Below are 49,036 nucleotides of genomic sequence, written 5' to 3'. Positions count from 1 at the left end.
CGGCTCGGGATCTCCCGCGAGGAGCACGAGCGCTACTTCGCCGGGCTGCTCGGCGACGTCACCGAGACCACCGCGCCGTACGGGCTGCTGGACGTGTACGGCGACGGCGCCGGGACGGTCCGGGAGTCGGTGTGGCTGACGGACGAGCTGTCCGCGCGGGTGCGCGAGGTGTCCCGGGCGGTCGGCGTGAGCCCGGCGACGGTGCTGCACCTGGCCTGGGCGCGCGTTCTGGCGTCGCTCTCCGGGCGGGACGACGTGGTCTTCGGCACGGTGCTGTTCGGGCGGATGAACGCCGGCGCCGGTGCGGACCGGGTGGCGGGGCTGTTCATCAACACCCTGCCGGTCCGGGTCCGGGTCGACGGCACCGGGGCGCTGGAGACGCTCGGCGGGGTGCGCCGTCAGCTGGCCGAGCTGCTCGTCCACGAGCACGCGCCGCTGGCGGTGGCCCAGCAGGCCAGTGGCCTGTCCGGGACGGCGCCGCTCTTCACCTCGATCTTCAACTACCGGCACAGCGGCGAGGGCGGTGCCCCCGCCGGCGCCGCCGCCGGCCGGACCGCTGCGGACGTCCCGTCCGAGCGGCCCGCCGGCGAGATCCGGACGGTCTTCACCCGGGAGCGGACCAACTACCCGCTGTCGGTGTCGATCGAGGATGTCGGCGACGGCTTCGGGCTGACGGTGGACGCCGTTGCCCCGGTCGACGCCCGGGCGGTGGGCCTGCTGCTGCACACGGCGGTCGAGAACCTGGTGCCCTCGCTGGAGACGGCGCTGGCCGGCGGTCCGGACCTGCCGCTGAACGCGGTGGACGTCCTCGACGCCGCCGCGTCCCGGAAGGTCCTCACCGAGTGGAACGACACGGCGGCGACCGTCCCGAACCTGACCATGCCGGAGCTGTTCGCCGCGCACGTCGCCCGGGCCCCCGAGGCGCCGGCGATCCTGACGGACTCGGGCGACCTCTCCTACGCCGAGCTGGACGCCCGGGCCAACCGGCTCGCCCGGCTGCTGGTGGGCCGCGGGGTGGGCCCGGAGTCGCTGGTCGCGGTCTGCATGGAGCGCGGCGCCGAGCTGATGGTCGCGCTGCTCGCCGTCCTGAAGGCAGGCGGGGCCTATCTGCCGCTCGACCCGGAGTACCCGGTGGAGCGGGTCGCCTACATGCTGGCCGACTCCGGCGCGGTGACGGTGCTGGCGTCCGCGGACTGCGTGCCCAGGCTGCCGGAGCAGCCCGGTGCGCCCGTCCTGGTGGTCGATGAGCCGGCGACGGTGGCCGAGCTGGCGGCCCTGTCGCCGGCCGGCCTGGTCGACGCGGACCGGCTGGCGCCGCTGGCGCTCGCCCACCCGGCGTACGTGATCTACACCTCCGGATCGACCGGGCGGCCGAAGGGCGTCGCCGTCTCGCACGTCGGCGTCTCCAGCATGATCGAGGGCCACGCCCGCTGGCTGGGCGTGGGGCCGGGGGACCGGGTCGCTCAGTTCGCCTCGGCGAGCTTCGACACCTTCGGCTGGGAGTGGTGCATGTCCCTGCTGCTGGGGGCGGCGATGGTGGTGGTGGAGGCCGGGCGGAGGTTCGGCGAGGACCTCACCGGCCTTCTCGCCGAGCGGGAGGTCACCCATGCGACCCTGCCGCCCGCCGTTCTGGCGACCCTGCCCGAGGGGTCGATCGCTCCGGAGACGGTGCTGATCGTGGCGGGCGAGGCGTGCCCGTCCGAGCTGATGGCGCGCTGGGCGCAGGACCGTCCGATGTTCAACTCCTACGGGCCGACCGAGACCACCGTCGATGCGACGCTCTGGCGCTGGCGCCCCGGCGCCGGCGAGGTGGCGATCGGCGCGCCGGTGGTCAACACCCGGGTGTTCGTGCTGGACGCCAGGCTGCGCCCGGTGCCGGCCGGGGTGGTCGGCGAGCTCTACGTGGCCGGGGCGGGTCTGGCCCGCGGCTATGTCGGCCGGGCCGCCCTGACGGCCGAGCGGTTCGTGGCCTGCCCGTTCGGCGCGCCGGGGACACGGATGTACCGGACGGGTGACCGGGCCCGCTGGAACGCGGACGGCCAGCTGGAGTTCCTGGGCCGGGCCGACGACCAGGTGAAGATCCGCGGCTTCCGGATCGAGCCGGGCGAGATCCAGACGGTGCTGAACGCCCACCCGGCGCTCCGGCAGGCGGCGGTGGTGGTGCGTGAGGACGTGCCGGGTGACAAGCGCCTGATCGCCTACGTCGTCGCGGACCGGCCGGGTACCGACGCCGACGCCCTCGCGGACGACGTGCGCCGGTTCGCTGAGGAGCGGCTGCCCCGCTACATGCTGCCGTCGGCGGTGGTGGTGCTCGCGGACGGCCTGCCGATCACCGTCAACGGCAAGCTCGACCGGCAGGCCCTGCCGGCGCCCGGCTACGTCACAGGAACGGCCGAGAGCGTCGAGGGCGAGTCCGCGAGCGCGCTGCAGAGCCTGATGTGCGAGGCGTTCGCCGAGGTCCTCGGCGTGGCCGGGGTGGGCGTGGACGACGACTTCTTCCGGCTCGGCGGGCACTCGCTGCTGGCCCTGTCGTTGGTCGAACGGCTGCGCGCCCAGGGCGTGTCGGTCACGGTCCGGACCCTGCTGGCGGCGCCGACGGTGCGAGGGCTGATGGAGCGGATGAGCCTGTCCTCCGTCGACGACGCGCTCGGCGTCCTGCTGCCGATCCGGACCGGGGGCGACCGCCCGCCGTTCTTCTGCGTGCATCCCGGCGGCGGCCTGAGCTGGCCCTACATGCCGCTGGCCCGACACGTGCCGAAGGACGTCCCGCTCTACGGGCTGCAGGCCCGCGGTATCGACGGGACGGGTGAACTCGCTGGGTCCGTCCCGGAGATGGCGGCGGACTACGTGGAGCAGATCCGTGCCGTCCAGCCGTCCGGCCCGTACCACCTACTCGGGTGGTCGTTCGGCGGTGTCGTGGTACAGGAGATCGCCGTGCGGCTGGAGGAGGCCGGCGAGAAGGTCGGTGCCCTGGTCATCCTGGACGCCTACCCGGCGGCCCACGACGCCGAGCCGAACGCGGACGGTGCAGTTCCGTCCGAGGAAGCGGCCGGTGCCAACCGGGACGCGGGCCTCAGCCGCCTGATGGACCGCCTCCGCCGCGAGTCCGGTCGCGTCCTCGGCGCGATCTCGGACGAGGAGCTCGAACTCCTAGCCCGTGTGTTCCGGAATAACGCCACCCTCCAGGACGAGCACCAGCCCCGGCAGTACGACGGCGACGCCCTGCTGGTGGTGGCCGCCGAGGGCCGCCCGCTGGACACGCCGACCGTCCAGCGCTGGAAGCCGTACGTTTCCGGCGAGATCACCGAGACCCGCCTCACATGCGGGCACCTGGAGATGCTCCACACCGAGAACCTGAGCCAGGTGTGGGCTTCGGTGGAGGCGTGGCTGGATCGCGCGATGTGATTCCCAGCCACAGAACGACGGTCGTCGGGCCAGGGAAGGGCTCCCTGGCCCGACGACCGCACGTGCGGTCATTCAAGTTTACTCTCCGGGTTGGGAGTTGCCTGACGATGTGTATCGCGATCGACATGGCGGTGGTCGCTACCGACGTACCGCTGCCGAACAGGTCTCCCGGCCTCGCCGAGGGCGCGGCCCTCGTGGTGTTCGGCTTCCTCGCCATGGGGCTCGGCATACTGTGGGCTACCGACTTCCGAGCCATGGTGACCCACCGTCACTCGCGCCAGGAAGCGGACAGAGCGCAGCTGCCGTCGCTGCTTCGCCGGATATCGCCGCCACCGGTGCGGCCTGCCATTCAGCGCCTGACGGGAGTGCTCCTCGCTGTCACCGGATGCGTCTTCATCCTCAGTGGCGCCTACACGTTCGTGTCGTAGGTTCGGCGGATCCGAGCAAGAAGGTCGTCACCACCGTCCAAGACGAGGACAGGCACGTCGAGCGGGCCGGCCGTCTGGTCTGGGCCGCACCGGGCCGGGACAAGGAGACGCTGCGGGGCGTCTTCGACCTCCTTCCACATCGTGCAGTGGGCCACCGACGCGCTCGACAGCGTACGCCGCGAAGTACGGAACGCCCGAGCGCGGCGGCAAGGGCCGCGCCACCCCGGCCGCGATCGTTTCGCTGCTCGTGGGGATCGGGCAGACTCCCGCGAACGCCTCGTCGAGCGCGATCAGGCGCGGGGCGTGCGGATGGCCGGAGGAGTAGTGCGAGGAGGCGGCCGCGAACAGCGGGACGGAGGCGGCGAGCACCCGTTCACCGCCGGACGCGGGACCGGTGGCGGGCTTCCACTGGCCGTCCTGGCGGCGCTGGATGGTGAAGGAGTGCCAGCCGCGGTAGTCCAGGGCGCGGGTGAGCTGGTCGGCCCAGGAGTCGGCGGGGTGGTCCTCGCGGTCCTGGGCGATCCGGGCCTGGAGGAACTCGCCGACCTGCGCGCGGTCGGCCGGTGTCCAGGCGTCCGAGGACTGGCGCAGCAGGCGGGTGCGGACGGCTTCGAGGCCGGCCGGCGCGTCCTCGGCGGGCTGCCACTGCAGGCGCAGGGACATGCCGGTCGAGGTGGGGCGGGCCGCCAGGTCCTCGTTCATCGCTGCGACCTGCTCCTCGGCGCCGGTGATCAGCTCTTGGAGCGCTCCGGCCACCTCGCCCACCAGGTGGTTCTCCAGCAGTTCGCGTTCCTTGGCGGAGAGCAGCAGGCCGCGCTGCTCGACCTCCTCGCGCAGCGAGTCGGCGAGGGCGGGCACGTCGTGGGTGCGGCCTTGGAACACCACGTCGACGATCATGATGCCGTCGTGCAGGGTCATGCCCACCGAGTGGCCGTGGCGGCCGAGGGCGTCGGTGAGCACCTTGTGCTCGGCGGAGATCCGCTGCTGGATCAGCTCCCAGCGGCGGTCGGAGTCGTCCGTGCCGTCGAGTTCCTGGTTGATGGTGCGGGCCAGTGCCACGGCCGGGGTCGGCGCCCAGGGCTCGTCGGGTGCCGGGACGGCGATCCCGGGCAGTGCGGCGGCGAGCAGGCCGGTGGCGAGCAGGCCGGTGGCGGCGAAGGAACGCAGGGCGGCCACGGCCCGGTCGCGTTCGGCGGCAGCCTCCTCGATCCGGGCGCAGGTAGTGACATGGCGGTCGTGCAGGCCGGTCAGGGGGAGTGCGCCGAAGGCCGGTATGAGGTCGTGGTGGACGTGGTGGTGGTAGCCGGCGTAGGTGGGGGCCTTGAGGATCTCGCGCATGGAGAGCGGCCACTCCCTCAGGTAGTCGGCGACGGTCAGGGTCTCGTCCGCCGTGATGTCGATGCGCTCGGCCGTCAGGTAGCTCCGTAGTGCGGTGAGGGCTGTGTGCTGGTCCGGGAAGCCGCTGCGGCGGAGGGTTCCACGCTTGCCGGAGAGCGAGGACCTGTCCACCGCGTAGGCCCAACTGCCGTGGTCAGAAGATGCGTTCATGCTGCCACCGGTCGCGGAAGGATTCGGTGGCCGGGAGGTCGGGTTCCAGACCGCCACGCTCGGGCGGTCGGTCACTGCTGAGCGCCTGACAAGCGTTCCGGAGAGCCGGCACGCGGTCGCCGCCGGAGTGCGCGGAGCCTCGTCCGCCCCACCATCGGTGAAGCCCGGCGTGTGCCCCGGCCCGCTCGGGCGTCACGCGGTGGTGTCGAGCTTCACCGTGGGGCTGACCCGCCAGTCCGGGACGCCTTCGTCCGTCGCGGACGCGGGGTAGCCGGCCGAGCGCAGCCGTCGTGCGGCCCCGCGAGCGAACGCTCCGGCCCGGAGCCGAAGGCGAGGCCGCCGACCGTCCCGGCCCAGTGCGGCGGCCTCGGGGTTTCACACGGCAGGTGACTGCTTTCACTGAATGACTTTTTGGGATTCCGTTATGAGATTCCCCTTCACGCAGTGCCATTGCACGGGCCAGGCTTCGGTCTGACTCGCCGAGGGGTGCGACCGCACGCGCGGGGCCGGGGAGGAGGGGCGCGTCTCCTCGCCCCGGCCGCCCCGGCCCACGGCGACCGCGACATCGGCGACCGGCAGCCGTCACGCGCACGTGGCGAGCAGTCACCCTCCCTCCGCGGCGCCCACCAGGACGTGACCGGCCCGGCGGGCGCTTCGAGCTGCGCGCCGTGCAACCCATAAGGAGAGCCAGTGAGTTCAGGCAAGCGGCGGGTAACCCGCCTTGCCGTCAGCGCCGTCGTTCCGGCGCTGCTCCTGATCAATGCCATACCCGGCAACGCGGCACCGACGGACGGCACTTCCGTCGTCACCGACGGCTCGGCCCTTCCGCCGTTCGGCCCCGAGATGTTCGGAGACGAAAACGAAGCCGGTGGCGAGAGCGCCGACATCCTCGGGGCGAGCGCCGAGTACAACGCCGTCCGCACCGCCCCCGGCACGACCGTCAGCTCCGAGGCGTTCGCCGTCGGCCGCCAGAGCGCCAACGGCCTCCCCGGCACGGGCGGCCGCTGGAGCGAGCTGTCCAGCACGCCGTACGACACCGCGGACCACTCGTACGACCTCGGCCCGCACATGGCGGGCCACGGAGTCGTCTCCGGCCGGATCACCTCGCTGGCCGTCGACGGCGGGTACGTGTACGCGGGCGCCGCGGGCGGCGGCGTCTGGCGCTCCACCGACAAGGGCGCGCACTGGACCCCGGTCTTCGACCAGCAGGACACCCTGGCCGTCGGCGCGGTGGCGGTCAACCCGGCCGACCACTCGCTGTGGGTCGGCACCGGCGAGGCCAACAGCAACGCGGACGGCATCGCGGGCGGCGGCATCTACCGCTCCACCGACCACGGCCAGACCTTCCAGCCGGTCGGCAGCCGGATCCCCAACAGCATGGTGTTCCGGATCTCCTTCGCCGAGAACAACCAGGTCTACGTCGCCACCAACCAGGGCCTGCTCAAGCACCCGTCCAAGCAGATCCGCAGCCCCTGGCAGACCGTACTCAAGCCGGACGCCAACCCGGCGAACTCGCCGTACCGGACGTCCTTCATCACCGACGTCCAGGTCAAGCCGGGCAGCCACGGCCAGACGGTGGCGGCGGTGCTCGGCTGGCGTGGCGGCACCACGCCGGAGGACCTGCAGTCCAACGGCCTGTACCTGTCCGGCGACGCCGGCACCACCTGGACCAGGGTCGCGGCCTCCGGTGACCTCCAGGACGGCCACATCGGCCGCACCTCCTTCGGCTGGACCCCGGACGGCGGCAAGCTCTACGCGGTCGTCGAGGACCCGACCACGGTCGGCCTGGCCGGCGTCTTCTCCCAGGCCTCCGGCGATCCCGCCGGCCCGTGGACGAGGCTCGCCGACGCGCCCAGGCTCAAGGCCGCCGGTGGCCGCGCCGGCACCCCCGGCTCGCAGGCCTGGTACGACCAGCACATCACCATCGACCCGAAGGACCCGCAGCACGTCTACGTCGGCCTGGAGGACATCTACGAGACCTCCGACGGCGGCGCGAGCTGGGACACCATCGGGCCGTACTGGAACTTCGACCTGCCCTGCTACGACGACGACCCGGCCAAGAACACCTGCCCGGACACCACCCACCCCGACCAGCACGCCGCCGTGGTGGCCCCGGACGGCACCGCGTACTTCGGCAACGACGGCGGTGTCTGGTCCCGTCCGGCGAGCCTGCGCAAGGTCGTCCAGTGGACCGACCTGAACGCCACCCTGCGCACCCTGCAGTACTTCTACGGCGGCCTCGGCGCCTCGCCGGACGGCAAGGGCGACGTCGCCTGGGGCGGCCTGCAGGACAACGGCTACTCGGTGCTCACCCCGGGCTCCGGCCACATGGCCGAGCCCAAGGGCGGCGACGGCTTCGACGTCGTCGTGGACCCGAAGAACGGCAACCGGGTCGTCGGCGAGTACACCAACCTGGCGATGGCCAAGTCCGATGACGGCGGCCACAGCTGGTACTACGTGACGCCGAACTGCAAGCAGAACAAGACCAGCCCGTGCGAGACCGACGGCCGCTTCAACGCGCCGTTCTCCGCCGACCCCGCCGACGCGAACCACTGGGTCGCCGGCGGCCGCTACGTCTGGGACAACCAGGGCAAGGGCTGGGACACCACCTGCTGGCAGCAGGTCTGCGACTGGAAGGCCGTCCGCGACCTCGGCGCGGGCAACGCCTCCACCGCCGTCGCCGTCTCCGGGCGGACCACGTACGTCGGCTGGTGCGGCACCGGCAACGGCTGCAACCCCGGCGCCGCCACGCCGTTCACCTCGGGCATCGACACCGACTTCGGCGGCAGCTGGCACCGGATCAGCGCTCCCGAACTGCCGAACCGCTTCGTCACCGGCCTCACCGTCGACCCGGCGGACGCGGGCCACGTCTACGCGGTCTACGGCTCGTACAGCCGGCACTGGATCGACGGCGCGGGCGTGGGGCACGTCTTCGAGTCCCGCGACGGCGGGGCCCACTGGACGGACCTCAGCGGCAACCTGCCGGACGCGCCGTTCAGCGTGGTGAAGATCTGGAAGGGCCAGGTGGTCGTCGGCGGTGACGTCGGCGTGTTCTCCTCCACCGGGTCCGGCTCGTGGACCCGGCTGGGCAGCGGACTGCCGAACACCCCGGTGTCCGACCTGACCGTCTCGCCGGACGGCAGCTACCTCATGGCCGCGACCCACGGCCGCGGCCTGTGGCGGATCAACGGCTGACGCCACCGCCGCGCACGGCCCCGCCACCACCTCCCGGCGGCGGGGCCGTCGTCCTGCGCACGACGCGGAACCGGCCGAAGCGGGTCACCGTCCAACGTTTCCAGACCTGGCCCGAGTTCGGAGAACCGACGCATGAACCGACGCATGAACCGACGCGTGACCCGCCGCGTGAACCGATGCATGAACAGCCGCATCGCCACCATCGCCACCGGAGCGGCGATCCTCGTGGTCACCGGCACGCTCTCGGCCTGCGGGCCGGCCGACACCCCCGGACCGGCCGCCGCCACGCCGTCCGCGACCGCCACCGGCGCCCCATCGGCGGCGGACTCCGCGAGCCCGCGGCCTTCGACGACCGCCACCCGGCAGGTCGACGGCCCGGCCCCCGACCCGAGCCGCACCACACGGACCCCGCCCGTCCCGACGGCGCCCGCGACCCCGCCGCACCCGGCATCTCCCACCCCCACCCCCACCCCCACCCCTTCAGCGCCGGGCGACGTGGAGAACCCGACCGACCCCGAGCACGGCATGATCGCCCCACCCACCCGAACGTCCCGCTGACGACACGACGTGCGCGCGGTCGATGGGGTTACGAGCGCTGGGTGAACGCGGTGGCGTGGTCGGCGGCCCACTGGCGGAACGTTCGCGGTGCCGTTCCCAGAATGTCGGCCACCGCGGTGGTGACGTACGCGGGCTGTCCGACCGCCGAGCGCCACGCGGCGAGCAGCATGTCGACGACCGGGCCGGCGGCCGTGCCCGCCGAGAGGCCGCGGAACTCCTCCGGCGTCATCTCCTCGAAGTCGATCCGGCGCCCGAGGGCGTCACCGATGACGCCCACCTGCGCGGCCTGGGTCAGCGATTCGGGGCCCGTGAGGACGTAGTCGCCTCCGACGTGTCCGTCCTGATGGAGGGTCCGCGCCGCGACGGCTGCGATGTCGCGGTCGTCGACCGGTGCCGTCTCGGCAGCGCCGTAGGGCCACCGGACGACCTCGTCGGCCTGGATCGCGGGCGCCCACCAGGCCAGCGAGTTCGATGCGAGCATTCCCGGCCGGATGATCGTCGATTCGAGTCCGGTGGCCGCGATGAGCCGCTCGATGTCGGCGTGCATCGCCGCCATGGGATTGGGCTGCTGGAAGAAGGGGTGCGGTGTCCGGTGCGGGGAGGAGAGGAAGACGATCCGCCGCACGTGGGCCGCCAGCCGCTCGACGACTGCCGCGGTGGTCCGAGGCGGGGCGGTCCAGACGAGGAAGACCGCCCCGGCGCCCTTCAATGCCGGGGCGAGCGACTCGGGCACGGTGAGGTCGCCGGTGAAGACCTCGACGTTCGCCGGTAGCGTCGCCGCCGCCTCCAAGCGATGGGTGAGGGCGCGGACCGGCACGCCCGCGTCGAGGAGCTGGTCGATGACGATGCGGCCGATCCGGCCGGTCGCCCCGGTGACGAGCACGGGGGGAGTGTCTGTCCGATTCATGCCCCCATGAAAACCTTACTTGGTTAAAAAAGCAACTGGGTCATGAACGTTGGGGCGGTCGGATGAACGAGCCGATGGGATGGGACTGCGGGCCCGCAACACCCCACCCGGCGATCTGGGTCAGGCAGAGTGCGGGCAACGCGGCGCGGGGCCGCGACCGGCGGTCCAGCGCTTCACGGCCCGCCGCGCCGGTGCGGGATCTTCCCGAAGCTCGGGCTTCGGCCGCGTCGCAGGTTCAGCAGAGCAGGGCCGCGTTGGGTAGTTGTGCCCAGTGGTCATGTCCGGGAGCCAGCCGCATCAAGGTGAGGGCCTTGACCGGGAGCGGGTCCTCCACGAGGGCTCGGAGGTCGGGGGTGGCGGGGAGGTCTCGGGTGGCGGCGGCGAGGACCGCGCCGAGGGACGGTGCGCTTCCGGCCAGTGGGCCCAGTGCGCCCGTGAGCAGGCAGCTGAAGACCTTGCGGCGCAGGCTGGTGGGGTCGTCCTCCAGGAGCCGACCGGTCACCGGCGGCCGGAGTCCGTGGCGGGCCAGGCGGGTGGGGCTGATCCGGATGTCGGCGAGGTCGCGGTAGACCAGTCGCCGGGTTCGGCCCTGCTGGTCGAGGACGGCGAGGAGGTTCTGTCCGTGTGCTTCCAGGGCCACGCCGAAATCGAGCAGGTCGAGGCAGACTCCGACGGCAAGGCGCGCGAATTCGGCGATCCGGTCCCGCCGTTGCTCGGGCGGGAGGGGTGCGAAGCAGGCGGGTAGCTGTGCCACCGGCACGACGTGCTCTCCCGGCCCGGCGTACGAGTACGGGGACTGCCGCAGCATCGCGGCCAGATCCGGTGTGCCGTTTCCTGCCGCCGCCAGGGTCCGCGCGATGTGCAGTCGGCCGCCGAGGTGTTCCGCGGCCCGTTCGACGATCGCGGAGGTGGCCAGTGCGTGTTCCACCGAGTAGGCGGAGATGTCGCGTACCGCGGAGGTGAGTTGGGTGCTCAGCGCGGTCTTGACGTGTGTGTTCCCGCCCAGGTCGAGCGTTCGCAGGGACAGCAGCGGATGGGCCTGCGGGCCGGGCCGCAGGGGCTGTCCGGCCAGGGTGTGCTCCGCCTGCCAGGGGTGCACCGGGATCAGGACGCGTCGGCCGGCGCGCAGTTCCTCCGGCCATGCGCCGCGCACCATGGCGTCGGCGACGGGCGCGAGCCGCAGACTCACCACCGGCCGGTGCTCGGGTGCGTACGCCAGCTGCTCGGCGGCCGAGAAGCCCGGGCGGGACCGGCAGGCGGGGTGGTAGGGGTGCCCGTCCAGTGATCGCTGCTCCCACTCCCACGGCGTCGTGGGCGGCCCGACGGGTTGGGGGGCCGTGCGGGAGAGCGCCATCGAGGCGATGCTGTGGTCGAGTTCGCCGGTGAAACGCTCGCCGCCGGGTAGGGCCAGGGCCGTCAGCAGCCGGGCCGGATGGTCGAAGGGGCGGCCGTCCAGTTCGACGTGGGCGACTGCCGTCCCCGTGGCCCACGGGTCCGACGGTGGGCCGTGCAGCAGCCGCCCGTCCGCGAGCCGCAGGCTGGTACCGTCCCGGCTGGAGACGCGTCGCACGATCGAGGGCAGCGGCTCATGGACGAGCCCCCGCCACAGCCGTGCCAGCACCGCGGCCCGGGCTGCGGGCAGAGCGGCGAGGTAGGCGTCGACCAGCTCCGGACGGATGCCGCCCAGTTGCTCTGCCAGCTGCCGCTCGGCGGCGCTACCCGGCATGTGACCTCCCGTCGGGGATCCTCGCTACGGACATCATGATGGCTGGTGGATGGTATTGGTGGCTGATGGATGACTTCGCCCGGTCAGCTGACGCGCTGTCCGTTACGCCTCTGCTCAACTGCCTCCTGCGCGAAGCCGTCGAGCCGGTGGCGAGCGCCTCCACCGACCACGCCGTCCACCGCCTGAGCGCCACCGGCCGGCTGCTGCGCGTGCGCACCGGCCATCGGCCCTCCTCGCCCGAACTGTGGACGGGTGAGGCCTGGCGCCTCCTGCACCACGCCGACCTCGTCGAGGTCACCGCCCAGGAGATGCGTGCCACCACCGGGCGTGCCAACCCCGCGCTGGTCGCCGAGGTGACGGCCAGCCGCACGGCCCTGGAGGCGATCCTCGAAGCCCGGGCGCACGCCACCCCACCCGATGACCTGTGGCTGCGCTCCGAGCAGGCACTCGTCACGGGCCACCCCTGCCACCCGGCTCCCAAGGCCCGGACCGGCGGCGGCCCGCCCGCCGACTGGCTGCGCTACGCCCCGGAGGCGTACGCGCGGTTCCCGCTCCTCCTGCTCGGCGTGCGCGCGGACGCGGTGGTCGACGAAGGCGACACCCGCGCCCTCGACCGGCTGGGCCAGGCGCCGCCCGGCTACCGCCTGCTGCCCGCCCACCCTTGGCAGTTCGCCCTCACCGAGCACCTGCCGGCCGTGCGCACCGCCTTCGCCGAGGGACGGATCGTCCGGCTCGGCACCACCCCCTGGCGGGCCCGGGCCACGTCCTCGGTGCGTACGGTCCACGTGCCCGGGAGCCCCGAGCGCCCCGGATCGGCCGACCTGTTCCTGAAGTTCAGCCTGGAGGTGCAGATCACCAACGACGTCCGGCGGATGCGGCGGCACGAACTGCGCCAGGGGCGCCGTACGGATCCGCTGGTCGCGGCCGCCTTCGCGGCCATGGGCGGCCCGGCGGCCTGGTTGAGCGAGCCCGGGTACCGCACGGTCCGAGGACTTGAGGAGACCCTTCCGGTCCTGGTCCGCGACGGGTTGGAGGAGCACCTGGCGCCGGGTGCCACCGCGGTATTGGCCGCCGCGCTCGCGGAGGGCTTCGGCGGCAGTCCCCTGGACGGCCTGGCCGATCCGCTGCGCTGGTGGGAGGCCTACCTGGGCCGGCTCGTGCCGCCGGTGCTGGAGGCGTACGCGCGCCACGGTGTGGCGGTCGAGTGCCATCTGCAGAACACCCTGGTCGCTGTGGACGCGGCCGGCGATCCCGTCCAGGTCGTCTTCCGTGACGCGGAGGGGGCGAAGGTCGTCCCTGAGACGTCTCGCGAGGCGGCCTGGCGGCGCCTGGTGTACTGCCTCGTGGTCAACAACCTCAGCGAGATCGCCAACGCCCTTGCACACCGCTGTCCTTGGGTGGCGGGGACGCTGTGGCCGGTCGCCCGGCAGGAGTTCGAGCGGTGCGGCAAGGAGCTCGGCCTTCCGGAGGTCGCGGTGCTCCTGGCCGCGGCCACGGTGCCGGGCAAGGCCAACCTGCTGTCCCGCTGGATCGACGCGGACGGCACCGAACCGCGTTTCGTGCCCGTCCCCAATCCACTGGCCGCCACCCGGGGTCTGCCGTAGTGGACCGTCCGCGCCGCGCCCGGCCCGCGCGGCGGAGGTTCCAAAGGCTCCGGGGTTGGGCACCTTGCCTGCGGGAGGCGGCGCGGGAGGCCTCCGGGGCAACCACCTGAGGACAGTGGGGCTGTGGTGGCAGGAGAAGCTGTTCGTGCTCACGGTGTCGAGGTGCACCCGGTCGCGGGGCACATCGGAGCGGAGATCACCGGCGTCGATCTGACGGATGACGTCGCGGACGCCGTGGTCGACGTGATCAGAGCGGCACTGCTGCGATGGAAGGTCGTCTTCTTCCGGGACCAGCGACTCGACCATGCCGGGCAGGTGGCACTCGCCCGACGGTTCGGCAGGCCGGTCGTCTGGCCCCGGCGCGGCAGCGCGTCCCCGCCGGAGGTGCCCGAGATCGAGACCACAGCCGACCGACTGGAACTCTCCGGTCGGTACGGCATGGAGCGGGCGGAGTGGCTCCACCGGCGCAACGACACCCTGCTCCACCCCTGGCACTCCGACTGGAGCAACCACATCGACCCGCCGGCCGCAACGATCCTGCGGGCCGACACCGTGCCTCCGTACGGTGGTGACACCACCTGGGCCAACCTGGCAGCGGCCTACGCCGGGCTGTCGGCACCCGTACGCGACTTCGTGGACGGGCTCCGGGCCGAACACCGCCTCGGCGTCGGCTACCAGCCGCGGCCCGGCCACGACGCGTACGTCGAACACCTGCTCAGCCATCAGACGGCCACAGCCCACCCACTGGTCCGTGTCATCCCGGAAACCGGCGAACGCGTGCTCTTCGTCAACGGTTTCTACGTCGAACAGATCATCGGCCTCTCCCGCGCGGAGAGCCGAGCCGTCCTGGAGATGCTGCTGGAACAGGCGGTCCGCCCCGAGTACACGGTCCGATTCCGCTGGGAGCCGGGCAGTGTCGCCTTCTGGGACAACCGGGCCACCATCCACATGGCCCCTCGCGATGCCGCGCACCTCGACTTCCCGCGGATCATGCACCGGGTGCTGATCGCTGGAGAAGTACCGGTCGGCGTGGACGGCGAACCATCGGCACCCCTCACCGAAGGTGATGGGGGACTTCGGTGAGGCGTCGGCCGGGCGGGGCAGGCGAGCGGAGCAGGCGGACAGAGCCCGGCGCCCGCGGGGACGACCGGGATCACCGGGACGACCGGGATGTCAGCGTCCGGCTTCGGCGGTGAACGGTCGTAGCCGGTGGGCGTCGTCGAAAATGGCGCGCTCGGCCAGCCGGGCGGCGGTGAGGGCGGCCAGGGCGGCCGCCGAGAGCATCATGTACATCACGACGATCTGGTAGTGGATCGCGGTGAGCGGGTCCACGCCGGCCAGGATCAGGCCGGTCATCGCGCCGGGCAGGCTGATCAGCCCGACGGTCCTGGTGGAGTCGACGGTGGGCATGAGCGCGGTGCGCAGGGTCGAGCGGAGATGGGGCGCGAAGGCGTCGGCGGCGGGAAGGCCGAGGCCCAGGCGAGCCTCGATGGCGGGCCGCGCGGTGCGGGCCTCGTCGCGCAGGCGGACCAGGACCAGGGTGGTGGCCTGTATGGCTCCGGAGACCACCATGCCACCGACGGGAATCACCACCCGGGCCTCGGGGGCGATGACCCCGAAGGCGAGCAGCACACCGAGGGTCGCGGTGGTGCCGACAGCGGCCGCGGTGGTGGCGATCGGCAGCGCGCGGGGCATCCCGGCGGAGCGGCCCGCGGAGACGCGCCCGGCGATGATCACCATGAGCGCGAGCCAGCCGGCGGCTCCGGCCACGCCGGCGTGCCGGAAGACGAAGATCAGGATCGCGCCGACGACGGCGAGTTGGACGCCGGCCCGGACGGCGGCAACGGCGATGTCCCGGGCCAGGTGAAGCCGCTGCCGCCACGCCACCGCGAGCGCCACCAGCACGAGGGCGACGGAGGCGGCGACCCCGGCCAAGGTCGGTACGGCTGTGTTCATGTCTCCTTCTGGAGGTAGTCGACGCTGTCCGCGGGCCCGGAGGCGACCAGACGTCCGCCGCGCAGGACCAGGACGTGGTCGGCGACCCGGCGCGCCTGCGGGATGTTGTGGCTGACCAGTACCACCGCGAGCCCGTCCGCGACCAGGTCCTTGATGGTGCGCTCCACCGCCTGCGCGCTCACCGCGTCCAGGGCCGAGGTCGGCTCGTCGAGCAGCAGCACCTGCGGGCCGACGGCCAGTGCCCGCGCCAGGCACACCCGCTGGGCCTCGCCGCCGGACAGCCCGACGGTAGCCCGCCGCAGCATCCCGGCCGACAGGCCGACCCGCTCCAACAGCACGGCCGCCCGGTCCTCCTCGAGGCTCGGGCAGCCCACCCGCAGGTCGTCGACGACGCGATCGGTGAGCAGCACCGGCTGCTGGCCGACCAGCCCGACCCGGCGGCGCAACTCCGGCACGTCCAGCCGCACCAGCGGGCTGCCCTGGAACCGGACGACACCCGAGGTCGGCTCCGCCAACCGGTTCAGCAGGCGCAGCAGCGTGGACTTCCCCGCTCCCGAGGGGCCGACCAGCGCCGTGCACGTCGCGACCGGGATCTCGGCGGAGACCTCCTCCAGCAACGGCCGTCCGCCACGGCGCACGGTCACGCGGTCCAGGGCGAAGGCCTTGCCGGGCGCATCCACCCTCGGCCTCCCCTTGACGCGGTCCGGAAACGGGCGAAGCCAACAGTACATTTCGCCGAACGCCTGGCTTCGCGTCGACAGCACGAGGGTGGTCGCCGTGGCGCGGCGCCGGCACGTCGAGTCCACCGCACCGGGCATCTCCGACCCGGGATTGGCTGTCCGGGCAGACTCCGTCAAGATGTGCGTCATGACCGATTCAGGGGGACTGGTGGCCGGCACCGCTACGACAGGCATGCTCATCAACGGCCGCTACCGGCTGCACGAACGCCTGGGCCAGGGCGGTATGGGCACCGTGTGGCGGGCCACCGACGAGCGGATGCGCCGTCAGGTGGCGCTCAAGGAGCCGGTGCTGCCGGAAGGCATCGACGACCGGGAGCGCGAGGAGCGCTTCCGGCGGATGGAGCGCGAGGCGCAGGCCGCCGCCGGGCTCCGGCACCCGAACATCGTCCGGGTGCACGACATCGAGACCGTCGACGGCCGCCCCTGGCTGGTGATGGAGCTGATCGAGGGGGAGAGCCTCGACGCGATCCTGGCCACCGGCACGCTCAGCGTCTCCGAGGCCGCGGCGATCGGCGGCCAGATCGCCGCCGCGCTGAGCGAGGTGCACGCCGCCGGGGTGGTGCACCGGGACATCAAGCCGGCCAACGTCATGCGGACCCGGACGGGCGAGGTGGTCCTCACCGACTTCGGGATCGCGCAGATCGACGGCGGCTCCGACCTGACGCAGACGGGTGTCGTGGTCGGCTCCATCCCGTACCTGTCGCCCGAGCGCGCCGCCGGCCAGCGCCCCGGCCCGGCCGCCGACCTGTGGGCGCTCGGCGTGCTGCTGTACGAGGCGGTGGAGGGCGTCCACCCGTACCGCCGGCAGCACTCCCAGGGCACCGTCGCGGCGATCCTCACCGACCCGGTGCCCGAACCACGGCGTACGGGCGCGCTGACCGTCCCGATCATGTCGCTGCTGGAGCGTGACCCCTCCCGGCGGCCGAACGCCGCCCAGGCCCAGCTGCTGCTCGCCGGGGCCGCGGCGACCGTACAGCCCACCCCGACGGTGCTCGACACGGCGGCTCCGACGGCCGCGGCCCCGGCCGCGCTGACCGTACGGCTGCGCGCGGTCGGCACCGCCGTCACCGGCACGAAGCGGCGGAAGGCGGCCGCCGCCGTGCTGGCCCTCGCCGTCATCGCCGGTGCCACGGCCTGGGCCCTGTGGCCCACCGCCACCCCGAGCGCGGCGAACACGCCCGCCGGGTACAAGGCGCAGCAGGTGGCGTCGCTGGGCTTCGGCATCGCGGTGCCGCAGGACTACTCCGCCTCCGTCGGCAGCGACGACGCCGCCTGGGCGAGCCCTGACGGGCGCATCCAGATCGACGTGCGCGACGAGGGCAAGAGCACCCAGGACGCCCGGGCGTACGCGCAGAAGCAGCTCGACACCATGAAGGCCGACCACAGCAAGCCGCCGAGCTCGAGCTGCGTTGACAGCAGCCTGCCGGACCCGTTCTTCACCACGCCGGTCCACGGCCCGCAGTCGATGCTGCACGGCGGCGGGGTGAACGCCTCGGTCATCGAGTACGACTACTCGACCAAGGCGGAGGAGCAGTTCCCCTGCATCGCCTCGAACCCGGACGACAAGGCGATCGAGCAGTACATGCTCCACGACGGCCATGTCCTCCACCTCGCCGTCAACATCCGGGGCTACTACAAGGGGCAGTCGGACGGTCGGAAGGCGGACTACGCGGTCTACGAGCACGTCAGCAACTCGCTGAACTTCGGCTGACGCGTGCGCCACGGAGGCCCCGCCGGTCCTGCGGACCGGCGGGAGGGTCATTTGCCGGACAGCCGCCAGCCGCGGAGGCGGCCGATGCTGACGCGTTGTCCGCGGGCCGCGCGGTCCCGGGCCTGTACCACCAGCAGGGCGACGGCCAGCCAGCCGAGGCCGACGAGGGCTTCGAGCGCCAGCTGTGACAGCCACGGCGAGCCGGCGGCGGCGGCGCGGATCGCCTGGAGGCCGTGGCTGAGGGGCAGGACTTCGCCGAGCACGGCCAGCCAGTGCAGCTTCGGGGCGAGTGGGGCGACGACCGCCGAGGCGGCCAGCACGAAGTAGGACCCGAGGTTGCCGTAGAGGACGTCCCGGTTGCCGCCGACCGCGAGGGCGGCCAGGGCCAGGCCGAACATGGTGGAGGTCGCCGCGGTGAGCAGGTAGAGCGGAAGCGCCGCGGTGAGGGAGCCGAGGCTGCCCGCGAATCCGAGGATGGGACCGTCCACCAGCAGCACCAGCAGCGAGTAGAGGAATCCGGACGTCAGGTACGGCAGCGACCGGCAGAGGTAGACGGCTCCGGGTGACAGCGCGGCGGTCTGCAGCCGGTAGTAGGTGCCGGACCACTGATCGGTCATCGGTACGTCGCAGACGCCGATCACGGTGTCCGTGCAGGCGGCGAAGGCGATCGCGCCGACGAACGCGAAGTGCGCGCCGTCCTGGCCGCCGACCAGGCGTCCGAGCATGGTGTAGAAGATCCCCTGCAGCAGCAGCCGGGGCAGGGTGGTGGTCAGCTGGACCTTGAGCGGGTTGTCGGCGAGGTAGATCAGGTAGCCGGTCCTGACCGCCTCGATGCGGCGCCGGGCGTGCTCAGCCAAGGTCGATCGTCCCCTTTCGGCGTGCCCGGTCCACGACGCGACGGAAGAGGACGTGGCCGGTCACGTGGTACAGCGCGGTGAGCAGGACGACCATGGACAGGGCCGTGAGCGGGACGGCGCCGCCGTCGGCGACGCTGCCGAGGAACCGGTCGGCCCAGTAGAGGCTGATCAGCCGGGACAGCCAGGAGAGCGGTTCGGGGATGAGCGAGGTCGGGATCAGCAGCCCCCCGAGGATGAACACCGGGTAGGTCAGCGCGGCGGTGACGTGCACGGCGTGCCGGGTCAGCACGAAGAGGCCGCAGAGCGCGAACCCCAGGGCCGTTCCCGAGAGGGCGACCAGTACCGCGCCCAGCAGCAGCCAGGGCACGGCTCCGAGCGGCACCGAGGCTCCGGCGACCAGCGCCAGCACCAGGCTGGTGCCGGCCAGCGTGGTCAGCACCAGCAGTGAGCTGCCGAGGCACTTGCCGACCACGACCAGGCGCGGGTCGGTCAGGCTGGTGAGGTTCCTGGCCAGGGTGCCCTCGGCGATCTCCCGGCGCAGGATTCCGCCGACGGCCCACAGGGTCGCGCCCCACAGCGAGGTGAGCAGGATCGCGATCAGCCGCGATGTCCGTTGGGCCGGCGAGTCGGCGCCGTGCTGGGTGGCCGTCACCACGTAGAAGACCACCGGCTGGACCACCGCCGTGATCGGCACGGCCGGGTGGCTGCGGATGACCAGGATCTGCATCCGCGCGGAGGCGGCCAGGATCCGCGTCCAGCGGGCCACCGCCCGCGCCGCGGCGGTGGCGGAGCCGGTCCGGGCAGCGCCGCTCAGCGCACCGCTACTCATCGGACCGTCTCGGCCTGGAGCTGGATGAAGGCGTCCTCCAGACGCGCGGGCAGCACCTCCATGCCCTCGATCCGCGCCTGCCCGAGCGCCTCCCCGAGGCCTATCAGGACCTCGGGGCTCCAGTGCGGGAGCCGCAGGGTCACCTGCCAGCCCCCGGCGTCGGTTTCGATCCGGACGCCGACCGCGCCCGTCGGACGGAACCGCTCCTCGGCCGGCGCGGTGCCGGAGCCCCGCACCACGACGGTGGCGGCGTAGCCCAGGCTGGCCGAGAAGTCGGCAACCGACATCTCGTGGGTGACCCGGCCCTTGTCCAGCATCACCACGCGGTCCGCGAGTTCCTCGATGTCGAGCAGGTAGTGGCTGGTCAGCAGGACCGACACGCCACTGCTGCGCAGCGAGGCGACCGAGGCCCGCAGCCGAGCCGCCTCGACCGGGTCGAGACCGACCGTGGGCTCGTCGAGCAGCAGGACCTGCGGGTCGGAGATCAGGCCGATGGCGATGTGCAGCCGCTGGCGCATTCCCTTGGAGAACGACTCGACCCGGCGGTCGGCGGCCTGGCCGAGCCCGACCTCCTCCAGGGCCGAATCCAGCCGCGCCATCAGACGGCGGTGCGCGATGCCGTCCAGCATGCCGAAGAAGCGGAGGTTCTCGCGGGCCGTCAACTGCCCGTACAGTCCGCGGTCGCCGCCGAGGACCACCGACTGGTGGGCGCGGACCGCGGTCGGGTTCCGCAGCACGTCCGCCCCCAGCACCCGGGCGGTGCCCGTGGTGGGCAGCAGGAGGGTCGAGAGGATCTTGGTCAGGGTGGTCTTGCCGGCGCCGTTGCCGCCGAGCAGGCCGACGATCTCTCCTCGGCCGACGTTGAAGGACACCCCGTCCAGGGCAACCAGGTTCTTCCCGGACTCGGTGAACACACGTCCCACGTCCAGGATCTCGATCGCCGGATGATCCACGGCGCCAACCCTCCTCACGATCCGCGGCGTCGGCCGCGCCACACGGATGAGCGGGGGGCGGCTCGAAAGCCGCCCCCCGCCAGACAAACGATTAGCCGAGGGCCTCGGCCGCGTACTCGTTGTCCTCGATGATGTCCATCTCGTTGTTCTCCATGTCCAACCTCCTTATTGACTATCGGGTGTTGCAACGCCGTCGCCCGGTGCGACGACGTTCCGCTCGATCAACTGCGCAGTGGCAGTGTCGAGAAGTTCTCGGGGTGTCCCGGCAAGGTCGGGGCGGGTCTCGAAGCCGCGGTGCACGTCATCGAGGGGGCGGCCGTCCAGCTCACGCCAGAGGCGGATGGTGCCCTGCTTGACCCGGTAGCCGGCATCCGGTCCGGCCATGCCCCAGGAGTCGGAGAGGCGGACGGGCACCACCCAGGGGCTCCTGGTCGGGCCGCCGTCCTGCCAGTGCGCGGGGCAGGCGGCGATGCGCGGGGCCGGCGCGTCCCAGCCGTCGAGCAGCGCGTTGACCACCAGGTGGCCGGCCACGCGCATGCGCTCGGTGACGATGCCGGTGGTCTCCTCGATGCCGCCGGGGGACTGCGGCAACCGCAGGCCGTCCCAGATCTGCGGGAGCACCGCGCGCAGCGCCTCGTTGCGGGCCGCGCGCCGCAGCAGGAACTTGCGGCCCAGGTAGACGTCGCCGACGGCGGCGAGTGCGCATTCCACCGCGCACTCGACGGCGATCGAGGAGGACTGCAGCGCGGTGAGTTCGTCGCCGACCTGCAGCGCCCCCAGCGCGTCCTCACCGAAGCCCGACACATCGTAGGCCCAGCGCGTCATCAGGATCTTACGCACAGTCAGCTTCGCCTGGCCAGTGGGCGGAAGGCCACTGTCCTTGTCGATCAGCACCGAGCCGATCGCGTAGCGGATCGACGGCTGCAGCTCGACATCGCCCACCAGGACCTGCCAGCGGTCCTCACGGCCGGCCGTGAACTCGGTGCAGATCGCGGCGATCCGTTCGAGCTGCCCGGTCGACAGGGGGTTGATCTGGACGACGTACCCGCCTTCGCGGTAGGCCCGCTTCGGCAGTTCGGTGCCCGGCTGGGCGGCGACGTACAGGTCGACGTCCGACATCCCGTGGCCCAGGCCCGCGGCCAACGAGCCACCGATGAAGGCCAGTCGCACCTTCTCGGAGTCGACGACCCGCTCCAGGACGGCCCGGGCGGCCGCCAGATGCGTCTCGTCGACGAACTTGTCGGCCACCGCAGTCAGGGCCGGCATCGACAGCTCCTCATCAATCACCGTAGACCACCGAACCGTTGAGTAGACACCAGGAGCCTCCGTGCAGACCTTGGATGCGAAAGAACTCGGTACCGGAGTACACCTCGTCGAAGGCGCCGAGGAACTCGCCCGGTGCGGCCGACAGCGCGATCCGCCCCGTTCCGACCGGCTTTCCGTCGCGTATAACCGATCCGGTCAGCTCGCACTCGATGCGTCCGGTCGTGAAGTCCAGACCGCCGCGGAAGCCGCGCAGGTCCTCGGCGACGAACCCGTCTCCCGGCAGGCTCTCCGGTGTCGCGACCGCCTGTTCCGAGGTCGGCTCGACGTAGCAGGCGGCAGTGGCCGGCACGATCTCGCTGTCCCAACCACCCCACTGAGCGCTTCCGGTGGAGGGGCCGGCGCTGGTGCAGCCGAGCAGTCCGGCGATCCGTCCCCGGTCCAGCAGGACCGTGCGGCGACGCGCCACTCCCTCGTCATCCACCGGAATGACCCCCGGTCCGCGCCGGGCCGCGCCGTCGTCCACCAGCACCAGCCGCTGCCGGCCCGTGCCGATGACATCGCCCACCTGCCGGGTGTGGACCCGGTTGGCGTTGCGCAGGAAGGCGCGGCTGATCCGGCCGACGACGCGGGCGACGAGCAGCGGCGACAGCAGGACCCACCGGGGCCGGCCGGCCGGGGCCGGCGGTCCGGTCAGGGCGCCGAGGCTTCGGGTGTACTCCGCCAGTGCGCCGTCGATCGGAAGCTCGGTGAGGCTCCGGCGGATCCGGGCTCCCTGGGCGGCGTCCAGACCGCGGGTGGCCGAGCGGATGTGCAGCTGCGCCTCGGTCTGCTCGTGCAGTTCGCTGCGGCCGGTGGAGTCGTGGAGCACCACGACACGCCGGGTGCTGCCGACCGTGACCACCGCCGGACCGCCGGCCGAGGCGTCCGAGTGGACGGCCGCGGCGACGGCCCGCAGCCGCGCCGGTGTGCTGGAGTCGTGGGCCGGCTCCGGTGCCGGACTCGCCGTCGGCCGCCCGTGGGCGTCCTCCGGCGCGACCGGACGGCGCGGCATCTCGGCCCGGGCCCGTCGGGCGTCGGCCAGGATCGCGGCCAGTCCTCGCTCGTCGAGCACGTTGCCGGTGGCCAGGCCGAGCCGATCGTCCACGGACGAGCGGACGCCGATCATCCAGCCGTCGGAGATCTGGTCATGTGCCTGGCCCGACGGGCCGAGCCGGGTCATCGCGGTGCGGACGCGGCGGGCGAAGACCTCGATCCGCTCGTCGTTCCGCGCCTGCGCCACGACAGCGGCGCACAGGGCGGCAGGGTCTGCGGTGGTCATGCGGGCACCCCCTTGCCGCGGATGCCCAGCTGACCGAGCCTCAGGGTGGGAGCCCGGTGCGAGACCGGGAGCCAGCGACCCTGGCGGCCGCACATCGACACGCTTCCGGCCGCGTCGTTGCCGACCGCGTCCAGGGTGGCGAGTTCCGCCAGTCCGCCGTGGATGGTGAATCCGGTGAGCGGCCGGCCGATCTCGCCGTTGACGATCTCCCGTGCCTCGGTCACCCGGATCAGGAAGCGTCCCTCGTTGGGAACGGCGTCCGAGGAGCCGACCTCCAGGACGAGGATCCCGTCAGCCGTGTCGCGGACGATGTCCTGCGGAGAATCCGGTCCGCGCTCCACCGTCAGGTGTCGCATCCGCGGTACCGGCGGGTTGGTGTAGGCACCCCGGCGGGCGTGGCCACTGGCTCGAACGCCCAGGCGTGCCGCGTGGGTGCGGTCCGTCAGGACTCCTTCGACGGCGCCGCCCACGATGAGATCGGCCGCCGCGGTGCAGGGCGTGCCTTCCTCGTCGCTCGTCACCCGCTCCCAGGCCCACGGGTCGGAGGCATCGTCGCGAACCGTCAGGTCGGGATGGGAGACCGACTGGCCGCGCTGACGCCACAGACTCGAGGAGACGGCGGTGTCGGCTTCCAGGGCATGCCCGACGACCTCGTGTGCGAAGACGCCCGCGGCCTCCGGGGCCAGGACGACCACCGCTCGGGCGCGGCTCGGCGCCGTGGCGACGGCGAGACTGGCGGCTCGTTCCGCCGCCCTCCGACCGGCCTCGGCTGCCCGTTCGACGGTCAGCGGCAGCTGCGCCAGCTCGGCGACGGTCACCGTTCCACGCTGCGCACCGATTCCCGCACTCACGGTGAGCCGACGCATTCCGACGGTCTGCCGGAGCGTGGGGCCGGCCGCCCCGGATATGCCCGGGCCGGATACGTAGCAGCGTTCCTGGTGCCACAGTCGGGCCTCGGCGGTCCGGGCGCCGCACGAAAGTGCCGCCTCCCTCGCCGCCGCCAGGAGTTCACCGGCCGCGTACTGTTCGGTGGCGATGGCCGGGGCCGGCCCTTCGACCAGCGCGGAAGCGGATTTGAGCGCGTCTTCGAGATTACCGATCGGTAGCTTTGTGGCCACCTCCGCGACATCCGAAAGCAATGCCCGGACGTGCTCCGTCCCGACGCCGGAGCGCTGGACGAAGAAGCTTTCCGCCGCGCCCGTCGACCGGACCGCCATGCCGTCGACGCGGCGGGTGGAGAGCAGCTGCCGGCCGGCCGAGTCCACCGCCGTGACCTGCTCAAACCCTCGCTCCACGTAGACGTCGGCAGCACTGCCTGTCACCTGCGCCCCGGAGGAGGAAGCTTCCGGACGATCCATTTCCCACCCTCTCCTTCGTCGCGGGCAGCCGACACCGGCGCCACTTCGTCAATACCTGGAATGCCGTGCTGGAAAATCTGGGAGGACAGCGCCGCCGCCGCTCCGCTCGACTGTGGGAGCGCAGCCGGGCCGGCCGTCCATATCAGGGGAGGAATACCGGACCTGCCAGTGCAGGGATATCCCGGAGAATCAGAGCCGGGACTCGAAGGACAACAGTCCCGATTTCCGGACGGAGTCGGTTCTGCTTTCGTTTCCGTCAACCGCTCTGCATTCGAAGCTAGAGACTGGGAGCCGGTGGCGTCAAGCCCGGATTTGCTGGTTGTTCGAAATTCTTCGGTGCGACCGCCGAACTCCCGCGCCCGGTATCGGACGCGCCGCAGCACGAATGGTCGTAGGGATCCGAAAGAAATGCGCAACCCCGCGGTGGGCCGGTCGCACACATGCCCAGGCCGGGGAGACCGGCCGGACAAGGCCTAGGAGTGCGACTGCGCCGCGCAGCCCCGCCGGTACGACCGACGGTGTGCGGGATCGGCGGAACCTGATCATCATGCGGGAGGCCGGGCGCCGTGTCCAGGGCCTGCGGCGCACCGGGCCGCGCGCCCCGGACGAGCGGCCCGCCTAGCTGCCTTCGTGCTCCGGCTGGGCGTGCAGCAGGCCCGACCGGGCCAGCAGCACTCCCAGATGGCAGCGGCTCTGGGCCCCCAACTGCTCGTAGAGCTTGGCGACATGGGCCCGGCAGGTGCGCACGCTCAGCCCCACCCGCCGGGCCACGACCTCGTCCGTCGCACCGTCGGCGAGCAGCCGGGCGATCGTCAGGCGCACCCCGCAGAGCGCCTCGGAGACCGTGCTGGCGGGCAGTTCCGTCGCGAAGGGGACGGCGGCCAGCCAGGTCCGCTCGAAGACGTCCGCGAGGAACCGGACGATCGCGGGCTGGCTGATCATCACGGCCGAGCTGCGCTGGCTGTTGCCCGGGATGAAGGCGATCTTCCGATCGAAGATCATCATCCGCTCGGAGAACTCGGCCATCGTGCGCACCTCCGAGCCGTAACGGCCGGCCCGCAGCACATACTCCCTGGTCGGGCCGGAGAAGACGGCCGAGCTCTGGTAGATGGTCCGCACCCGGACGCCCCGCTCGAGCAGCTCCTGCATGTCGCGCCAGGCGGCCTCCACGGCCGCGGCGGACCGCCCGCCGCCGGGCTGCGCGGTGCAGATCTCCTCGGTGCAGGTCGCCGCGACCCGGACGATCTCCCGGTTGATCGCGTCCGGGCCCTCGATCACCTCGATGCCCGCGGAGACCCCCTCCAGCTGCGCGTAGACCGGGGCGAACTCGGCCAAACCCCTGCGGATGCGCTCGCTCTGCCGCTGGCAGCGCTCGATCTCGGCGAGCAGCGGATCCACCAGGTGGCTCTCGGCCCGGGCCGGCGAGGCCGGCACGTAGCCGCCCGGCAACTGCGGCTCCGACTGCAGCAGGGCCAGCTCCAGCAGCCGCTCCGCGACCGCCTCCACCCGCTCCCGGGACCAGCTGAGCGTGGCAGCGGCCTCGTCCACATCCAGGCGGTGGGCATTCAGTGCGTAGCGATAAAGCTCGCTCGCGTCCTGCTGGTCGACCGAAACCGTCATGTGTAACTCCCCGCCCCCGGGGCCGCGATGGTGATGCGGCCTCCTCATGCTGTTGTGCAGCTTGCTGCCCCCCTCAAGTTATAGATCAGGTCGATTGCGCGAGTAAAGATCTCCCAGGAAGTGCTTGCAGCTCGCCGACGTGGGGAGTCCTGTCCCGAGCCGTCGCCTAGGGCGGTTCGGCGCGGTTCTCCCAGGTCGATAAGCAGCTGCGGCGTCAAGCCCCCGCACCGTCTCGGAATCAATCCGGGCAGAGCCAGAGAAAATCGGGTTTTCCATGAACCTTTTGTTTGTCACCGCACGTACAGCTCTGCTGGCTGTGGCAGTCCTGCTGGCCGTGGGCGTCACCTCTGGCGCGTTCGCGGGTCACGACGGCCGCACGTCCACGCCCAGCGCCGCGGGCTCGGACATCCACTGGGACCGGACCACCCTGCCCGCGGGCGGCACTCGGTGACGGCCGTGGCCGCCCCTGGCTCGACCGGGGCAACGGCCTTCGCCGCCCTGCCGGTCGAGGTGCACTGCCACGGCTTCGGCGACGTCGACTTCTCCGACTTCGGCTCGCTGGACCTGCTCCGACTGGACGAGGCCTGCGCCCGGGAGGGCGTGCTCAGCCTGCCGACGCTCTACCTGCACCGCGACCGGCTCGCCGAGTTCGAGGCCTTCGTCCACCGCTACGAGGCCCTGCGCGGTGACGGACTGCTGCCGCACATCGCCGGGATCGCGCTCGAAGGGCCGCTGCTGGCCAGCCACGGCGGCACACCGGCCGCCACCGTCTGGGCGCCGACCCGGCACGAGTGGGAACGGCTGACCAGCCTGGGCGAGCACGGACTGGTGTACTCCGTGCTCTCCCCGGACATCTTCTCGCCGGCCTCCGAACTGGGCGACGCGCTGCGTGCGGAGCAGATCGACTTCCCGTGGCTGATCGAGACCATGCTCGGCCACGGCGTGCGCCCCGCCCTCGGGCACTTCACCCGGGCGGACCCGAACGGCAGCGCCGAGCAGGTCACCGAGCTCGTCGAACTCGCCTGGCAGGCCGAGTGGAACGGCACCGGCACCAGGGTGGTGACCGACCACCTGTTCAACGACATGCCGCTGAACATCCGCCACGCCTTCCGCACCACGGCCGCCCGGCGCGACCGCGAGGCCACCATCGCCTCGTACGACCTGCCCTCGTGGACGCTGGAGAACGCGGCCCGGACGGTGGGCCCGGTGCCGGCCGCCATCATGCGGGAGGCGGCCGCCGGGCGGATCGCCGCCTGCATCAACTTCGACGGCGAGCACGTCGACCTCGCCATCGCCGCTCGCGCCGTCGAGCTGATGGGCGCGCAGAACACCATGCTGATGACCGACCGCTGCGACTCGGCCCGGCTCGGCGGCCAGGAGCTGCACCAGACCGGCGAGAGCGGGCTCTGGTACCAGGCCGGCGGGATCGTCGCCGCCGGTTCGCAGCCGCTGGCCCGGCAGATCGCCAACGCCCGGTCGCAGCAGCTCGACGACGCGGACATCTGGCAGCTGGTGGCCGGCACGGCCCACCGCACCTTCGGCCTGGAGGTCGCCGACGGGGGCGGGCTGCACGCCACGGTGGCCGGCGGCCGACCCCAGTCCGGCCGGGCCTGACGCCGCGCCACCCCAGCACGCTGCGGCGATCCGCACCCACGGCGCAGTCGTGCGCCCAACCAACGGAGACCACCATGCTGGAAGCACTCGACCGCCTGGTCGTGGACTGGTCCGACCTGCCCAGGGCCAGGGCGCAGACCAACGAGATCCTCACCGAACTGGCCGCCGACAAGCAGACGCTGACGCTGCTGCTCGAGCGCGCCCGCGAGGAGGAGGACCTCTTCGACAAGTGCGAGCACCACCGCCTGATCGACAAGCTGGTCATCTACGACGCCCTGGACCGCGGGTTCCGCATCCGCGTCCACGTCTCCACCGACGACCACCTGGACCGGCCGCACGACCACCGGTTCTCCTTCAGCTCGCTGATCATGCGCGGCAACTACCGGCACATCAGGCACGAGTTGGTCGGCCAGGCGCCGGACATCCCCGAGGACGCGCAGAACGACTTCGAGGCCGTCCCCACCGACCTCAAGGTGGTGCCGCGTTTCGTCACCACCGAGCGCGCGGGCAACTGCTACACGCTCCACCACAGCGAGATCCACACCACCTACACCACCCCCGACACCGTCTCCCTCTTCCTCCGCGGCCCCGCCGAGAAGGACCGCTCGATCATCACGGAGCGGGAGACCGGACGCGTCTGGTGGCGCTACGGCGAGGACAAGGAGAAGTCCACGCGGCGGGAGAGCAAGCGGATCAGCAAGGCGTACTTCGACGAGCTCACCGGTCGCCTGCGCGGGATGGAGGTCCTCTGATGGCTGCGCTTCCCACCGTTCTGCCGGCCGCACCGCCGGCCGAGGACGCCGCCCGCGCGGTGGCGCTGATGACGTCCCTGCCGAGTGTGCGCTGGGACGACCTGGACACCGCCGCCGAGGTGACCGAGGGGATCGCCCGGCGGATCGGCGACGACCGCGCGCTGCTCCGCACCCTGGTGCTGCGCGCACTGCACACCGCCGAGTTGCGCGAGAAGTTCGAGTGCCACGCCCTGGACGACAAGATCGTCCTCTGGGACGACCAGGAGAAGGGGCTGCGGATCCGCCTGCGGCTGGCCAACACCGACCAGTACGAGCGGGTCCACAACCACCGCTACAGCTTCACCGCGTACATCCTGCGGGGCGCCTACCAGCACACCCTGTACAGCACCGACCAGCCGCTGGACGAGACGGCGGACGTGACCCGCTTCTGGCCGCACCTGGTGCGCGAGGAGGGCGAGGGGCAGGTCATCACGCTCGACCACGAGCAGCTGCACACCACCATCACCGCGCCGGAGACCATCTCGCTGATGATCCAGAGCCCGGCGCGCAAGCAGCGGTCGTTCATGATCCGCCGGACCGACGGGCACGTGTGGTGGCGCTACGGCCAGGCCGACGAGAGCGCCGAGCGCCGCACCGAGGTGCGGATGTCGGACGAGCGGCTCGCCCACTGGCTGGGGCGGCTGGAAGCACTCGGCCTGCTGTGACGGCCACGACCAGGGCGGCGGACGCGGAGGGCGCCGGGGCGGCCGAGGAGATCCGGTACGGATCGCTGCGCTACGGCGGCTCCGCCTGGCACCGGGTGGACCTCTACCTGCCGGCCGGAGCCCCGGCCCGGAACCGGATCGTGCTGCTGCACGGGGGGTTCTGGCGCCACGACCGGGTGGCCCGCGACCTGCGGCCGCTCGCGGCCGCGCTGGTGAGCCGCGGCGCGGCGGTGGCGGCCGTCGAGTACCGCCCGCTCTGGGACGGCGGCGCCTGGCCGGGAGCGGTCCAGGACGCGGTGGCCGCCGACGCGGCGCTGCGCTCGCTCGATCCGGCCTGGGGCGACGCCCTGCTGGTCGGCCACTCGGCCGGGGCGCAGCTGGCCCTGGGGGTGGCCGCCGGACGCTCCGAGCGGCGCCGCCTGCTGCTGCTCGCGCCCGTGGCCGACCTGGTGGCGGCGACCGAGCTGGGAGTCGGCGCGGGGGCCGTCGAGCAGTACCTGGCCGAGCACCTGGCGGCCGGCGGCACCGCCGCCCAGGCCACCGCGACGCCCGGGCGGGGCGACCTGGCCGCACTGGACGTCGTCACCGCCGCAGCGGACCAGGCCGTACCGGCCGCCCTGACGCGGCACCAGCTGGACCGGTGGCGGTCGGCGGGGCTGCCACTGCGGCACACCGAGGTCCCCGACGCCCGGCACATGCACCTGGTCAATCCGCAGCGCCCCGGCTGCGCGGTCGTCCTCGACCTGGCGTCCGCCACCGGGCTTCCGGAAGGAGCATCCGCGTGACCACGCACCAGACCGTCCGGCTGCGCCGCCGTTCGACCGGGGGCCCCCTGCGCATCGGTGTCCTGGTCTCGGCCACCGGCGCCAACCTGGGCACCCTGCTGGACCTGAGCAGCCGCGAGCCCGAGGGCTTCGAGGTCTGCCTGGTCGCCTCCCACGCCGAACGCGTCAAGGCGCTGGAGCTGGCCGCCGGGGCCGGCGTCGAGGCCTGGCCCGGCGACTTCGACGCCCGCTGCGGCACCGCCTCGGCCGCCGGCAGCGACGCGCGCGCCCAACAGGCCTACCGGGCCCGGGCGCGGGCCTGGCACGACGAGCTGAACGTGCGGCTGGAGAGCTGGGAGGGCCGGCACGGCGAGCTCGACCTGATCGTGCTCGCCTACCACCGCTGGATCGAAGGCGACCTGCTGGACCGTTACGCGGGCCGGATGATCAACCAGCATCCCGGCGACCTCGCCGACCTCGCCGATGATGGCAGGCGGCTGCTGGTCGGCAAGGACCCGGTCCGCCTGGCCATGTCGCTGGGCCGCCGCACCACCCGCACCTCCTGTTTCATGGTGGACGGCACCCGCGACGGCGGCGCCGTCCTGGCCATGGGCCCCGAGATCCCGGTGGACGACCGGCCGGCCACCGTCGAGGGCGCCTGGCAGCAGGAGCTCCTGCAGAAACGGCACAGCGATCCGTACTGCCTGGAATGGACCGTCCGGGCCTTCGCCGCCGACCGGCTGGCCCTGTCCGACACCGAGCACCCCGACGGCAGCCGAGCCGTCCTGGTGGACGGTGTGCCCACCCCGCTCGGCGGCCGCCGACTGACCGCGAACAGTGACCTCCATGCCTGAACCCTCACCCACGGCCGCCGAGCGCCACACCACGGTGCCCGCCGGTGCCCTGGCGACGCTGACCGCCGACCAGGCCAAGCGCGACCACTACCGGCTCGACACCTACGCCCGCGAGGGCCTGCAGCTGTTCGGGCAGCTCGGGGCGCTGGACCGGCTCGCCGAGTACACCTTCGTGGTGCTCAAGCCCGACGCGGTGGCCGGGCGCCGCTGCGACCTGGTGCTGGACACCCTCGCCGAGGAGGGCTTCCACCCCGTCGCGGCCACACCGGTGCGGTTCGACCCACTGCTCACCCGGGAGATCTGGCGCTACCAGTTCAACGCCGCCTCCGACCAGCGGATCGCCGTGGTCGACCACCTGCTCGGCTCCGGCCCCTCGCTGGTGGTGCTGCTCCGCGACGCCCGCCACGGCGCGACGCCCGAGCATCGACGGCTGCCCGCGAGCGTGCGCCTCACCGCGCTCAAGGGCGCGGCCGACCCGAGCGCCGCACGCGGCCAGGACCTGCGGACCAGGATCGGCCGGGTGAACGGCCTGTTCAACTTCGTGCACACCGCCGACGACCCGGCAGACGTGGTGCGCGAGCTGCGGCTCTTCTGCTACCGCACCGGCTCGCAGTGGCTCGCCGAGGGACTGGACCGGCCACTGCCCGACGCCGCGGACCGCGACAACCCCGCGAAGGACCGGCTCCCCGCGCTGGAGGAGCAGATCCCCGCGCACGACCTCGACCTGACCGCCGCGCTGCGCCGGCTGGCCGAACGCGCCGACGGGTGGGGACGGCTGGCCACCGGGCACGCCGACCGCGCACAGGTCGGCGCCTGGCTCGACGCCCTGCGGGAGCTGGAACTGCCGGCCGGGACCGCCCGCTGGGACGTGCTCACCGTCGTCACCGGCTGGATCGACTGCAACGCCCCCGACGTCACCCCGATTCTCGCCACCGCCCGCCCGGCGGACTGGCTGCCCGCAACCGCCCCGGAGATGGCTCACCCGTGACCGACACCATCACCACCGACGCCGACGGCATCCCCTCCTTCGCCGGGGCGGGGAACCTGATCTACCGCGAGCCCACGGTGCCGCGCTTCGTGGCGGGCGCCGGCTGCTACCTGACCGCCGACGACGGCCGCCGCTACCTGGACGCGGAGGCGGCCAACGGCACCGTGGCCTGGGGCTACGACCGCGACCTGCTGCACGAGGCGCTGGTGCGCTGCGCCGGGCTGCCCGCCCTGCCCTCGTTCTGCGAATCCACCGTGCGGCTGCGGGTGCTGGAGCGGCTGGAACGCCTGGTCTCCGAGGTGGTGGGGACGCCCGGACGGGTGGAGCTCGACCTGGGCGGCGCCCAGGCGATGGAGACCGCCCTGCGGATCGCCTTCAGTAACAACGGCCCCGGCACGATCGTGGTCTTCGAGGGCGCCTTCCACGGGCGCTCCGGCATCACCAGCATGCTCAGCTCCAGCCCGCGCTACCGCGAACTGCTCGCCGCCTGGGGGCTGGAGGTCGTCCGGCTGCCCAGCCCGGACAGCCTGCGCTGCCCGCACGCCGACGGCGACGGCACCTGCCCGCCCGGCTGCGTCGAGGCGGTCTCCCGCTGGGGCTCGGAGCTGAGCGGTGTGGGCGGCCGTGACTTCGGCCGCAAGGTCAGCGCCTTCATCTTCGAGCCGGTGCAGAACGTCGGCGGCATGGTCGAGCCCGACCACGCCCTGCTGCGTGCCGCGGTCGACCACGCGCGCCGCCAGGGCGCCCTGGTGATCGCCGACGAGATCTTCACCGGGATGCACCGGGTCGGCCCCCGCTGGGGCTTCCAGCGCTCCGGTGTCGTGCCGGACATCGTGGTCACCAGCAAGGGGCTGACCAACGGCGCGGCGGCCCTGAGCATGGTGTGGGCGCGCGAACCACTGGCGGATCCCGCCCACTACCGGCCGGGCAGCCACTCCTCCACCTACATCGCCATCCCGCACGCACTGGCCGTGGTCGACACCGTGCTGGACCGCTGGGAGGCCTGGACCGAGGTGGACGACGACATCGACCGGCTGGAGCGGGCCATGGACGTCCGGCTGCGCGCCCTGGCGGACCGTCATCCGGCCCTGATCCGACGGGTGGACGCGATGGGCGGCACCGCCCGGATCGTCCTGACCGGCCCGCACGCGGCGCGGCTGCGCCACCACTGCCGCCACGTCCACCCGGAGCTGGGGGTCCTGGTGGCCACCACCGGCATGGCGCCGGACGTCATCAACCTGCACCCGCCCCTGGTGATCGGCCAGTCGGACCTCGACGTCCTCGCCGAGGTGTTGGATCTGGCACTACACGCAACAGCCGCCGCCGAAAAGGACAACCCATGACCGGGCAAGCACACCGTGCACCCAGCACCGCGCCGATTCCGACCGGGATCCAGGCCGTCGTCTTCGACTGCGACGGACTGCTGGTCGACACCGAGGGCTGCTGGACCGTTGCCGAGACGGCGCTGTTCGCCGAGCACGGCCACGAGTTCGGCCCGGAGCAGAAGGCCCTGGTGATCGGCAAGTCACTGGCGGACGCAGGCCTCGTGATGGCCGACTACTTCGGCCGCCCGGGTGAGGGCGCCCGGCTCGCCGCCCAGCTGCTGGAGGGCGTCCGCCGGGAGCTGGCCGACGGCGCGCAGGCGCTGCCGGGTGCCCTGGAGCTGGTCAAGGAGTGCGCCGCGCGGGTGCCCGTCGCGGTGGCGAGCAACAGCCCCCGGGCGCTGCTCGACGTGGCCCTGGCCACCTCCGGCCTGGCCGGGCTGTTCCCGGTCTCCTTCGCCGCCGACGAGGTGGCCACCCCCAAGCCGGCCCCCGACCTCTACCTCACGGCCTGCGCGGCCCTGGGCGCCGAACCCACCGCCTCGGTCGCCTTCGAGGACTCCGGCACCGGCGTCGCCGCGGCCCGGGCCGCCGGGCTGCACCTGGTCCTCGTCCCCTCGCTCCCCGGCCAGCGCCTGGACCACGACTGGCTCACCGACTCGCTCGCCGACCCGGCGCTGCAGGCCTGGTCCCGGGCCCTCACCGACACCCGGGGCCCGCGTCCCGAGGAGCTCCGGTGATCTGGACCGACGATCCGGTGGTCTGCCTGTGCGGCAGTGTCACCGAGTGCACGATCCTGGCGGCCATCAACGAGGGCATCACCGATCTCCCCTCGGTGCGCGAGGCCACCGGCGCCAACCAGGGCTGCGGTGACTGCTTGCAGGACATCGAGGAACTGCTGGGAGGCGCGGGCTGATGGGTGTGGAGACGGAACGCAAGTTCCTGGTCGGACCGGGCTGGCGCGCCGCGGCGGTCGGCGCCCAGGAGGTCCGGCAGGGATACCTCTCGGGGGATCCCGCGCGCGTGGTACGGGTCCGGGTGGAGGACCGCCGCTCGGCGACCCTGACCGTGAAGGGCCGCCGCAACGGCGCCCACCGGCCGGAGTTCGAGTACCCGCTGCCGTTGGCCGACGCCGAGGAGCTGCTGGACTCGCTCTGCCTCCGGCCGCTGGTGGAGAAGCGCCGGTACACCCTGGACACCCCCGGCGGCCTGTGGACCGTGGACGAGTTCTTCGGCGAGAACGCCGGGCTCGTCCTCGCGGAGCTGGAGACGCCCCGTGCCGAGGAGGTCACCGACCTGCCCTCCTGGGTGCTCCAGGAGGTCACCACCGACCCGCGCTTCGACAACGCCTACCTCCAGGAACACCCGTACCCGCTCTGGGCGGACCAGGACGGCCGGCGCACCCCGGCGGCCGTCACGCCGGCCACCGCCGAGCTGGTCATCTTCGACTGCGACGGGGTCCTGGTGGACTCCGAGCCGATCGCCAACACGGAGTTGGCCCGGCTGCTCACCGAGGCAGGGGTGCCCACGACCTACCAGGAGTGCCTCGACCGCTACCTGGGCGGCAGCCTGGAGCGGGTACGGGAGATCATCCGGGCCCGGAGCGGCCAGGAGCTGCCGGAGGACTTCGCCGAGCAGCTGCGGACCCGGCTGCTCGCAGCGTTCCGCGACGGGCTGCGGCCGGTCGACGGGATCGCGGACGTCGTCGCGGCGCTGGCCGAGCGCGGCACCGCGTTCTGCGTCGCCTCCAGTTCCCCCCGGGACCGGCTCGCGCTCAGCCTGGAGGTGACCGGGCTCGCACCGCTCTTCGAGGACCGGGTGTACAGCACCACCGACGTCGTCCGCGGCAAACCCGCCCCGGACGTGTTCCTGCACGCGGCCGCCCGCATGGGCGTGGACCCCGCCAACACCGTGGTGGTCGAGGACAGCGGCCCGGGCGTCGCCGCGGCCACCGCCGCCGGCATGGCCTGCGTCGGCTACGCCGCGCTGACCCCGGCCGAGCGGCTGACCGGTGCCGACCCCGTGGTGCGCACCGCCGCCCAACTCGGCGCCGCTCTCGGGCTGCGCGGCGCCGCCGAGATCCCGTTCAAGGAGTAGCGATGACCGCCGATGTGACCACCCGTCACGCGCAGCAGATCCACCAGCAGGGTTACACCCACGGCCGGCTGGGCGACGTGCTCGACGCACAGCTGCTGCAGGGCGCCGACTGGAAGCAGTTCACCGGCAGCTGGGGCAACCTGCGGCAGGACGGCTACATGGCGGACGGCGGCACCTACCGCGAGCGCCGGTACTCCGAGTTCTCCTACGACACCGCGACGGACGCCCTGACGCTGCTGCCGCACGTGCCGTACAGCCAGCCCCGGGACGTCAACTACCTGAACGGCGGCATCGACCGGCACTTCGAGGCCTTCGAGGGCCGGACGTCGGCCAACCCGGTCCTGCGCGCGATCTTCCAGTGGTGCGCCGCCGCCCTGTCCGACTCCCCGGGGAGCACCGGCGCCGACGTGTGGACGATCCAGACCTTCCAGAACCGGATCCTGGCGCAGGGCGCGGAGCAGGGGAAGCCCACCCCGGAGGGAATCCACCGCGACGGCGTCGACTACGTACTGACGCTGCTGATCGAGCGCGACTCCGTCGACGGCGGGCTCAGCCGGATCTACGACTCCGCCACCCGGGAGTGCGTGGACGAGGTCAAGCTCAGCGAGCCGGGCGAGTTCCTCTACGCCGACGACGAGCGGATGCTGCACAGCGTCACCCCGCTCACGCCCGCCGCCGAGGGCGGCCAGGGCCACCGCGACGTGCTCATCGCCATGTTCAGCCGCACCGGGAAGCGAGCGGAGTAGGGGCTCGGCCCACGCCCGCGCACGTCGAGACTCCACTTCGCCCTGACGGGCCCCAGGTGCCCCCGGCCGTCGGCCGGGGGCACCTCGACGCGGGCGCGCGCTTCCTCCCCGCCTCCCCGGCAAACGAGCGGCACCCCTACCCCCCGGCTGAAGCCGGGGCACCCTCGAAGGAGATCCGATGGCCCAAGGACAGCTCATCCGCTCGTTCCGGCAGCTCACCACCGAAGCGCTGGACGCCGACAAGCCCGTCGTCACCCTGTTCAGCGGTGGACTCGACAGCACCTACCTGCTGCTGCGCCTGCGCGACGCGGGCTTCCGGGACATCCATGCGGTGAGCGTGGACCTCGGGGAGGACGAGACCAGTGAGCACAAACAGCGAATAGCCGACGAACTCGGCGTCCGGCTGCACGTCCTCGACGGGCGCGCGGCCTTCGTCGACGGGTTCGTCCGCCCGGCCATCCAGGCCCACGCGGTCTACCTCGACACCCATCCCGTCAGCTCGACGCTGAGCCGGCCGCTGATCGCCAAGCTGGCCATGGAGCTGGCCGGCCGGCTCGGCGCCACCGCCGTGCTGCACACCGCGAACCGCTCCCAGAACACCCTGCGCCGACTCAACGGAGCCCTCTCCCTGCTCGGCTACCAGGGCCGGTACGGCAGTCCGTACGACCTCGACCCGGTCGACCGGGAGCAGAAGATCCAGGAGCTCAAGGCGGTCGGCCTGGACCAGATGAGCGCCCGGGTGGTCAGCGGCGACTCCAACCTGTGGTGCCGGGAATTCGAGTCCGGGATCCTCGACGACCCCGAGGACCACGCCGTGCCGGAGCACATGTACCAGTGGAGCTCCCCGCGCCCCGGCGCCCAGGGCGAGTTCATCGAGATCCGGCTCGAGCGGGGCGTCCCCACCGCGGTGGACGGAGCGGAGCTGGAACTGATCGACATCATCGCCGCGCTGAACACCCGGGTCGGGGCGTACGGGCTCGGCCGCTACAGCGGCCTCGAGCACCTCGACAACGGCGAGAAGGTGCTGGAGATCCGCGAGATGCCGGCGGCCTGGCTGCTCCTGCGCACCTACCGGCAGCTGGAGACCGCCACCCTGGACGCGGAGCTGCTGCGGGAGAAGATGCACGTCGAGCAGCTCTGGGTGCGCGAGTCGCTGGAGGGCCGCTGGTACGGCCAACTGCACCGGGCGCTGGAGTCGTTCGTCGAGGTGTGCGCGGCGCAGGTGAGCGGCTCGGTGCGCTGGAAGCTGGCACCCGGCGGCGCCGAGACCCGTGCCATCCTGGCCGACAACCCGCGCTACCTGCGGGACCGGGAGGCCTGGGAGAAGTACTCGATCCACCAGGAGAACGCTCCCTACGCCACCGTGTGACGGCGACCGCCGAACCGCCGGCCCCCTGTCGGCCCGGTGCCGGACCTGACCGCCTGACCGCCTGACCGCCTGACCACGTGCCCGAAGAGAGAAGGTGATCGTGCCCGGCTTCGCCTCCCGCACGGCGCTGATCGACGTCCTGCTCCTGCTCGTCGCCGCGGTCTGGGGCTCCACCTACCTGGCAGCCAAGGAGCTGGTCGGTCCGTCGACCGTGGTCGCGGTCCTGGCCCTCAGGTTCCTGGTCACCGCGGCGGCCATGCTTCCGGCCGGCGTCGGCAGGCTGCGCCGGGCCACCCGCGAGGAATGGCTCACCGGCGTGCTGCTGGGCGCCATCCTGGCTGTGATCTTCACGTTCGAGACCTACGGCATCGCGCACACCACCGCGACCAACGCGGGGCTCATCATCAGTCTGACCATCGTGATGACGCCCCTGCTGGACAGCGTGGTGGGGCGGTCCTGGCTGCCCCGGCGGTTCTTCCTCGCCGCGGTCCTCGCCGTGGTCGGGGTGGCTCTGCTCGCGTCCGGCTCGGGGCTGCACGCCCCGTCGACGGGAGACCTGCTGATCCTGGCAGCGGCCGCGGTGCGCGCGGTGCACGTCACCGTGATGCACCGCAGGGCCGCCGGCCGGCAGTACGACTCCTACAACCTCACCCTGCTGCAGATGGCCACGGCAGCGGTGCTCTTCTGCGCGCTGAGTCCCCTGGTCGGGACCTCCTTCCTGGCGCTGGTGCCCCGGATGAGCCCCGGCCAGTGGGCGGACCTGCTCTACCTCGCGTTGATCGGCACGGTGTTCGCCTTCTTCGTGCAGATGCGCGCCGTACGCACCACCTCGCCGACCCGGGTCAGCCTGCTGCTGGGCACCGAACCGGTCTGGGCGCTGCTGGTCGGCATCGCGGTCGGCGGCGACCGCCTGGGCCTGATCGGCGCCCTCGGCGCCGCGCTGATCCTGGTGGGCGCAGGCTGGGGACAACGCATCGAACGGGTCCACCGGGAACGGAAGACGGCCGCAGCCCGGGCTGCCCGGCCCGAGCTCGAATCCGTCTCGACGCCGGCCCCGGCCAGGGCCGACGCGCCCTGACCCTGCTGCCCGACCATTCTCCCGGACCATGCCCGCGCACGACGCGGACGGCGTCACCACCGCGTCGTACCCGCCGAAGGCCCGGACGAAGCCGGCCACCAGCGGCATCGCGTCCGGGCGGTAGCCGGTGTTGAAGTGCAGCTGCCCGCAGCAGGTCTGGTCCTGGGGGAACTCGACGGTGTGGCCGAGCCGCTCCAGGATCCGGACGACGGCCTTGCCGGTGTCGGGGAAGAGCGTGTCGTTGAAGCAGGTGATGAAGAGCGCGATGCGCATCAGATGCCGTCCTTCGGTACCGGGACGTCGGCCGGCAGCAGGCCCGACGCCTTCAGATCCGCCCAGAGCGCGTCCGGGATCGGGAGGTCGAACTGCCGCGCGGCGTCGGTGGCCTCGGCCGCGGTGCGGACGCCGACCAGCACGCTCGCCACGGCCGGGTGGCCGAACGCGAACCGGACGGCCGCGGCCCGCAGCGGCACACCGTACCGCGCGCAGACCTCCTGCATCCGCAGCGCCCGCGCCACCGACTCCGGTGGAGCGGCGGCGTAGTCGAAGGTCGCGCCGGGCCGGGGGTCGGCCAGCACACCCGAGTTGAACGCCCCGCCGACCACCACCGAGACGCCCCGCTCCACCGCGGCCGGCAGCAGGTCCGTCAGCGCCGACTGGTCCAGCAGGGTGTACCGGCCGGCCAGCAGCACCACGTCGACCTCGGTCTCGCGGACGAACCGGGTCAGCGCGGCGGACTGGTTCATCCCCGCGCCGATCGCCCCGACCACGCCCTCGGAACGCAGCCGCTCCAGCGCCGGAACCGCCTCGGCGACGGCCTGGTCGAGGTGGTCGTCCGGGTCGTGGAGGTACACCGTGTCGACGCGGTCCACCCCGAGGCGCAGCAGGCTCTGCTCCAGGCTGCGCCGCACGCCGTCGGCGGTGAAGTCCCAGCGGCGCCGGTGCGTGGCGGGGACGGCGAAGCCGTCGGCGAGGTCGTCGCCGACCGGCCCGGGGACCGGCTCCAGCAGCCGGCCGACCTTGGTGGAGAGCTGGTACTCCGCGCGGGGGCGGCCGCGCAGGGCCTGCCCGAGCCGCCGCTCGGACAGGCCCAGTCCGTAGTGGGGCGCGGTGTCGAAGGTGCGGATGCCCGCCGCCCAGGAGGCCTCGACCGCCGCGGTGGCGGTGGCGTCGTCGACCGCGGTGAAGAGGTTGCCGAGCGCGGCGCCGCCGAAGGCGAGCCGGGTGGCGGTGACGGAGCTGCGACCGAGTCGGACCCGGCGCAGTCGGCTCGTCCTCACGGCCCGGCCGGGCGCAGCCGGAGCCCGGCCATGCCGCCGTCGACGGCCAGGGCCGTGCCGGTGACGGACGCGGCGGCGGGGGAGGCCAGGTAGGAGATCGCGGCAGCGACCTCCCCGGCCGTCACCAGGCGGCCGGTGGGCTGGCGGGCGGCCAGGGCGGCGCGCTCGGCGGCGGCGTAGCAGCCGTAGGCGCTGGGTCGGGCGATGGTGGTGAGGTAGCCGCCGACCGGTCGCCAGCCCGGGATGCCCAGGCGCCGGGTGAGCCACGCGATCACCGCCTGTTGCCCGTCGCTGGCTGGCGGCAGGGCGTCTGCGTTCGCCCACTGGTGGGCGTCGTGGTCGCGGGAGAGCGTCACCGGCGTGCCGTCCGGCACGACGGCGGTGAACACGAACTGGCGGACGCGCAGGCCGCGTTGATCGGTGAGGTCCAGGTGCCGTGCGTACTCCAGCGGCAGGCCGGTGAGTCCGGTCTTCTCGGCCAGCTCCCTCGCCGCGCCCATCGGCACCGCCTCGCCGTCCTCCCGGGCGCCGCCCGGGTACTCCCACCGGCCCGGCAGGACGTTGTGCGGGGAGCGGCGGATCATCAGGGTCCGACCCGAGCCGTCGCGCACTACGACGCCGACGCCGATCCGTTCGGTGCCCTCGCGGGCGGCGAGGTCGGTGAGTACGTCAAAGTCGATCACTGGAGGACTCCTCGGTGTCGCGGGCGGGCGTGGCCGGCCGGTCGGGAGGGGCGGTGCTGGTGGCCTGGGTGGTGGAGCTTCCACGCGGCACTCCCGACGCGGGTGGTGTTCGAGCGCGCGGAGCCGGCTAGTCGGCATTGAGTGCGGCAAGTGTGGTTTTGGGCACTGAAGTTGGATGGCTTTGTCTGGGTCGAGGCGACTGATGATGGTGCTGTTCGAATTGGGCGTTCAAGCGGATTTCCTCCGGGCGAGCCCGGGTCGAACTGGGACTTTTCGAGCACCCCCGGGCGCCGGTCAGCACTTCTTTCGGCAGCTGGGAAGGGCGCCCGGCAGGGTGGCGGAGCCCAGTACGCAGGCGGCGAGAGCCCGTTCGAGTGCCGTGCGCTGGGCCGGGGCGAGGCGGGTACGGGCGCCCCGGTGGGGGAGGGGGTGCGCAGCGTGCAGCCGTCGGAGGATTCACACGATCGGTTGGTCGGCTGGGCGAGGAGGTTTCGGGCGGCGGGGGTATCGGGATCGGCCGTGCCGGGGTCGGCCGCGTCAAGGGCGGTCAGCGCCAGGAGGCCCGGGCCGGGTGGCTGTGGCGCAAGCCCTGGGTCAAGGGGCCGGGGCCGTAGGTCTCATTCGGCGCGGGGGCGGGGTGTGTCGGCGAGGTGGTCGGAGACGGCTACGAGGAGGAGGCGGGTGTCGGGGTGGGTGCTGCGCCAGCGGTGGCGGATTCCGGCGGTCAGGTAGAGGGTGTCGCCCCGGCGCAGGCGGTAGAGGCGGCCGTCGGCTTCCACCTCGGCTGCGCCGTCCGCGAGGTACATCAACTCGTCGCCAGCGTGCAGGAATTCGCGGTCGGCCTGGTGGTCGCCGGTGAACTCCAGGGCGTGCAGGGGGCGGCGTCCGCGGACCAGGGGGCGGACTCCGGTGTCCGGGGCCAGGCCGGCGTCGTCGTGGGCGAGGACGATGTCGACCGGGCGGTCGGCGGGGTCGGCGGCGGTGAGGAGTTCGACGGCGGTGGTTTCCAGTGCGTCGGCGATCCGCTGGAGGGAGCGCATGCTCGGCCGGGCCCGGTCGTTCTCGATCTGGCTGAGGAAGGGGGCGGAGAGGCCGGTGCGCCCGGCCACCTGGGCCAGGGTCAGGTCGAGGGTTCGGCGGCGCCGGCGGATGGCGCCGCCGAGCCGCGGCTGGGCCCCCCGGCTGTCGCCGCTCTCCGCCCCCGGCACCGCACCGTTCATGATCACGCTCCTTTTCTCCGGTCACCCTACGACTCCTTCGGCAGGTTTCGTACGGCTGCAACGAGGCCGTCACATGACGCTCCTATCGTCGAAGCACTTTGACGTCATCAAACAAAGTTAGATCGGAGTGATCGATGCCCCGCGTCGACCAGAACCAGCGCCGCCGCCGCGGCACCGGACTCATCGCCCTGGACCCGGACGCCGCCTTCCCCGGTCTCACCCTGTTCGCCCCGCTGACCGGCGGCGGCGACGTGTACCTCGTGGACCTGCACGGCGAGACCGCGCACCGGTGGCGGCTGCCCTACCGGCCCGGCCGGCACGCCCGGCTCGTGGGCGGCCAACTCGCCTACAACGGCGTGCTGCCGGGCGAGCAGTCGCTCTTTCCGATGTGGCACAAGTACCGGGGCGGGGTGATGCTCCGCGCCGCGGCCGACGGCGCGGTCCTGTGGCAGCACCGCGATCCGCACCAGCACCACGACGCCCACCACCTCGACGACGGCGGCGTCCTCTACGCCGGCGTCGAACCCCTGCGCGGCCTGGAGGCGAAGACCGTCCTCGGCGGCGTCCCCGGCTCCGAGGCCGCCGGCACCACGGTGTGGGCCGACACCATCACCGAGGTCGGCGCGGACGGCTCGCCACGCTGGACCTGGCGCGCCGCGGAACACCTCGACCGCGCCGCCTACCCGCTTCACCCCGACTATGCCCGCGAGCACTGGCCGCTCATCAACAGCGTCACCCCGCTCGCCGACGGCAACGTGCTGGCCAGCCTGCGCAGCGTCTCGGCCGTCGTGGTGATCAGCCGCGCCACCGGGGAGATCCTCTGGCGCAGCAGGCCCGGCACACTCTCCCAGCAGCACCACCCCACCGAACTGGACGACGGCCGTCTCCTGGTCTTCGACAACGGCGTCTTCCGTCCCGGCCACGACGTGCCCTACTCACGCGTCGTGGAGATCGACCGGACCCGGGACGAGGTGGTGTGGGAGTACCACGACCCCGCTCGCGAGTCCTTCTTCGCACCGTTCATGGGCGCGGCGCAGCGGCTGGCCAACGGCAACACCCTGGTGACCGATTCGCCCGCCGGCCGGCTCTTCGAGGTGACACCGGACGGCTACCTCTGCTGGGAGTACGTGATTCCGCACTTCGGCGCCTACCGCGAGAGCGAGGTCCGGAAGCTGTTCCCCGCCGAACCCAACGCCGTCTTCCGCGCCTACCGCTACGCACCCGAGGAGATCCCGTGGCTGGAGGCCCGCTGGTGACCGGTGCCGACGAGCGCCCGCCCGTGACCGGTGCCGACGAGCGCCCGCTGGTGACCGGTGCCGACGAGTGCCCGCCGGTGACCGGTGCCGACGAGCGCCCACCCCTGCGGCGGCTGGTTCCGCTCGCCCTCCAGCACGTGCTGGCGATGGCGGCGACGCCGGTGTCCACCGTGTTCCTGATCGCGGCACCGCTTCGGCTGACGCCGGGCCAGACCTCGTCGCTGCTGGGCGCGGCGCTGGTGCTGTCCGGAGCGGGCTCGGTGCTCCAGTCGCTCGGCGCGTGGGGTTTCGGCGCCCGGCTGCCGTTCGTGATGCTGCCGGGGGGAGCCGCCACCGCGCTCTTCGTCCAGATCGCCCACGACCACGGGCCGGCCGTCGCCTCCGGGTCGGTGCTGCTCGCGGCGGCGCTGCTCCTCGCGGTCACCCCCTGGTACGGACGTGTGGTCAGGCTGTTCCCCCCGGTGGTCACGGGGGTGACCGTCCTGCTCGTGGGGATCTCGATGGTGCGGGTCACCGCGCTGCTCCTGGCCGGCACGGGCGGCAGTGCGGCGCCCAACGCCCTGGCCGCGGTCGGGCTCACGGTCGCGGTCACCCTCGTCGCGCACCTGCTGCTGCGGGGCGCCTGGCGCCAGTCGGCCGTGCTGATCGGCCTGGTCGGCGGCGCGGTGCTCACCGTCGCCACCGGCCTCGGCCGGCTCGCCCCGGCCGCCGGGGCGAGCGCCTCCCTCCCGCACCTCCTGCCGTACGGCACCCCCAAGCTGGACCTGGTGGCGGCGCTCCCGCTGCTGCTCTTCAGCCTCACCTCCCTGGCCGAAGCCACCGGCCAGACGGTGCTCAACAGCGACGTTCCCAACCCCGGCCGGGACGTACCGAGGGTGGCCCGCGCCGACGCGTTGACCTCGCTGCTCAGCGGAGTCCTCGGCACGCCGACCATGGTGACCAGCTCCGAGAACATCGGCATCAACCGGCTCACCGGCGTCCGCAGCCGCTTCGTGACGGCCGGAGCCGGGGGCCTGCTGATCGCCGCCGGCCTGCTCTCGCCGCTGTCGCGGCTGGTGGCCGGACTGCCGCCGACGGTCGTCGCGGGGGCCGCGCTGGTCGTGTACGCGGTGATCACAGTCATGGGGGTGGAAATGCTCGGCCGGGTGCGCGGAGCCGACTCGCCGGACACCCTGGTCGCCGGCCTGGCCCTCACGGCGGGCCTGCTCCCGGTGGTGGCCCCCGGCCTGTACGGCGGGCTTCCCGACTGGCTCCGCCCGCTCCTCGGCAGCGGAGTCGTCGCCGGCACCCTGACGGCAATCGTGCTGCACGCCCTTCTCACGGCGGCCCGGCCCCGCGTCGTGGGGCACGGAGACGTCCGGCCCGGCTGAGCCGGACCCGGGGGAGCGTACGTGGTCGGCCCGTCCTCGACCACGGGAGCGGGAGCCCGCAGTCTGGGGCGCCGGCGCTCCGGGGCAGGTCCGCTTGCCCCGGATGTGCCCGCGGCGCCCTGTCCCCGCCCACAGCCGGCCCCTACCATCGCCCTGACCGTGTTCCGCGTGAATCCCGGACCGAAGGAGCGACGCCATGCACGCGCAGGCAGGCCGTCGGACCCGTAGGACGCCGCACTCCGCGGCATCCGAGACACCCCTGGAATCCGCGGCACCGCTGCGATCCCGCAGCCTGACTGACCTTCAGCGGTCCGTCGGGAACGCCGCCGTGGGCCGGATGCTCGCCGCAGAGGCGCCGGCCGTCCAGCGGATGCCCGGCAGCTCCACCGAGCAGCAGGAGCGGGACACGACCGTGATCAGCGGGCACGGGCGGTTCGGCGACAACCAGCGCCTGCCCAAGAACCCCGACAACCCGCGCAGCCGCGCACTCAAGGCCACCTTCACGGTGCCCGCGGGCGTCGAACTCGTCGTCTACGCCCCGCCCGGCGCGTGGCTGGAGAACGAGGTGGCCAAGCTCGTCGAGTCCGGCAACCCGCCGACCGCGGACGACCTCGAACTGGTCGGGGACAACAACAAGCGCAAGCCCATGCCGGCCGACTACCCCAAGACCTTCCGCGCGGGCGAAGAGGTCATCAACTACAAACTGATGCCCCTGGACGCCAAGCACCTGGCCGAGGGCGCGACTTCGGTCGAGGCCGGCACGCTGCAGGACAAGGTGCGCGAACTCCTCGCGGCCCGCGAGGACCAGGACGAGGACGCGCCGCCGCTGACGATCCACTACGCCTGCTGCGGCGTGGGCTCCTCCAGCGTCCCGGAGATCGACCGGCTCTTCGTCCACCGCAACTACACGGTGATGCTGAGCACCACACCCGGGGCCGCGACGCCGGAACCCGCGGAACCGGCGGAACCGGCCAAACGCCGCAAGAAGAAGTAGCCGAAGAAGTGGTCGAAGAAGTAGCCACCGCGCGGCGGGAGCCGCGCGGTGGGCGCCCGTACGCGTCGGGGCCCGCGGCTACCAGCGGTCGTGCACCTGCGGCCGAATGCGGCGGTCGTACAGCTCCCGCACGGCCTGGAGCGTGGCCTCGGGCAGCGGCGCCAGCCCGGCGGCCGCGGCGTTGGACCGCGCCTGCGCCACGTTGCGGGCACCCGGGATCACCGCCGTCACCCCGGGCTGCTGGACGACCCAGCGCAGCGCCGTCTGCGCCGGGGTGGCGCCCTCGGGTGCGAGCGCGGCGAACTCCCTGGCCGCCTCGACGCCGGTCGTGAACTCCACGCCGGAGAAGGTCTCGCCTTGGTCGAAGGCCTCGCCGTGGCGGTTGTAGGTGCGGTGGTCGTCGGGGGCGAAGGCGGTCCGCTCGCTGTAGCGGCCCGAGAGCAGCCCGGAGGCGAGCGGCACCCGCGCCAGGATTCCGACCCCGGCGGCCTCGGCGGCGGGCAGCACCCGCTCCAGCGGCTTGAGCCGGAACGCGTTCAGGATGATCTGCACGCTCGCGACGCCCGGGCGCGCGATCGCGGTCAGGGCCTCCGCGCACGTCTCCACGCTCACCCCGTAGGCGGTGATCCGCTCCTCTGCCACCAGGGTGTCCAGGGCGTCGAACACCTCGTCGGAGGAGTAGACGGGCGTCGGCGGGCAGTGCAGCTGCACCAGGTCCAGCCGCTCCACACCCAGGTTGGCCCGTGAACGATCCGCCCAGGCGCGGAAGTTCGCGAGATTGTAGTGCTCGGGCCGCTGCTCGGCCCGGCGGCCGAACTTGGTGGCGACGAACACCTGCGCGTCCGCGCGCTCCTTCAGGAAGCGGCCGATCAGCCGCTCGCTGCGGCCGTCGCCGTAGACGTCGGCGGTGTCGAAGAGCGTGACACCCGCCTCCACGGAGGCGTCCAGCACGGCCAGGGCGTCCTCCTCCCGGACGTCCCCCCAGTCCGCACCGAGCTGCCAGGTGCCGAGTCCGACGATCGAGACGGGACGGCCGGTGCGGCCGAGTACGCGCTTCTCCATGGCGTGAGCCTCTCACGTCGCACCGGCCGGCGCCGCCCCGCCGGGGGCTCGGGATCCGACGACCGCGGTTGTCCCGCAGGGGCCGACACGCCCCTCCGTGCCCCCTCCGCGGGTGCCGGGCACGGTCGCGTTCAGTAGCCGACCGCCGGCCGCCGGCCCGAGATTGCGGTCGCGGGCCAGGGCGGCGTCGCCGGGCAGGTCGACCTTGCGGCCGTGGACGGAGACGATCATGCCGTAGTGCTCGGCGATCGCGTCCCGGTCGTAGGGCAGGGTGGGGTTGGTGGAGAAGCCGATGACGTTCGGCGCACCCGCCATCCTGAGCACGTTGGGGACGTGGCCGCCGCCGCAGCCCTCGATGTGGAAGGCATGGATGGTCCGGCCTTCGAGCACGCGCAGGGTGTCCTCGACGGACAGACACTCGTTCAACCCGTCGGTGTGCGAGGATGCTTGGACGTCATGGACCTCGGCCACCGAGCCGATCTGGCGCCTGTTCTGGGACGATTAGGCCGACCGCACCGCCGTGCGGCCGGCCAGGGAGTCGCGTTACTCGCTGAGCGGGTCCACGATGAACCCGAGACGTGCGGGTACGAGCTCACCGTCGACCCGCCGGAGCGGGACGCCGTACGGGGCGGCGGCGTCGAGATCGTCGTCCTGCCGCCGGAACTCCGCGACCAGGTCTGCGTACCGCGGGTTGATCCATTCCATCGGTTTGCCTCCTACTCGTGTGCCCGGCAGCGTACGCGCCTGTCAGGCCGCGGACGGCTTGTTGCAGGGCTTCTCCGGCTTCTTCATGGGCTTGATCGAGCACGAGGGTGCGTGCTGGCAGTTCGCCGCCACAGTCACCAGGCTGTCGTCCGTCGGCGCCCGCCATAGCTCGGGGTCGACGTCGAAGCCCTCCGCCCGGATGGCGCCCTGCGTCTGCTCCAGGATGTCCGGATCGAAGTTGCCCGGGTCGAAGCCGGGGCTGTGGTGGGCGAACACGCCCTCGCGCTCGCACAATTCGGCGTAGTCCTTGGTGTGGACGATGAACGCGTGCCAGCCCTCGTCCACGATGCGGCTCGGCGCCATGGCCAGGCGCGGGCGCCGGGCACCCGTGACGACGAACGCGATCGCCTCCCGGACGATGCGCTCGGCCATCGTGACGGTCATGCCCTCGTTGTTGTCGAGGACGGTGGAGACGACGGAGTTGTACGTCACCGCGCTCACGAACTGCTCCGGGGTCACCGGGTGCATCGGGCCGGGGCCGGGGGGCGTCGGCGACGGGGTCGGTTCGGGAGTGGTCATACTGGGGCCTCCTCATACTGAGGGGTTCCCGAGGGCCGGATGGCCTCGGGGTCGTTCGGTGTTGCGGAACCCGCTCCGGTCGGCTGCCTGCCAGGGACGACGGCCGGAGCGGGAGTCTGCGTGGCCTATCAGCAATACAGCGACGAACACGCAGATGCCGGCCAGTGATACGGCATAAGTCGCGATCAGTCGACGGGGGTGGCGTACCGGCACCCGACGTGGTCGACGATCCAGTCGTAGATCCCGGTGAGCTGCCCGTCGTACGTGCCGAGGCCGTAGTCGTGGCACTCCCGGCAGACGCCACACACCCGGTCCTCGGCGGGGTCCGGCTGCTCGGTCACTGTTCCTCCTGGGTGCATCCGTTGGCGCAGGCCACGACGGACCAGCCGAGCGGGGCGGATGCCTCGCCGGTCGACGTGTAGTGGTGGCCGGCGGGCTCCAGCTCGTCGGCCTCTCTGCCACAGTGGATGCAGGTCAGCTCGTGGAGCTGGGCGTACGTCGGCGGCTGCTGGTGCGTCGTCACGGGCACAGCATCGGCAGGTACCGGTGGCGCCACCAGGGCCACGGTGAGTACCCACTGTGGAGCCACTGCGACCGATACGCTCCTGGCCCCGACGACTCTGGGAGGCCGCCGTGTCCGTGCCGGAACCGCTGCCCGCACACCTGCTCAGCGACGCGACGTTCGCCGCCGCCTGCGCGGCCCGCCAGATCGGCGCCGTGTTCCAGGCCGTCCGCCGGACCGGTGTCGGCGCCGCGCAGATTGCCCGTCGCACCGGGCTCACGACCAGCCGCGTCACCGAGATCATGACCGGCGGCCGGGCGGTGGAGAGCATGGCCGTCGTCGAGCGGATCGCCGACGGCCTTTGCATCCCCGGTCGCATGCTCGGCCTCGCCGACCGACAGTGGGAGGCGCCGACCCTCCCCATGGGCTACGAGCCGGCCGCCGTCCCCGACACCTGGGAGGTGCTCGACATGCTGACCCGCTCAACAGCCAGCGATGCGACCCTGACCCGCCTGAAGCTGGTAGTCGAAGACATCGCCTTCCGGTACCCGTCCACCCCGCCGGCCGAGTCGATGCAGGCGCTGCATCGGCAGCTGGCTGGTGTGCACGCGATGCTCACACGCCCCCAGGCAGTGGACGCGCGCCGCCGCGGAGTGCGGATACTCGCTGTCGTGTCCGGTCTCCTCGGGCTCGCCAGCCACGACCTCGGCCGGCGTGCTATGGCAGAGGGGTATTTCGAGCTCGGGACAATCGCGGCCACCGAGGGCGAGGCCGACGGCCTGGCCGCATGGGTCCTGACCATGCACTCCATCGCCGAGTACACCGCCGGCCGGAGCACCGCCGCCGCCGACCTCCTGCAGAAGGCCGCTGTCCGGGCCGAGGCCTCGCCGGCGCGACGACGGGCCTGGGTCACGGCCAACCTGGCTCGGGCGCTCGCGGCGCGAGGCGACCGGAAGCCGGCGCGTACAGTCCTAGAAGAGGCCACACGACTACTGGATTCCGCCGCCGACCCCGTGGCCGGTCTCGACTTCTTCACCGCGCCCCGGCTTGACGGCATCGCCGGTGAGACGTACGCCCACCTTGGCGAATACGACGCTGCAGCCGCCCTGCTGGAGACC

44 protein-coding genes and 2 pseudogenes (1 of these 46 only partly in view) are annotated in these 49,036 nt (G+C 72.7%); 24 read left to right on the top strand and 22 right to left on the bottom strand.

The genetic code is table 11. The annotated features are described in order from the left end of the window. On the top strand, positions 1-3,405 hold a 3,405-nt coding region (locus AC0B61_RS02910), incomplete at its 5' end, for a non-ribosomal peptide synthetase (protein WP_471738811.1). Positions 3,406-3,512: 107 nt separating this feature from the next. Beyond that, the gene (locus AC0B61_RS02905) at positions 3,513-3,833 is read left to right on the top strand and encodes a hypothetical protein (protein ID WP_471738810.1); all 321 of its coding nucleotides are present in this window, start codon (positions 3,513-3,515) and stop codon (positions 3,831-3,833) included. A 27-nt stretch (positions 3,834-3,860) separates the two neighbouring features. Here the strand turns inward: AC0B61_RS02905 and AC0B61_RS02900 are convergent, their stop codons facing one another. Beyond that, positions 3,861-5,381, bottom strand: coding sequence for an SbcC/MukB-like Walker B domain-containing protein (locus AC0B61_RS02900; protein WP_471738809.1), 1,521 nt, complete (start codon positions 5,379-5,381; stop codon positions 3,861-3,863). A gap of 690 nt (positions 5,382-6,071) precedes the next feature. On the opposite strand from AC0B61_RS02900, the gene AC0B61_RS02895 reads away from it, so the two are divergent. Further along, a complete protein-coding gene (locus tag AC0B61_RS02895; protein WP_471738808.1) occupies positions 6,072-8,576 on the top strand; it encodes a glycosyl hydrolase in 2,505 nt (834 codons plus the stop codon). 180 nt (positions 8,577-8,756) lie between these two features. Beyond that, complete coding sequence (locus AC0B61_RS02890; RefSeq protein ID WP_471738807.1) at positions 8,757-9,134, top strand: hypothetical protein; 378 nt, start codon at positions 8,757-8,759, stop codon at positions 9,132-9,134. 28 nt (positions 9,135-9,162) lie between these two features. Here AC0B61_RS02890 and AC0B61_RS02885 read toward each other — a convergent pair whose 3' ends face one another. Both AC0B61_RS02885 and AC0B61_RS02880 read right to left on the bottom strand, forming a co-directional pair. Further along, a complete protein-coding gene (locus tag AC0B61_RS02885) occupies positions 9,163-10,041 on the bottom strand; it encodes an SDR family oxidoreductase (protein WP_471738806.1) in 879 nt (292 codons plus the stop codon). A gap of 235 nt (positions 10,042-10,276) precedes the next feature. Beyond that, positions 10,277-11,767, bottom strand: a complete 1,491-nt coding sequence (locus AC0B61_RS02880; protein WP_471738805.1) for an IucA/IucC family protein — start codon at positions 11,765-11,767, stop codon at positions 10,277-10,279. A 65-nt stretch (positions 11,768-11,832) separates the two neighbouring features. Here AC0B61_RS02880 and AC0B61_RS02875 point away from each other — a divergent pair, with 65 nt between their 5' ends. Further along, a complete protein-coding gene (locus AC0B61_RS02875; RefSeq protein WP_471738804.1) occupies positions 11,833-13,371 on the top strand; it encodes an IucA/IucC family protein in 1,539 nt (512 codons plus the stop codon). Between the two features lie 123 nt (positions 13,372-13,494). Then, positions 13,495-14,454 (top strand): TauD/TfdA dioxygenase family protein, encoded by a 960-nt coding sequence (locus AC0B61_RS02870; protein WP_471738803.1) that lies wholly within the window; start codon positions 13,495-13,497, stop codon positions 14,452-14,454. A gap of 90 nt (positions 14,455-14,544) precedes the next feature. Here the strand turns inward: AC0B61_RS02870 and AC0B61_RS02865 are convergent, their stop codons facing one another. Further along, positions 14,545-15,327, bottom strand: coding sequence for an ABC transporter permease (locus AC0B61_RS02865; RefSeq protein WP_471738802.1), 783 nt, complete (start codon positions 15,325-15,327; stop codon positions 14,545-14,547). Next, entirely contained in the window at positions 15,324-16,007 is a 684-nt protein-coding gene (locus tag AC0B61_RS02860) for an ABC transporter ATP-binding protein (protein WP_471738801.1), read from the bottom strand. Before AC0B61_RS02860 ends, AC0B61_RS02865 begins: the two co-directional genes overlap by 4 nt. A gap of 187 nt (positions 16,008-16,194) precedes the next feature. On the opposite strand from AC0B61_RS02860, the gene AC0B61_RS02855 reads away from it, so the two are divergent. After that, positions 16,195-17,778: a serine/threonine-protein kinase gene (locus tag AC0B61_RS02855; RefSeq protein WP_471738800.1), complete on the top strand. Its 1,584-nt coding sequence runs from the start codon at positions 16,195-16,197 to the stop codon at positions 17,776-17,778. A gap of 47 nt (positions 17,779-17,825) precedes the next feature. Here AC0B61_RS02855 and AC0B61_RS02850 read toward each other — a convergent pair whose 3' ends face one another. From AC0B61_RS02850 to AC0B61_RS02820, 7 genes are all read right to left on the bottom strand, one after another. Further along, a complete protein-coding gene (locus AC0B61_RS02850; RefSeq protein WP_471738799.1) occupies positions 17,826-18,635 on the bottom strand; it encodes an ABC transporter permease in 810 nt (269 codons plus the stop codon). Continuing rightward, positions 18,628-19,464: an ABC transporter permease gene (locus tag AC0B61_RS02845; protein ID WP_471738798.1), complete on the bottom strand. Its 837-nt coding sequence runs from the start codon at positions 19,462-19,464 to the stop codon at positions 18,628-18,630. Before AC0B61_RS02845 ends, AC0B61_RS02850 begins: the two co-directional genes overlap by 8 nt. Further along, entirely contained in the window at positions 19,461-20,417 is a 957-nt protein-coding gene (locus tag AC0B61_RS02840; RefSeq protein WP_471738797.1) for an ABC transporter ATP-binding protein, read from the bottom strand. The genes AC0B61_RS02845 and AC0B61_RS02840 overlap by 4 nt, the downstream gene beginning before the upstream one ends. 165 nt (positions 20,418-20,582) lie before the next feature. Continuing rightward, positions 20,583-21,683 (bottom strand): hypothetical protein, encoded by a 1,101-nt coding sequence (locus AC0B61_RS02835; RefSeq protein WP_471738796.1) that lies wholly within the window; start codon positions 21,681-21,683, stop codon positions 20,583-20,585. Between the two features lie 13 nt (positions 21,684-21,696). Continuing rightward, positions 21,697-23,001 carry a metallopeptidase TldD-related protein gene (locus AC0B61_RS02830; protein WP_471738795.1) on the bottom strand — a complete coding sequence of 435 codons (1,305 nt, stop codon included), beginning with the start codon at positions 22,999-23,001 and terminating at the stop codon, positions 21,697-21,699. After that, positions 22,998-24,359 (bottom strand): TldD/PmbA family protein, encoded by a 1,362-nt coding sequence (locus AC0B61_RS02825; RefSeq protein WP_471738794.1) that lies wholly within the window; start codon positions 24,357-24,359, stop codon positions 22,998-23,000. The genes AC0B61_RS02830 and AC0B61_RS02825 overlap by 4 nt, the downstream gene beginning before the upstream one ends. Positions 24,360-24,977: 618 nt before the next feature. Further along, positions 24,978-25,979 (bottom strand): helix-turn-helix transcriptional regulator, encoded by a 1,002-nt coding sequence (locus AC0B61_RS02820; protein ID WP_471738793.1) that lies wholly within the window; start codon positions 25,977-25,979, stop codon positions 24,978-24,980. A gap of 456 nt (positions 25,980-26,435) precedes the next feature. Here AC0B61_RS02820 and AC0B61_RS02815 point away from each other — a divergent pair, with 456 nt between their 5' ends. The 13 genes from AC0B61_RS02815 (at position 26,436) to AC0B61_RS02755 (ending at position 38,267) form a co-directional block, all read left to right on the top strand. After that, entirely contained in the window at positions 26,436-27,593 is a 1,158-nt protein-coding gene (locus tag AC0B61_RS02815; RefSeq protein ID WP_471738792.1) for a hypothetical protein, read from the top strand. A gap of 74 nt (positions 27,594-27,667) precedes the next feature. Further along, positions 27,668-28,345, top strand: a complete 678-nt coding sequence (locus AC0B61_RS02810) for a hypothetical protein (protein ID WP_471738791.1) — start codon at positions 27,668-27,670, stop codon at positions 28,343-28,345. Next, the gene (locus AC0B61_RS02805) at positions 28,345-29,049 is read left to right on the top strand and encodes a hypothetical protein (protein ID WP_471738790.1); all 705 of its coding nucleotides are present in this window, start codon (positions 28,345-28,347) and stop codon (positions 29,047-29,049) included. Before AC0B61_RS02810 ends, AC0B61_RS02805 begins: the two co-directional genes overlap by 1 nt. Further along, positions 29,046-29,834 (top strand): alpha/beta hydrolase fold domain-containing protein, encoded by a 789-nt coding sequence (locus AC0B61_RS02800; RefSeq protein WP_471738789.1) that lies wholly within the window; start codon positions 29,046-29,048, stop codon positions 29,832-29,834. Before AC0B61_RS02805 ends, AC0B61_RS02800 begins: the two co-directional genes overlap by 4 nt. Then, a complete protein-coding gene (locus AC0B61_RS02795; RefSeq protein WP_471738788.1) occupies positions 29,831-30,667 on the top strand; it encodes a formyltransferase family protein in 837 nt (278 codons plus the stop codon). The genes AC0B61_RS02800 and AC0B61_RS02795 overlap by 4 nt, the downstream gene beginning before the upstream one ends. Beyond that, positions 30,660-31,655: a nucleoside-diphosphate kinase gene (locus AC0B61_RS02790; protein WP_471738787.1), complete on the top strand. Its 996-nt coding sequence runs from the start codon at positions 30,660-30,662 to the stop codon at positions 31,653-31,655. Before AC0B61_RS02795 ends, AC0B61_RS02790 begins: the two co-directional genes overlap by 8 nt. After that, complete coding sequence (locus tag AC0B61_RS02785; protein WP_471738786.1) at positions 31,652-32,998, top strand: aminotransferase class III-fold pyridoxal phosphate-dependent enzyme; 1,347 nt, start codon at positions 31,652-31,654, stop codon at positions 32,996-32,998. Before AC0B61_RS02790 ends, AC0B61_RS02785 begins: the two co-directional genes overlap by 4 nt. Continuing rightward, complete coding sequence (locus AC0B61_RS02780; protein ID WP_471738785.1) at positions 32,995-33,717, top strand: HAD family hydrolase; 723 nt, start codon at positions 32,995-32,997, stop codon at positions 33,715-33,717. The genes AC0B61_RS02785 and AC0B61_RS02780 overlap by 4 nt, the downstream gene beginning before the upstream one ends. Then, on the top strand, positions 33,714-33,893 hold the full coding sequence (locus tag AC0B61_RS02775; RefSeq protein ID WP_471738784.1) for a (2Fe-2S)-binding protein: 180 nt from the start codon (positions 33,714-33,716) through the stop codon (positions 33,891-33,893). Before AC0B61_RS02780 ends, AC0B61_RS02775 begins: the two co-directional genes overlap by 4 nt. Continuing rightward, the gene (locus tag AC0B61_RS02770; RefSeq protein ID WP_471738783.1) at positions 33,893-35,074 is read left to right on the top strand and encodes an HAD-IA family hydrolase; all 1,182 of its coding nucleotides are present in this window, start codon (positions 33,893-33,895) and stop codon (positions 35,072-35,074) included. The genes AC0B61_RS02775 and AC0B61_RS02770 overlap by 1 nt, the downstream gene beginning before the upstream one ends. A 2-nt stretch (positions 35,075-35,076) precedes the next feature. Next, on the top strand, positions 35,077-35,820 hold the full coding sequence (locus AC0B61_RS02765; protein WP_471738782.1) for a 2OG-Fe dioxygenase family protein: 744 nt from the start codon (positions 35,077-35,079) through the stop codon (positions 35,818-35,820). Between the two features lie 178 nt (positions 35,821-35,998). After that, positions 35,999-37,189 (top strand): argininosuccinate synthase-related protein, encoded by a 1,191-nt coding sequence (locus AC0B61_RS02760; protein ID WP_471738781.1) that lies wholly within the window; start codon positions 35,999-36,001, stop codon positions 37,187-37,189. Between the two features lie 100 nt (positions 37,190-37,289). Then, positions 37,290-38,267 (top strand): DMT family transporter, encoded by a 978-nt coding sequence (locus AC0B61_RS02755; RefSeq protein WP_471738780.1) that lies wholly within the window; start codon positions 37,290-37,292, stop codon positions 38,265-38,267. On the opposite strand, the pseudogene AC0B61_RS02750 reads toward AC0B61_RS02755, so the two are convergent. From AC0B61_RS02750 to AC0B61_RS02735, 4 genes and pseudogenes are all read right to left on the bottom strand, one after another. Beyond that, a pseudogene (locus AC0B61_RS02750) lies at positions 38,253-38,540 on the bottom strand (heterodisulfide reductase-related iron-sulfur binding cluster); the annotation flags it as partial. The gene AC0B61_RS02755 and the pseudogene AC0B61_RS02750 overlap by 15 nt on opposite strands. Continuing rightward, positions 38,540-39,547, bottom strand: a complete 1,008-nt coding sequence (locus AC0B61_RS02745) for an aldo/keto reductase (protein ID WP_471738779.1) — start codon at positions 39,545-39,547, stop codon at positions 38,540-38,542. The pseudogene AC0B61_RS02750 and the gene AC0B61_RS02745, both read right to left, overlap by 1 nt. After that, positions 39,544-40,230, bottom strand: a complete 687-nt coding sequence (locus AC0B61_RS02740; protein ID WP_471738778.1) for an NUDIX hydrolase — start codon at positions 40,228-40,230, stop codon at positions 39,544-39,546. The genes AC0B61_RS02745 and AC0B61_RS02740 overlap by 4 nt, the downstream gene beginning before the upstream one ends. Positions 40,231-40,847: 617 nt before the next feature. Next, entirely contained in the window at positions 40,848-41,450 is a 603-nt protein-coding gene (locus AC0B61_RS02735) for a helix-turn-helix domain-containing protein (RefSeq protein ID WP_471738777.1), read from the bottom strand. Between the two features lie 134 nt (positions 41,451-41,584). Between AC0B61_RS02735 and AC0B61_RS02730 the strand changes: the two genes are divergently transcribed. The 3 genes from AC0B61_RS02730 to AC0B61_RS02720 all read left to right on the top strand — a co-directional run bounded on the left by AC0B61_RS02730 (position 41,585) and on the right by AC0B61_RS02720 (position 45,070). Continuing rightward, a complete protein-coding gene (locus tag AC0B61_RS02730) occupies positions 41,585-42,706 on the top strand; it encodes an aryl-sulfate sulfotransferase (protein WP_471738776.1) in 1,122 nt (373 codons plus the stop codon). Next, positions 42,685-44,076, top strand: a complete 1,392-nt coding sequence (locus AC0B61_RS02725) for a uracil-xanthine permease family protein (protein ID WP_471738775.1) — start codon at positions 42,685-42,687, stop codon at positions 44,074-44,076. Before AC0B61_RS02730 ends, AC0B61_RS02725 begins: the two co-directional genes overlap by 22 nt. A gap of 337 nt (positions 44,077-44,413) precedes the next feature. Further along, positions 44,414-45,070 carry a putative adhesin gene (locus AC0B61_RS02720; RefSeq protein WP_471738774.1) on the top strand — a complete coding sequence of 219 codons (657 nt, stop codon included), beginning with the start codon at positions 44,414-44,416 and terminating at the stop codon, positions 45,068-45,070. A 78-nt stretch (positions 45,071-45,148) separates the two neighbouring features. Here AC0B61_RS02720 and AC0B61_RS02715 read toward each other — a convergent pair whose 3' ends face one another. From AC0B61_RS02715 to AC0B61_RS02690, 6 genes and pseudogenes are all read right to left on the bottom strand, one after another. Further along, positions 45,149-46,132 carry an aldo/keto reductase gene (locus tag AC0B61_RS02715; protein ID WP_471738773.1) on the bottom strand — a complete coding sequence of 328 codons (984 nt, stop codon included), beginning with the start codon at positions 46,130-46,132 and terminating at the stop codon, positions 45,149-45,151. A 165-nt stretch (positions 46,133-46,297) separates the two neighbouring features. Next, a pseudogene (locus tag AC0B61_RS02710) lies at positions 46,298-46,603 on the bottom strand (urease subunit alpha); the annotation flags it as partial. Positions 46,604-46,675: 72 nt separating this feature from the next. After that, a complete protein-coding gene (locus tag AC0B61_RS02705) occupies positions 46,676-46,837 on the bottom strand; it encodes a hypothetical protein (protein ID WP_471738772.1) in 162 nt (53 codons plus the stop codon). Between the two features lie 42 nt (positions 46,838-46,879). Then, positions 46,880-47,416, bottom strand: coding sequence for a hypothetical protein (locus AC0B61_RS02700; protein WP_471738771.1), 537 nt, complete (start codon positions 47,414-47,416; stop codon positions 46,880-46,882). A gap of 185 nt (positions 47,417-47,601) precedes the next feature. Next, positions 47,602-47,757 carry a hypothetical protein gene (locus tag AC0B61_RS02695; RefSeq protein ID WP_471738770.1) on the bottom strand — a complete coding sequence of 52 codons (156 nt, stop codon included), beginning with the start codon at positions 47,755-47,757 and terminating at the stop codon, positions 47,602-47,604. After that, the gene (locus AC0B61_RS02690) at positions 47,754-47,939 is read right to left on the bottom strand and encodes a hypothetical protein (RefSeq protein ID WP_471738769.1); all 186 of its coding nucleotides are present in this window, start codon (positions 47,937-47,939) and stop codon (positions 47,754-47,756) included. The genes AC0B61_RS02695 and AC0B61_RS02690 overlap by 4 nt, the downstream gene beginning before the upstream one ends. Before the next feature lie 110 nt (positions 47,940-48,049). On the opposite strand from AC0B61_RS02690, the gene AC0B61_RS02685 reads away from it, so the two are divergent. After that, positions 48,050-49,036, top strand: the 5' portion of a protein-coding gene (locus AC0B61_RS02685) for a helix-turn-helix domain-containing protein (protein ID WP_471738768.1). Its footprint extends 270 nt past the window's final position; only the first 987 of its 1,257 coding nucleotides appear in the window; it begins with the start codon at positions 48,050-48,052; its stop codon lies off the right edge, out of view.

The organism is Kitasatospora sp. NPDC023385 (genome assembly GCF_055664045.1).
The sequence above is the reverse complement of the archived record's forward strand: the minus strand, read 5'-3'. Positions and strand labels throughout refer to the sequence as shown.

Coding starts and splice junctions, on each gene's coding strand:
- AC0B61_RS02905 (WP_471738810.1), top strand. CDS start 3,513: ATGTGTATCGCGATCGACATGGCGGTGGTCGCTACCGACGTACCGCTG.
- AC0B61_RS02900 (WP_471738809.1), bottom strand. CDS start 5,381: ATGAACGCATCTTCTGACCACGGCAGTTGGGCCTACGCGGTGGACAGG.
- AC0B61_RS02890 (WP_471738807.1), top strand. CDS start 8,757: ATGAACAGCCGCATCGCCACCATCGCCACCGGAGCGGCGATCCTCGTG.
- AC0B61_RS02885 (WP_471738806.1), bottom strand. CDS start 10,041: ATGAATCGGACAGACACTCCCCCCGTGCTCGTCACCGGGGCGACCGGC.
- AC0B61_RS02880 (WP_471738805.1), bottom strand. CDS start 11,767: ATGCCGGGTAGCGCCGCCGAGCGGCAGCTGGCAGAGCAACTGGGCGGC.
- AC0B61_RS02875 (WP_471738804.1), top strand. CDS start 11,833: ATGGATGACTTCGCCCGGTCAGCTGACGCGCTGTCCGTTACGCCTCTG.
- AC0B61_RS02865 (WP_471738802.1), bottom strand. CDS start 15,327: ATGAACACAGCCGTACCGACCTTGGCCGGGGTCGCCGCCTCCGTCGCC.
- AC0B61_RS02855 (WP_471738800.1), top strand. CDS start 16,195: ATGACCGATTCAGGGGGACTGGTGGCCGGCACCGCTACGACAGGCATG.
- AC0B61_RS02845 (WP_471738798.1), bottom strand. CDS start 19,464: ATGAGTAGCGGTGCGCTGAGCGGCGCTGCCCGGACCGGCTCCGCCACC.
- AC0B61_RS02835 (WP_471738796.1), bottom strand. CDS start 21,683: ATGCCGGCCCTGACTGCGGTGGCCGACAAGTTCGTCGACGAGACGCAT.
- AC0B61_RS02830 (WP_471738795.1), bottom strand. CDS start 23,001: ATGACCACCGCAGACCCTGCCGCCCTGTGCGCCGCTGTCGTGGCGCAG.
- AC0B61_RS02825 (WP_471738794.1), bottom strand. CDS start 24,359: ATGGATCGTCCGGAAGCTTCCTCCTCCGGGGCGCAGGTGACAGGCAGT.
- AC0B61_RS02820 (WP_471738793.1), bottom strand. CDS start 25,979: ATGACGGTTTCGGTCGACCAGCAGGACGCGAGCGAGCTTTATCGCTAC.
- AC0B61_RS02810 (WP_471738791.1), top strand. CDS start 27,668: ATGCTGGAAGCACTCGACCGCCTGGTCGTGGACTGGTCCGACCTGCCC.
- AC0B61_RS02805 (WP_471738790.1), top strand. CDS start 28,345: ATGGCTGCGCTTCCCACCGTTCTGCCGGCCGCACCGCCGGCCGAGGAC.
- AC0B61_RS02790 (WP_471738787.1), top strand. CDS start 30,660: ATGCCTGAACCCTCACCCACGGCCGCCGAGCGCCACACCACGGTGCCC.
- AC0B61_RS02780 (WP_471738785.1), top strand. CDS start 32,995: ATGACCGGGCAAGCACACCGTGCACCCAGCACCGCGCCGATTCCGACC.
- AC0B61_RS02770 (WP_471738783.1), top strand. CDS start 33,893: ATGGGTGTGGAGACGGAACGCAAGTTCCTGGTCGGACCGGGCTGGCGC.
- AC0B61_RS02765 (WP_471738782.1), top strand. CDS start 35,077: ATGACCGCCGATGTGACCACCCGTCACGCGCAGCAGATCCACCAGCAG.
- AC0B61_RS02760 (WP_471738781.1), top strand. CDS start 35,999: ATGGCCCAAGGACAGCTCATCCGCTCGTTCCGGCAGCTCACCACCGAA.
- AC0B61_RS02735 (WP_471738777.1), bottom strand. CDS start 41,450: ATGAACGGTGCGGTGCCGGGGGCGGAGAGCGGCGACAGCCGGGGGGCC.
- AC0B61_RS02730 (WP_471738776.1), top strand. CDS start 41,585: ATGCCCCGCGTCGACCAGAACCAGCGCCGCCGCCGCGGCACCGGACTC.
- AC0B61_RS02720 (WP_471738774.1), top strand. CDS start 44,414: ATGCTCGCCGCAGAGGCGCCGGCCGTCCAGCGGATGCCCGGCAGCTCC.
- AC0B61_RS02715 (WP_471738773.1), bottom strand. CDS start 46,132: ATGGAGAAGCGCGTACTCGGCCGCACCGGCCGTCCCGTCTCGATCGTC.
- AC0B61_RS02705 (WP_471738772.1), bottom strand. CDS start 46,837: ATGGAATGGATCAACCCGCGGTACGCAGACCTGGTCGCGGAGTTCCGG.
- AC0B61_RS02700 (WP_471738771.1), bottom strand. CDS start 47,416: ATGACCACTCCCGAACCGACCCCGTCGCCGACGCCCCCCGGCCCCGGC.